The sequence below is a fragment of the Methanolinea sp. genome, assembly GCA_016699325.1.
GTDB lineage: Archaea > Halobacteriota > Methanomicrobia > Methanomicrobiales > Methanospirillaceae > UBA9949.
This window is the reverse complement of the sequence record CP064971.1, coordinates 1,603,059-1,659,732: the sequence shown is the minus strand read 5'-3', so window position 1 is coordinate 1,659,732 and position 56,674 is coordinate 1,603,059. Positions and strand designations below refer to the sequence as shown.

Genomic DNA, 56,674 nt, shown 5'->3' with positions numbered 1-56,674 from the left:
AAAAGATGGTCGCCGATGGGATCTCTCCCGGTCTCGCTGCGCGGACGCTTCTCTCGACGATCAAAGAGCTATCCCGTGCAGGCACCGATATCCAGGAACTCCGGGACGAGGATATCGTTGCCGTGCTCAAGGCAGTCGAGCGTGGTGAGGCGGCCAAAGAAGCTATACCCGCTATTCTCGGAATGATCGCTTCGGGTGCTTCGGTCCCTGATGCGCTCCGGCATTGTGCTCCGGTCATGTCCCGTGATGCGCTCAGGGATATCGTACGGGAGATTGTCAATGAGAGGAAGGACTTCATTGCCAAACGCGGGAGCAGCTCGCTTGGGCCCCTCATGGGAGTTGTTATGGCCGCGGTACGGGGTTCTGTTGATGGCAAGCTGGTGAGTGAAGTTCTCCGCCAGGAGATAACCGCACTTCTTTCCGGGGAAAAATCCGGAGAAGGAGATAAAGTTTAAGCAGTGTCACGGTGTATGATGTAAGGAGTTTCAGATATGGGAAAAACGGGAACCGTTCAATGGGTACAGGTGAAAGGCGTGAAAGGGCAGATCAGGCTGGTACCCAAATCCGAAGGGGAAGTTAAAAGGCCCGGACCGAACCAGCGGTTCAAAGCCGGTGCATCGATCAAAAAGCTCGAACAGGAATCCGGTGAAGGACGAGGTGGCTCCCGGGGTGGCGGGCGAAGGGGAGGAGGCCGGAGCAGCCGGGGCGGCCGCGGGGGCCGGATGGATTCTGGACCTGCGGCCAACCCCATGGTCAGGAAACCGATGCGCCGATCAAAAACATCGATTATGGGCGCAAAACAGAAATCAAGCCGCTGATTGGGCTGGCATCCTATCGCCAATACCACTTTTTTCGCCGGACAGTGCTATTTCTTGGCACCAGGGATGGGTATTTCCGCAACTATCATCATCGGGTGAGCCTAAAAGAGGAAACATGGATCTCAGGACTGCCGTAAAGAGCTATCAGTTTGCCGAACGAGCGAAATCTGAGCTGATCATCTGCTCCCAGCTGGTGACCGCCCTAGCTGGATTTCCCGATGCTGAGAAAAAGGGGGCACGCAGGATGCTGATCATGGTTCTCGATTCGGTCAGGGCTGAACTCCAGTTTGCATTCCGCGGGACGGACCAGAACGAATTCCGACGAGCGATCGACCTGATGAGCGAGGCGATCAGCCTGACCGAGAGCGACCAGTATGGCGCCGCATCGCTCCGGCTTTCGGAGGCAATCAGTATGGTGACCACAGCTGCCCAGGGCGCATGGCAGATGCTCGGTGAACATGGACTCATCTGAATTCTTCGAATTCCTGGCAGGCCGGAGCTCGGTCAGGGAATATGGTGCCGGCGAGATACACGACCGCGAACTTACTTTTCTGCTGGATTGTGCAAGCACTGCCCCCAGTGCTGGTAACCTCGAGGCCTGGGATGTCGTATTAGTGAGGGACCAGGAGCGGCGGGAAGCCCTTTCAGGCGCAGCACTCGGACAGTTCCAAGTCCGGGCCGCCCCTGCACTCTTTGTGCTCTGTGCCAACTATGTCCGCTCGATGTCACGGTACGGAGAACGGGGTATTCTCTATGCTATCCAGGATGCGACTATTGCCGGCACCTATCTCCTTCTTGCTGCCCACGCACTGCAGCTCTGTTCATGCTGGGTGGGCGCGTTCGATGAGGAGGAGACCAGGAGCATCCTCGGCCTTCCACATCATATCCGGCCGATCGCCATCATCTGCATCGGGCGGGGCACGCCTCCCGCAGAACTGACCGGGCGGATGCCGGTATCCGAGCATCTCCATAACGAGGTATGGTAGGGGGGCCGTTAAAAAATGCCCGATTATCTTGTGGTGCTTGAATCAGCATGGGTTATCAAGGATGTGAAATCCCTTGACGATGCCGTTAGGATCGCTATCAGTGAAGCCGGCAAGCGCCTCAATCCCACGGCAAAGTATGTTGAGATCGAAGCCGGAATGCTTGCATGTCCGTTCTGTGACGGAGAACTGAACAGCGCCCTGGTTGTTGCCAATACGGCACTGGTCGGCCTCCAGCTGGAAATGAGGGTGTTTCGTGCCGAATCACCGGATCATGCGGCAAAGATCGCCCGGTCTGTAATCGGGAAGGCACTCCGGGATGTCCCACTCCAGGTAAAGGACATATGCGAACTGTGATCCATGTTACCGGCCACACGGCAATCGATCACATTGCACGGGTCGACTCCCTCCCCCGCCCTAACAACTCGGCGATTATCACGGACCGGAAAATTTTCTATGGCGGGGGCGCTGCAAATATCGCGGCAGGAATCGCCTGCCTGGGTGGTGTGGTTACACTGGTAAGTGCAGTCGGCGACGATTTCCCGGGCAGTGATTATGACTCCTGGCTGGACAGTCTTGGAGTGCGGAAAGAGATATCCGTTGTTCCCAGCACACATACTCCCACCGCGTTTATGTTTACCGATGAAGAAGGGGATCAGATCACCTTTTTCGAATGGGGCGCTTCAGGTGTTTTCCGTGAACTGGAACCGCCGCCGTATCCCTTCGTTCATATGGCAACCGCCGATCCGGTGTACAATGTAAAGGTCGCCTCATGTGCAGAGTTCTCGTCCTTCGACCCCGGACAGGACCTCCACCGGTACACCAAGGGACAGCTTTTGGATATACTCTCACACATCTCTATCCTTTTTGCAAATAACCACGAGGTCGATGGAATGTGTAAGATAACTGGGCTGTCCCGGGAAGCCATCATCGGGCAGGTCCCGATGGTGGTATTCACCTGCGGTTCGCGCGGAAGCATCCTCTATATGAACGGCGAGGACTGGCACATCCCGGCAATCCCGGTACGGATGGTCGATCCTACCGGAGCCGGGGATGCCTACCGGGCTGGTTTTCTGACCGCATTTACCAGGGGAATTCCCCCCTCTTCCTGTGCCAGGGTAGGGACCGTGTGTGCTTCGTTTGTAGTGGAATCTGCGGGCTGCCAGACGAACCTTCCGGACTGGAAGCGGATGGCGGATCGATACAGCCAGGTATTTGGGAAGAGCGATGATTTATTTGGCACCTGATCTTCCTGACCTGCCTGATGCAAGGATGGAGTGACAGTGGATGGTCACCAGGGGTGAGGTCAAGATAGAGGGTCTCTCAAAGTATATCTTCTCGGCGCCGTCATGGCCTACCTCGCTGTCAATTATCGTTGTGCTTGGGTTTCTGATCGATGGAGCGTCGCTGCGGTTCGGGCAGAACATCCGCTTTTTCGGGACCCTGGCGTTCACCATTCCGGCACTTGCCGGGCTTTTCCTGACCGGGCCCCTGGTATCACTCATTGTAAGACGCCTGACCTGGAACCGTTCCGCTCTTCTTGCCCTTTCCTGCACGGTTCTTGGCATCATCATCACCCTGACCGGCATGGTGATCAGTGTCGCCCTGCTGCCCCTTTCCTATGCTATCGCGACTGGATTTATCTTCGGTTCTCGCCTGGTCACGCTTGCCGCAATTGTTGATTATCGAATCGTCCGGATAATCATCCCGGCCTTCATCCAGAGTGGGGCCGGTGTCCTGGTTGGCCTGGTGTTCTTTGACCCACCCTTTCTCATACTGGCGGTGCTCCTCCATGTGGTCTTTGGCACCGGCTTCGTCCTCCTGATATGGGCGATTGATCGACCGCTCTACCGGGCCTTTCATATCCACATACTCAGCTTTCTCAATACCTTCATCGCCCATCTGACTGATGGGTCAAAGACCATGGAAGACTTCTTCCGCGAAATCGGGGAGGAAGTGTACGTGCCCCAGGTCTCTCTCTTTTTTAAACGGGAGAAGGGCCGCGGGGTAATCTTCACGGTTCCCAATGTTCATCCGGGACCGATGGGGGAGATCGGGGGCGGGGCCCTCCCAAAACACCTTCAGAATGCGTTTTCAGAGTTGGTGATGATGTCGCACGGCACAGCTACCCATGACTTCAACCTTGTCTCTGAGGAGGAGTGTGAAAAGATTGTAACGGCAATCCGTGCCGGGAAAGACCGGACCATCTATTTACCTGACGCGAGCAGGGCTCATCGCTGCCAGCATGGTGCTGTCTCTCTCCTTTACCAGGTCTTTGGCAAAACCCTTCTGATGGTCAGTACCCGTTCCCCCCACAAGACTGAGGATATCGATTTCGGTATCGGAATGACCATTATGGCGGAAGGGCACCGCTCATTCCCCCACGTTGCTTTCGTGGATGCACATAACTGTTTCACCGGGGATATCACTAATGTCTCCCCGGGCACGCTCGCCTCGCTCGAATACCTGCAGGCCGCCTTCCATGCCATTGATACAGGGCCAGGGCTCGAACAGTTCCCCCTTGAAATGGGAGCTTCCCAGGTTGTTATGCCGTTTTCCAGGACCCAGGGGTTCGGAGACCAGGGCATCGAGACCCTGGTCATCCGGGCCGGAGGACAGACCACTGCCTATATCCTGATCGATGGGAATAATGTTCTGGCCGGGGTCAGGGAAGTGCTGCGCGACCACGCACTCACCCTTGTCGACGAAGCAGAGATCATGACCACGGATTCCCATGTGGTCAATACGGTTAGCGGAAAGAACCCGGTCGGTTTTGTGGTTCCACCAGGACAGATCATCCCCTATCTTGAGCAGTCGATACATAATGCACTCGATGATCTTTCTCCTGCCAGTGCCGGGGGCGATACTGCCCTCTGCGAGCGGGTGGTGGTTTTTGGCTCCCAGCGGATAGCGCAGCTTGCGAGTACAGTGAACGCCATGGTGCTTTTTATTCCGCCCCTCTCTATCGGTATGCTCCTGCTGGCGTTCCTTCTTTCTGTCGTCATCTATCTCATTATCGTGTAAAGAACATGAGTCTCCTGGAGGACAGAAGCATGCAGTCTGAAAATGCCTGGATGCATTTCCTGTAGAAGGCATACCCCGGGTTCATGGGAGCATTCCGCGGCAAAGGATGCTCGGAGATATACCATAATTACCGTATCATCGGGTTTTATCACGAAAACCGGATTCGGGTACCTCCCCGGCTGCTACCCGCGGACGCATGCACGACTTCACGGCGCGGCAGGCAACTGCAACAAAGATTGCATTGCATGGAGAAACAGACCATCATGGCCAGCACCTGGATACACAATTGATGCATGAGAGTATCAGACATCGATCAATTAGAGTATCAGCAATTCCTGCTTTATCCAGGGCCAGGCCATGCTGGCTTCATTCATCTTTTGTTTGATGTGCCTATAAACCTTTCTATAAAGATTGGTCAGAATGCCTTTATTTTTCTATATCAAGGCCATTGCGGGCATATGAATGCAGAAAAACGCAGGACATGGCGAGGGCAACCGAAGTGCACTTCTCCTGAAAAATAAATATAAAACATTATTTTAAAAATCTAAGCAAGAATCGGCGTCAGACGCCATCTTTACATACTCTCCTGGTCAATAGATAATGCGTGGGTGACATGACATGGGAAAGGTGGCATATGTCTCATATACTCGTGCGGGCACCGCACGCCGCTCAGGCCGGGGGTTTTCCATGGATATTTCAGGAGCACGGTATTTCATCACTCCGGAAGATATACACTCCCTGATGGTCAGCCGGATGGTCGATGTGGTCGACCAGCGCGGCGAACATGAAGGGTCAGCCTGGCTTTCTCCAATCCTTGGTTCCCGCAAGCAGGACCTCACCGCTCTCATACGGCGGCACCTATATGTGGTTGGCTACCGCGACTTTTCACGTGTTCTGGATGGCCATATCAGGACTGCACCGGTAAGAGAGTTCCATCCGGTTTGAACAGGACCAATCCTACACGAACAGGCAGTACCGGGATTTTTCACATGGCGGGTACCGGTCCTGACATGCAGTCTTAACCGATGGATCCAAATTTATTTGCCATTCCCTGAAAGCCCGGGGAATACCCCTTTTTCCTGGTTCTATGTTCCCGTCAGGTCTACCGGACAGGTTGTGATTACCGGGGGACCCCCCCCCTGCTCCAGACCATCCTTTTTGGGATGGTGGGGCGATATTCCTTGTGTGGACTCACTGACCCACGCCTTTGTGGTTGTCCTGGCTGCCGCTGGAACGCTCTCCAGGCCGTTTCTTTTTATCCTGGTGCTGGGATCCGTTTTTCCGGATGTGGATATCCTCTTTAAGCCGCTCTCTGATCGCTACCCTTCACTCTACCTGTTCACCCACGGCGGAATAGCCCATAGCATCCTGGGGGTACTTGCCATGGCCCCTCTGGTGCTTATCGGGGTTTTCCTGGCTGCATCAGCCGGTTTTTTCCCCGATCCCGGACAGGGATTTTCCTGGGTTCAGATGGGGATATTGTTCATTTCAGGGGGGTTGACCCACCTTTTCCTGGATGCACTTGCCTGCCCGGGAATTCCTCTATTCTACCCATTCTCTTCCAAAAAATATACCGCATGTATATTTCCAGGCCCAAGCCTTGTCCTCTTTGCGGCAAGCTTGCTCTTTGCCGCGATGATCTTCACCAGGCATGGCGGGCCTGAGGTCATTCTGGCGTATGCATCAGGCAGCGCCCTCTTCATTCTTTCCAGCGGGATAATCGCCCTTGTCGTTGCCCGGAGGGTTGATGGAAAGGCCATTCCCACGTTCAACCCGCTCCGGTGGCTCGTCTTCAAGGATGACGGAAAACAGTATCTCCTGTCATGGTACAGCCCTCTTTCCGTTTCGGATACGGTGATATCTTTCCCGAAATATGTGAATACAACGCTGACCGATCTCGAACCCCTGGTCCGGCAGCCTGAATACCAGCGGTTGCGTTTTTATTCTTATGCGGTTTGCGCAGAACAGGACGGCGATCATATCATCTTTTTCGACCCCCTTCGATCGGGGCACTTCATTTTTTATCCGCCGTATTATACCCGCATTGTCCTCCCGGCACAGGATAACGATTCTCTTCGTCCATGAACAGGAAAACATCCAGGAACTGCGATGGCAAAAAACTGATCTAACCGGTCGGGATAGCGGGTTTGTTGCCATCAGATCGTTGGGGCTGTATGGATATCCCGGACTCTTCCCATGTAAGAATTACATCTCTCCATGCAATGGAGGGGTCACGAGAGACTATCGCACCTTTCTTCTGGATTTTCCTCATCCCTCTTTGCCGGGATTAATGATCGGGGATGGTATTCCCAAGTGATGCCAGTTTCCGGGCGAGAACCCGCTGCTCGGTTACATCTTCGACAATACCATTGATGTAGGTTATTTCGCCACTGCTGCCGAATGTCGCGAGGGCCGTTACCAGAACATAGGCAACCGACCCGTCTCCCCGCTTGAGGAGTATCTCCCTGTTCCGGACAAATCCTTTCTCCCTCAGATCCCTGAGCAGTTCCTCCCTACCATGGGCCTTGATAAAAAGATCCGAAACTGGCACATTCTGCACAGACTGGATAGAGGGATATCCCAGGATCCTGACCAGCGAGGTATTCCCCCAGAGGAAACGGCCTTCAGGATCCCCGGTACTGCGATAGACTCCCACGTTTATTGAATCAACCATGTCGCGGTACCGGGATTCAAGTTTCTGAAGCCGCTCTTCCGCTTTCCGGGCCGAAATATCCTTGATGATAGTCGAGATCCCAATAATCTGGTCATTCCTATCGTATATCGGAGAGATCGTCACTGAAACATCGATTATCCTTCCGTCTTTCTTCTTTCTCTCTGTCTCAAATCCGGAAATGTATTCTCCCTGCAAGACTTTTTTGAGGAGTATATCTTTCTCGTGGATTCGATGCTGAGGAAAGATAATATCGATATCCCTGCCCACGACTTCTTCTGCTGTATATCCAAAGATCCGTTTCGCCCCTGGATTCCATGTCTTAATCCTGCCTGATGTCGTCATCCCGATTATCGCATCATGGGACGACCTGACAATCTCAGCCAGGAGATTCCTGTCTTTCTGCGCCTCCTCCTGGTTTGAGATATCCTCGTAAAAGACGAGCTGGCAGCCGTCAGGCAGAGTAACCGGATGGAAAATGACCGATTTAAAGGACCCATCCTTGCACCTCACCCGGAACTGCCGGGAACGGATCTCACCGATGATCGACTTCTTGAGGTCGCTGATCCAGAGATCAAGGGCTTTTTGCATGATATCTGCATCCGGAAATGCCTTCAGGAACCACATTGACCCGGTCGGTATATCTTCAAGGGTATATCCGAACATTTCAATGAAACTGTTATTGACGTAGAGGTACTTTCCCTCAGGATTTATGATGGCAATCGGCAGGTATGCCTTTTCAGTGATAATCCTGAACCTGTTGTCGCTCCGAGAATACGATCTCCATGCCACAAGCCGTTGATAGGTGAGCATCCCCATCCGGATGAAGGTCTCAACAAGGGTCCTGTTCTCAAGCGTTTCCATTGTCGGCAGCGAGATGGCCACAGCTCCGACAATTTCGCCTTCCCCGATCCCCAGTGTGACATATGTTTTCCTCTCACCGGTCAGGGCACTGAACCGGTCATGGAGATTGTTACCAAGAATAGAGGCAATCAGCTCTTTGGAGATTTTAGTTAATTTTCCGACAAATGCCTGCCGCAGTTCAGGTTCACTGCGGAGAACGGAGGGAGAGACCGGGAACCTGATGGGAGATCCTGCAAAATCGGTATCAAGAAGGTCAACCCCTTCCTCGTTGATGATCGATTTTGTCACCATTTCCCTGGTTCTCCGGTCATACGTGAATATAAATTGAACGGCGTTCGGAACAAGTTCACGGATTCCAGCAGCGAGATATTGGATGAGATCTTTTTCGCGGGAAAAGGCCATGAAGTCGCATGAGCTGCGGCAGAGAAAGTCGAGGTGAGCGACATGCGACCTGCGTTCCTCTTCAGCGATCTGTTCTGCCGTGATATCCCGTGCAATGCCATGGTATCCAAGCAATCGTCCAGCATCGTTATGGATGGCCTGAACGGCAATCGAGTACGGCCGATATCCTTCTGTTGTCTCCAGCCGGGAAGAGATCCTGACACCCGGTTCCCGGGCTGTCAACCCCATAATGGCATCCCTGAACCGGTCGGCCTCATTACCCGGCAGGAAATTGAAGATAGTATTTCCCCGGATATTTGATTCCGTCATTCCGAACGTCTGTGCACATCTCCAGTTCGTGAACGTGAGCGTCCCATCAGGAAGAAACCGGAAGATGAGTTCGGCCTGGTTCTCGACGATTGCCTTGTAGTGCGCCTCGGAGAGGAGAAATGCATCCCGGTAGCGTGTCTGTTTGGTGATATCCTCGATAAAAATAATCATTCCCGGAGAGGTGTTCTCGTACACCATGGGAACGTACCGTGCTTTGAAGTGATGAATCTCCGTGGAACCGTCCTCATCCGGGAGACAGACATTCAATTCTTCAATTCCACCCTCAGGAAACGCCCCGGGTTTCAAACCTGCAATCAGTGGGCTGGGATGCCCGTAAATCTTTTTTCCGATCACATCGTTCCGGACAAGGTTCACCGTGTGAAGGAGGGGCGCGTTTACTTCTATGATGACGAAGTCCTCATCGAGCACGAGGATCATATCTGAGAAATAATCGAGGATACCGGCAAGAGGGACCTTCGCCGTGGTGGTATACACCTTGCTTGTCCCGATGGTCTGCAGTTCCACCTGGCCCATCTTATGGAGATACCCGAGATCTTTTGAGACCAGGTGCCTTTGGAGACCAAGCGTATCAGCGATCTCTGATATTGAGAGCCCCCGGGGGTGGGATTTGAGGAGATCCCGGATCTTGTTTATACGCTGGTCGCCGTGGCTTTCCATTGTATCAGAGTCTGGAACGAAATCGCCAAAAAGTTTTGCTATTACGTTATTGTGCCAGCAGCGAGCGGCATCCTGTACAATCCCCTCATGCAGGAATGCCATGCAATACTGGTTAAATCACTGCCATTCAAATAACGGTTACAGAACATTCTTGCAAATAATTATTTAAATCCATCCTCCACGATTTCCTGCCGTGGGAGATCCCATGGTATTATTACGGGGGAAATTTCAACGAATAATCCAGCCAATACGGGAAAAAGAACGGTAGTATTAATCCCACACAACACGGACTATTTTCTCCGGATGGCTCGTCAAGCGATGCATGCAGGAGACTTCCTGCATGCCCTTGATTATATTGACCAGGTTCTCTTGGCCGAACCCGCTGTTGCCGCTGCCTGGCATGAGAAAGGAAACTGCCTTGATGAGTTGGGAAGGTGTGAGGAAGCACTTGCCTGCTATGACAAGGCATTAAACATCGATCCATTCGATGCCGAGAGCTGGTATAACCGTGGGCTCGTCCTGAAGCGGCTTGGCCGTGAAACCGAAGGATTCGCAAGTATCAACCGGGGAATCGATCTGGCCCTTGGGAGATAGTGTTCCCGTTACCGATACTGTACCACCGGCTGGGTCTTTTAAAGAAATGTTGTAAAAAAAGAAAATTAGTTTGAATAAGCAGGCTTGCCCAGTTTCGGCTCGAACGCTGCATCTGCTTCGACCCGTATGGCGTGTGAGAACAGGGCAAGAGGGATCTCCATAGGACAGAGTTCCTCGCACTGACCGCAGTTGACGCAGGAATCGGAGATATGGGCAAATCTACGGAGGTGGAACATCGGGTTTGGCGGGATCTGCCCGGGTTCAATGGCATAGGACTTCTTGAGCGTCTCGGCTGTCGGGATACATACTGGACAGTTCTCGATGCACGAATAGCACTTGATGCACCGGGATGTCTCATTGTTGATAGTGGTCCATGGATCTTTACCGAGCCTGGAAAAGTCTCTCTTCCGCCACTTCTCACCGAGTTTGAGCATGGCATTCTCGGTCTTGCCCCGGATCTCGATTCCCTTTGGTTCTGGGGCGCTCACCTCAAGTGCCTTTGCTTTCACTGCTTTGCTCATGAGGTCGGCACCCTTGTCGCTGCAGACCTCGACGAAGGTGGCTTTCCCGGCCTTTTCACCAATCACGCCCCAGTTCCCACAGGCAAGGTCGGCCTGCCGGGGGACCTTGTAGAGGCAACGGCGGCAGTTGCTCCTTCGTCCGAATCCTTCATCTTCAAGTTCGTCGATCTTGATGCCCTTGTGGCCGCCCTCATACTCGATGATGAACTGGCCCTTGTCGATCTCTTCCTTGAAAACCTTGTCCGGATCGACCCCGTACTTCGTGGTGATCATGTACCGGGCCATCATTGGGCTCACCGTACCTCCGCAGTTGACCCCAATCAGGAGGAGATTGTCCAGGTTGACCTCTTTTCGCCTGGCGAGTTCCTGGAGTGCCATGAGATCGCAGCCTTTGACGGTCATCCCGATTTTCATGTTCTTAGCGCCGTTGAAGCGCTTTTTCAGAACATTTGCGAGGAGCCCAGTTCCACAGTGAAGTGAGCCGGCCGTATCTTTGAGTCCTTTGGGATCGGTCACGAGGGTGGGCACAGCGTCATATATGTCCTGGCCTTTCTTCACCACGATCACCCCGTCAACCAGCTTGTTTTCAAGGGCGTACTTGAGCAAGGTTGTGACCGCACCACCGCATTCTGCTTTCTTGGCGATGTCCTGGTCATTGGTCCAGGCATACACCATATCGCCTTTCTTGATGTCCGGTTTGGATGAAAAGAGTCCCATGTTACTTCGCCTCCGCTATCTTTTCGACCTTGATCGCACATGCCTTGAACTCCGGGATCTTGGCAATAGGATCGAGCGCATTGTTGGTGAGCACGTTGGCTGCACACTCCTTGAAGTGGAATGGCATGAACATGACCCCCTTCATGATGTCCGATGTAACCCGTGCCGGTACATCTACCTGCCCACGGCGGGTGATAGCCCGCACTACTTCCTTGTCCTTGATCCCGAGTGCTTTGGCGTCCTCGGTGTTGATCTCGATCCAGCCGGTGGGCTCCTCGTTTTCGAGTGAGTCGGACCTGCGGGACATCGTACCAGTGTGCCAGTGCCAGAGGCAGCGGCCGGTGGTGAGAACGAATGGGTATTGTGCATCAGGAACTTCTGCCGGGGGCTTGTAGGGCACAGCGAAGAACTGGCCCAGGCCGTCAGGGTGGGCGAACTTCTCCCTGTGGAGGATCGGGGTCCCGGGGTGCTCGGGGGCAGGGCATGGCCAGTGGGCAGCTTCAGGCTTGTTGAGCCGTGCATAGCTCATCCCAGCATAGGACGGGGTGACCTTCCGGATCTCCTCGAAGATGTCCTCGGCGCTGTTCCAGGGGAACTGCTTTTCATAGCCCATCTTTGCGGCGATCTCCTTGATGATCACCCAGTCCAGCTTTGCCTGTCCCGGCGGGTCCTGGGCCTTTCTCCACATCTGGACACGGCGCTCGGTCGAGGTCTGGGTGCCATCCTTTTCTGCATAGCAGCAGGCAGGAAGCACTACGTCAGCGAGCTCCGCGGTCTCGTTCATGAAGATGTCCTGGACGACAAGGAACTCGAGGTTCTTCAGCGCTTTCTCAACATGGTGGAGGTCGGGGTCCGAGAGCATCGGGTTTTCGCCCATGATGTACATGCACTTGAGCTCGCCGGGCTTGTCGGCCAGCACGTCCATCATGACCGTCACCTCATAGCCGTTCTTGCCCTCGGCGATGCCATCGGGGAAACCCCACGCGTCCGAGAACTTCTTGTGGGCCGCCTCGTCGATGACCTTCTGGTACGCGGTGAAAACCACCGGCAGCGCACCCATGTCGCAGGCGCCCTGAACGTTGTTCTGGCCGCGGAGCGCATTGACCCCGGTCCCGGGCCGCCCCAGGTTCCCGGTAAGCATCTGGATGTTGGCAACCGACCTGACGTTGTCGACCCCGGTGGTGTGCTGGGTGATGCCCATCGAGTAGAGGATGCAGGCCGATTCGGCCTTCCCGATCCATTCCGCGGCAGTCTTGAGCTGTGCAACCGGGATACCGGAGATCTTCGAGACGTTCTCGAGGCTGTATTCCGGTTTCATGACCTCTTCTTTCAGCTTGTCAAAGTCCTTGGTCCGGTTCTTGATGAACTCCTTGTCCTCCCATCCGTTCTTCAGGATCTCCTGCATCAGGCCGTTCAGGATGGCGACATCGGACCCTGACCGGAACTGCATGTACAGGTCGGCCTGCTTGCCCGTCGGGGTGAGCCTTGGATCGGCGTAGATGATTTTGGCACCATTCTTTTTGGCAAGTACCACCTGGCGCCCGATCAGCGGGTGCTGCTCGAAGGTATTGCTCCCGAGGATAAAGCAGCATTTCGACTGGGAGATATCGCCGATCGAGTTGGTCATCGCACCCGAGCCAAACGTCGAGGCAAGCCCGGCGACCGTCGAGGAGTGGCAGAGCCTTGCGCAGTGGTCTATGTGCCGGGTCTTGAGCACGCCGCGCGCGAACTTCATCATCGCGTAGTTCTCCTCGTTCGAGACACGGGCTGAGGAGAGGCAGGCGCACTCATCGGGCTTATATTGTTTGAATTTCTTTGCAATCAGGTCATATGCTTCATCCCAGCTCGCCTCGACGAACTTCCCATTCTTCTTGATGAGGGGTGACTTCAGACGATCGGGATGGTTCACGAACTCGTGGGCATAGGTGCCTTTTGGACACAACTTCCCCTGGTTCACCGGAGAGCGCTGGTACGGGGCGATGCCCGTAACCTTGTTGTTTTCGACAACAAGATTGAAACTGCAGCCGGTTCCGCAGTACGGACATGTTGTTTGGACGTACTTCATCTGCATGATTCACACCTTTACAGGTTAAGTTGACTTACTTTTCAGTCTTATTATTCTTTGCTATATGAGAGCAGAGCCACCCTAGATATTCATACTTCATTCATTGGCGAAAAATCCAGACTGCCCTCGTATTACACCGGAGTTCCCGATAGAGAACACATGGTATGCAAACCCGATATTCTCTCCGGGATTAGTTATGCATATTCAATATCCCTGGAAGGTTCATTCGTTCCCGGGGTGACCTAGAATGATCGACAAGAGGAAAACAGCACTCGCCTTGCGAATTTCTCGCAGTGCTGACGCGGGTTTGGTATTCCGTAAATCCTGGTGTTATCAAGCTGCCGCACGTTCGAGACATTTGCCTTCACGTTCATACTGCACCCGTCTTTCTCATGTTGAATTCAGCATCTGGCATTTCCAGGATGAGAAAATGTAACTGAAGGTACCCAAACCATTTTTCTAATTCTTGCATTGGTTTGGATTGATATGCGTTTAGTTTAAAGGAATCCAGTTATTTTTTGAAAGTTATGCCCGCACCAATGCATTTCATATATGCCGTGCATTGATGATAACAACACATTGTTAAACAATGCAATGCAATTTATTCATACAGTTTTATAACGCAAATCAATATTTAAGCATACCAATTATTTCTTCCTTGTCGGGGAGACGACCGGAAAACCCTGGCAGGAGAGATGCAGAATATGCAGAAAACCGTTGTGAGCATTTCACACGATGCCCAATATTTCTTCCGCCTGGCCCTGGAAGCAGAAGGCAAGACGGAGCCAGAGAAGGTTCTAGAATATTTCGACCGGGCTATTGCCCTGGAACCGGCATACTCAGGAGCCTGGAACGAGAAGGCCAATTTCCTGGATTATCTTGGGAAATGCGACGAGGCACTCCAGTGCTATGACACCGCACTCAGGATTGATCCCGGATCATCCGAAGCATGGTTCAACAAGGGCCTGACCCTTAAGAGGATGGGACGTGAGGCCGAAGCAATCGCCTGTATCAACCGCGGTATTAAGTACGCATGCGGAAGGTAACACGAGCAATCTACCTGCATTAACCAGCGGCGCGACCAAGCAGAACGGGATCATTCCCGTTTCCTCTTCTTCTATCTCCAAAGATGGTCTCTTGCAGAAAAATCTGATTGCCGCAGCGTTGTGGGTGATAATGCCGCCATCGTGATAACCGAACTTGAGGAGAACAAGTGCATCACCCGAGGTTATTGATGCAGTCATGACCTCAACTTGCTGTTGTGCAAAGAAAGAAGAGATTTCACATTTTAAAAAGAGCATTAGAGCATGTTCGAAAAATTTCACCAAGCCTCAGGCGTGGCAGCTGAATAGCTTATTCGCTTCTTTTATGACAAGTTATTTTAGGCGACCTGATCAGATGCTCACCATTAGCGATAAGTACTCCCACACGTCATCGACACTCCAAAGAAGGCGGAAAGGGGTGGATCCTTTAACCACTCAATAGATTCTGGATGGTCCTTTCCTGAACCCTTTTTGAATGCTACAAGATGCAATTCGGGGTGAGATCCAGTTACACTTCAGATCGGGCGTTCTTTTCTTTAATCCAACATTCATAATGGTATATTTTTTTCTTGTTGGCATACACTCTGTCATGATAGTGGAATATGTCTTTTCCACACCGTGAGCAGAATGTACGTAATGGCCCTAACTTCGAGGTTACCGTCATCATTCATCACCGGACCGTGCTTCATGGATATCTCTTGTCTTGATCCCGGCCTTGTGCAACCGGAACCACACAGCGGAAGGGGGGATATCAAGCTCCTTGCCGATACGGTAGGTGCTCCATCCCTTGTCAAGGTAAAGATGAACGAGTTTTGCCAAGTCTATATCATATCGTTGTTTTACTTCCGACCTGTTCCTGATCCTTTCACCTGCACGAAGAAGGACGTTTCTTACCCCGCCATGCGTGATCGTGCCCTTGAAGTACTGGGCAATCTTGTAAGGGCTCATGCCCCCACGATAGAGAGTGATGATCTCCTTCTTCATCTCTTCGCTGGTGCGCTTTGTCACTGTTTTTGTATCTATTGTAATAGTCAATTAATCTATCTCATCATATACGCCATCAACACACACTGCGGCGTACCACGTCCCCACCGGTCTCCGTCGCCGGGTTATGTTGTGGTCTCCGACGTGGATTGATGACATACCTGGCAGAAACCCTCTTTTTATCATTTCTCGATGTTCTCTCCCCCATGGTATCACAAAGGTTGAACAAGCATTCGGAGTCAAGCCGGCCCGGCACCCCAATCCGCGCCGGGCAGTTGATACAGTCACGCTTTCCCCTGCAGTCCGGACGGGTCCTGGCTGCAAGGGTCCGGATGTCCTGGACCGCGAGATAGATCTTTTCTGTCAAGATATCCGTCATGTAATTCTCCTGCCACATCCCTGCCGGAGGGCTCCACGTCCGGCAATCCTTTTCACACTCAGTGGCATGATGATTTTTCTCTTTTAATCGAAAGTGGACCGTTGTTACCACAGGAATGCCCTGCCGATAACGATGGATACGAATACCATTGCGAAGAGGACCATTAGAGCCCACAGGATCTGGTCAGTGGAATAGTAGCTGTTCATTCCTGTATCACCCTCTGGAATTTCTCCGTTTCAGTTCCTCGATTTCGGGTGCGATTACATGGTCGATGTGATATCTGAGTTCGGCTGCCCGCTCCTCGAAATACTTGATCTGTTTCTGGTGCCCCGCGATCTCGCTCTCTAAATCTTTTATTTTCCGATCGATGAATGTCAAACTCTCACCTCCTGATTGCAGCCGGGGACCGTTCCGAACCAGGCCTCTTCCAGATAAGTGCCGGTCCGGATATCCTCCCTGTCTTGCACCCCTCTTCAACATGAAATATGGACACCCCCCTGGGGAACGATATTCCCCGATGAATACGCAATTCGGAACGATGGATAACCAATACACCCAGCGTGGGGTAGTATCACCGATTATCAGAACACTTCAATAACCCTGGAATAACTGATCGACGCGAGAGCAGTCCCTGCATACCCATCCTTGCCTCGTGAAGCCGGGTTTTTCCCCGGAAGATGATGGATGTCATTTCTGAAGTGCGGCGTTCCCAACTGGCATCCGATACTATCGCCCGGAATCCTCCCAGCAATTTTGGATGTATTGTGATACATACATAGGTCTCTACCATGATAAACCTTGTGCAAGATTTCGCTTCATTTACCGGAATTTTTCCGATCGAAGCCCATAAAACTTTTTTTTGGTTACTGTTCAGGGTCAACCGCAAGATACGATGACGTCATAATAACAACCAGTGACAAGAAATCAACAGAATAACGATATCAACGAAATCACCCCTGCGTCCGATATTCAGTCGCTTCTCCCCAAAACCGAAGGGTTAAGGTATGAATTCAGGAATTGGAGGCGCAATTAAAAAAAACACAATCGGAACAGCAACCGGCCACCCTCGATGGATGTATTCCGACATCCCCAGAATCGGTGGCAGAAAGGGGGAAAAGCCACCTGGCAGGCAGGATGGGCATAAAAGGCATACTCTGGAATGGGTAGAGACCCCCGATCAGGTCCAGGTTCATACCGTTCTTCAGTATGCGAGAACTGAGGGGTCTCCCAGGAAGCCTGCAAAGAGGGTTGCAATGGTGCTTATAGACTACTATTGCAATGGAAGGTGACAGCCCCTGATCCGGGATGGCTGTTCCTGAGGGGTGTTCCGAGCAAATGAAGGTTAGAGAGCCCGATCCTGGTGCCGGCCGCCAGGTCTTCTTTTCATCCGGAAATCGCTGTAGGGGAACCTGAGGAGGCCCCGCAATCCTCCGGCTGTCGAAAAGTTCCTGATATCCCGTCCAAAGGCGACAAGGAATGGAATAAAGATCGGCTCGTCCACCTCCCCCACCTCCTTTACGTAAGAGAGCCGGTGGATTGAGAAGAAACCGATCAGGGCTGCTACGACAAAGAAAAAATCCCAGTGCTGCAAATGGAGCGTCGGCACGATATAATGCAGTCCAGGACTATTCCACTCAAGGTTCCATGCAAGAGAGAATTCCGCGAGGTGGTCGACAAAAAGTCCGCCGATAATAGGTGAGATCCCGGCTGAAAGCGAGGTGAAGATCCCAATAGTCCCCAGATAGGTGGTGGCCGATCCTTTCGGTGCCAGTTTCAGGCCGATATTTCCGGAGGCCAGTGTCACACCTGCGGTTGAAAATCCCATGATGATGTGGATGAGAACCAGGAGCGGCATGGTCATCAGGTGGGGTTCGGGGAAATTGGTGAAAGTGAAGGCCACGATGCATATAATAAAGAGCGGCCCGGCAATCTGGAGCACTGTCTTGTTGCTGTACTGGTCCACAAGTCTCCCCCAGAGTGGAAAGGAAAAAATGCTGCAGACCTGGCTCACCAGGGAAAGGACAATAATCGTGGTGATGTCAAGGGAGAGGCGCTTGATCAGGTACACGGTCAGGAACGGAGCGGCGAGGTTGATGGCAAAACTCCAGAGACTGAGGAAGATCAGGAGGTTGTTAAAATGCCTGTTCTGGAAACATTCTGAAAAAAGGCTATAGAGAGGGATGGTAAACTGCTTTTCCATCATCGGTTCCGGTGTCGCAGAGAGAAATACGAGTCCGACCAGGCCGAGAAAGCTTCCCACCAGGAATATCAGGGAATATCCATAAAGGTCTGGAATTGCTCCTTTCTCCCAAAAATCAAGAAAGAAACAGGCCAGCAATCTCAACACACTGCCCAGGGCAAACGAAAGGGCAAGCCTACGGGAAAAAAATATGCCGAGGATGCCATCGGGAATAAAATCCCGCATCCATGATTTCCAGCTGCAATGCTTAACCGCAGAAAAACAGGAATAAATGAGGATGCTTACCACCAGCAGCACGATTCCTGTCTCCGGTGGGACAAAAAAAGGAATAAACGCGATAATGAACCAGAACCCGCGGGAGATAAGAGAGGTGACCAGCGCGATAACCTTCCTGTTGCGGAACCGTTCAACGAGCGCGATCCCTGGGATCTGCATCAGCTCGGCCAGCGGCGGGATGGCCGCGAGAAGCCCGATGACCAGGTTGGACGCCCCGAGGTCCAGTGCATATGCCACAAGGAAAATGCCGCCGGTGAGGGTGACAAAAGCATGGGTGAAGAGACCGTCAAAGATGACATATGACAGCCCCCGTTCCTGTTCAGCTTTTCCGATCGTTGTATAGGGAGTGAACCGCCACATTCCGCATCATTATGTTCAGTGCCAGTTCCATAATAGAATTATCAAGGATAAATCCCGCTAATATTGATTGAAATTATTTTCTATTCAGATATAGGTTCGCATCCGTCAAACGCAGGGCTGTATCATGGTTTTTTACATGTTTTGTCTGGCTAATGCATATGATCTTTGAAGATCGTGCTCCCCGATATCGATGCCGATGCCCCGGATCGCTGTGCTGTGTGTCGATGATGAGCCGTATCTCCTTGATCTCACCCAGGCAATGCAGAAAACTGGATATAAGGATGGAGAGCCTCAGGCGAGATTTGAACTCGCGACCTACACCTTACCAAGGTGTCGCTCTACCGGCTGAGCCACTGAGGCAGGAGTGCACCACTAATCTTTGCAGTGAGTCCTTTAAAAGATTGCGGAAAAGACCGGATAACTGCCTGAAATTGGGGGCTTTCCATGTATTCCAGGAATAGACTGGAAAACCGCGTCAATTTTCGGTCATCCGGGACAGGATTCCAAGGCTGTCAAGGGCTCCTTCAAAGGTCCCCACTTCGATGATAGGTGTTGCATGATTATCTTTTATGGCTTTTAATACCGGCCCAAAGTCGATTGTTCCCTGTCCCACCGGGGCGTGCAAGTCCTCCTTTCCATTATTGTCATGGAGGTGGACGTGGGAAAACGGCATGGCGAGGAATTCATCCAGACAGCGATTCAGGTATGCATGCCCGACATCAAGAGCCAGATTAAATTCGCCAAGGTTTTCAATCTCTTCCGGGCGCCTCAGAAAAAAATAGTTCCAGTTTTCCATGTTTTCGATGGAGAAACGAATTGAGTAATCCTCTGCACAGGCATTCAGGTCTGCCAGCGATTTCCGGAACTGGCGAAGGGCCTTGTCGCGGTCTTCTCTCCAGGCAAAGTAACCCGGGTGGATAACCACATCAGCTGCAACTTCTCCCGAGAGTGCAAAGCAAGTGCAGATGACTTCCACACTCCCCTTCCTGATCGGTTCATGGACACTGGCGATATTTATACTCCGGGACGGCGCATGAACGGTATACCTGCAAGAGTATGATTCCAGCAGGTCAGGAGACTCGATGTGATGTGCTCCGTCATCCATCACTTCGATCAGGTCGGCGATTTCCGCCAGCAGATCGAGTGCGATATCGAGAGGCTCGTGGTGGAGGCAGAAAGACGATATACCGAACATACAGTGATACTTTTCGGAAACAACGATAAAAGATAAGATCCTGGCATAGTAAAATTTTAAAAGAATCAGGGTTTTTTCAGATGAACATCCATCTGGGGGAAGGGAATTTCTATTCCTTCTTCGGCAAAGTGTCTGGCGATCAGGGTATTGATGGCATCCTTGGTATTCCAGGTCAATCCAAAATCATTGCACCAGACAACGACTTCGAAATGGAGGTGTGATGCGCCGAATTCCAGGAAATAGACCTCGGGTGCGGGATCCATCAGGATAAACGGGTGGGTCGCTGCAGCTTCCCGGGTAATATCGAAAAGGACATCCTTCACTTTTTTCACATCAGATCCGTATGCAATCCTGAGGGGAATTCGCACTTTGAGTCTCGAGTCCGGCATCGCATAGTTGACGATAAAGCTGTCTATGACCTTTACATTCGGGATGGTTACAACCTGATTATCGAGCGTTTTTATTCGGGTGCTCCGCGGTCCAACATGGATGACATCGCCGTAATACTCTTCGATTTTGATGCGGTCATTGATCCTGAACGGCTTGTCGACCGCAATCATTGCCCCGCCAAAGAAGTTTGAGAGGATGTCCTGGGCTGCAAGGGCAACGGCAAGACCGATGATTCCCGCACCGGCCAGGAATGGGGTGATATCGATTTCGAGAATGGAAAGTATGATCAGGAAGGCGATAAACCAGATGATGTACTTGGCAATGATGAGGGCGAGGGCGATCATACTGTCATCGATCTCTTTTTCGGTCTCGCCGGCAGCAGGTGATCCATAAGTGCTGATGAAATTATAAGCAAAACTGGATGCCACCCATGCTCCGAGGATGACATAGATGGCATTGAAGTATTTGCTCTCCATGATCCATTCCAGACCGCTGGGAAGCGTCGCAACCTGAAGAGCGATGAAGATCGAGGCCACCAGCACTGCAATGACCATCGGTGTTCCCAGTGCCGAGATGACAATATCATCAAGCTTAGATTCGGTTGTACCAGCTCTTCTCTGAAGCCAGCCGATAACGAAAAAAAGTAGGATGCTCATCGCAGTACCGGCAATCACGATGAAGACTGCCAGGAGATTTTCGCTGAGGGTGAAGAATTCTGTCGGGATTGTCGGGGTGACAGCCCCCACTGTCTCGACGCTCATATAACTACTATTATGTCCGCCAGGATGTAAATAGCTAGCCAGAAATGGCCCTTGGAACAGAGATCTCACGAAAACTGCATGATATCGTTGACCACGACATGACCTTCATGCATATCTGCGGGACCCATGAAGCAGCAATCGCCCGCCATGGAATCCGGAGTCTTCTCCCGGACCGGCTCAAGATCGTGATGGGTCCGGGATGCCCTGTCTGCATCACCCCGCAGGGTGAGATCGATGCGGCTCTCGACCTGGTCGACCGTGGCTGTATCGTCGCAACGTATGGCGATCTCCTCCGGGTCCCTGGCAGCAGAGGTTCACTTGAGTCCAGCGGCGGCGATGTGCAGGTTGTCCAGGGAGTTCACAAAGCAGTTGGGATCGCGGAAGAAACCGACCGCGAAGTGGTCTTTATTTCGGTTGGTTTCGAGACCACGGCTCCGACCGTGGCCGCAGCGCTTCTTTCCCATCCTCCACCCAATTTCAGCATCCTTTCCTGCCACCGACTTGTCCCGCCGGCCATGAAATGGCTGCTCGAACAGGGAGAAGCACATCTTCACGGCTTCATGCTCCCGGGCCACGTCTGCACAGTCATGGGATATACCGAATACGAACAGTTCCCTGCTCCGCAGGTAGTTGCCGGGTTCGATCCCGAGGATATCCTGCTCGGGCTGCTCATGCTGGCCCGGCAGGTGCGGGAAGGGACGCACCGGATCGATAATGCGTATCCTCGTGCAGTCTGCCGGGAAGGGAATGTGAAGGCAAAAGAGATCATGTACAAGGTCTTTGAGCCCTGCGATGTTGAGTGGCGGGGATTCCCGGTTATCCCCGGGTCAGGGCTTCGGCTCAAGCCCGGGTTTATTCAGTACGACGCACAGGAAAAGTTCGGTATTGAATTAAGACACGTGGAGAAGCACTCAGCATGCATCTGCGACAAAGTGCTAAGGGGAATCGCACAACCCTCGGACTGCAAGCTCTTTGAACGGGTCTGCACACCGAGAACTCCGGTAGGGCCATGCATGGTGAGCCACGAGGGAGCCTGCAAGATATGGTATACCTACCGGGTGAAGCAGCGGTGATTCGCGGCTGAACACTTACACGTATCTGCTTCAGGAGAGACCTGATCACCCCGGCACCGGGTTTTCGGCATAATAATAGATTTTCCCCTTCAATGACCCCTTCTTTTCCCTTTTACGCCGACTATAGGAATATTCGAGGCTGCACGGTTCATCCACGTGTGATACAGGAGCATACTGCAGGAAACAGAAAGGATAGGGGTTGGAGCCGCTCCCACGCAGGGCTTGAAAAAGGGAACCACCCCATTGACATTCGCTCCCGTGGATGTTACGAAATGCCGACCACCGCTTTATGAAGAATATCGACTGTCTGGCGAAGTGCTCTTCCAGCATCCCTGAGATGGTGGTAGACTTCCCGTTTCCTGAGCGCGATCATCGGGTCTCCAGCGTTGAAAAGGACCTGCATCCCGGCAATATAATCGGCTTCAATAGCCCGCATCGATTTCCGGGCTTCCCGGATCATCTGTTCAACCTGGATCCTGTCACTGGACATGATCCGTATCGCTTTACAGACCTTTTCCGTGCCGGCGAGAAGTTCCGCGGCCATCTTTCGAATATACTCGTCCGGTTCGACCCCGAAGGAAAACATCTCGGTGGCCGTTTCCCGGGAAAAGTTCAGGATATAGTCCATCTGGCGGGAGAGGCTGTAGATATCCTGGCGATCAAATGGCGTGGAAAATGCATCGAGTAGATTCTCCTCAAGCCTGTACCGTAGTTCATCAACTTCTCCTTCAATCTGGCGGAGGGTTGCCGGTTCGGAGAGCGGAGTCTTTTCCAGCCAGGCAACAAAAATCCGGACCCCCAAAAAAGTGCGTTCTGCCTGGTGAGCCAGCATACCTTCGAAATCGTATTCGGCGGGAAAGATTGCATTAAATAATCCCTTCCGTTTCCCGCTCTGTTGATCCCTTTGCATCATCGTTTTATCTCACCTTCCGGTCCATGCCCCAATCACCAGATAAATGACTCCGGACACTATCATGGTGGCAGGAATGATGATAAGGAAGGATGCAACAATATCCTTTCCGACAGACCACTGGATTTTCCGCGGGTTTTCAGCACTGCCGACACCGATTAGTGACAAGGATATCACCTGCGTTGGCGAGACCGGTGCACCAAGAAACGTCGAGAGGGCAATCGATACCCCTGAAGATAACTGGGAATTAAATGAATGGATCGGTTCGAGCCTGAATAATTTTCGTCCGAGAGTAGTCATGATTCGCCATCCTCCGGTCAGCGTGCCGAGTCCAAGCATCAGAGCACAAACGAGCCGGGCGGAGAAGGGAATCCCGGGAGCGGCGCTGAACCCGGCAGCGAAGATTACAAGGGCAATGATGCCGAGCTGTTTCTGGGAAGCGTTGGCTCCGCTGGCAAATGCCATAATCCCTGCTGCAATCCAGTTCAGGTTGACGAGACTGTCGTTCACGGATCGTTTCGCATTTCTTAAGAGAAACTTCACCCACCGGTGCAAGGCATATCCTCCGATGAGCCCGATAACAACCGAGAGGATGAGAAATACCAGGACTTTGACCAACCCGGTCAATTCATGCGGAGCGACAAGAAGATCCCGGAGTCCCCATGCGATGCTCTCATGCCCTGCAGCGGCGAGACCGGCACCGATAAGACCCCCGATAAGGGCATGAGTCGATGATGAGGGGAGGGCGAATTTCCAGGTAAGGAGGTTCGAGCCCGTCGCCCCAATCAGAGCGGCGAGTACGACGAGTACGAGCTGATCTGACGGCTCCATGAGCAGCAATCCTGAAATGGTGAAGGCAACGGCGCTTCCTCCCAGGAGGGCCCCCAGAACCATCATCGCTGCTATGAAGAGTATTCCCTGCCTGGGCAAGGCCGACCGTGAAGCGATGAACGATGCCCCCACCGAGCTTGCAATCTGGAACCCGTTGGTATATGTGAATACGAAGGCAAGCAGGATGGCAACGATAACGAAAGCAAGCATCCGATCTCGTCACTACCATATCATCCTGATAATGTTAGTTGTATCGCTGCAAGCCCGGCTCATGAGACCTCCAGTGGGAACAGGGTGATCTGCGGATTCCAAAATTATTATACTGTTCCGAACCCTGTTCATATGGAAGATATCCCCTTAACGACTTCTTCGCGGTGCCCTGGTAGGGTAGTGGATATCCTGGGAGCCTCCGGAGCTTCCGACCCGGGTTCGAATCCCGGCCGGGGCGTATCCTCTTATTGTAAAAATCCCAATCATATTTTTTGTAAATTATGATGCAACAAACCGAACATTCAAGCTGTACCACCCCGCAGATTTGAAACAACCAGCCGTATCCCACGGTTCTGATCTCACTGTTCTCTCTTCATGGCCACATGCTGAAGGACAGCATAGTGAATGTTCACTTTCACACTTCCCACAGCCTCAAATTTTTCCCATCCAATGATATGGTGATCTTGCCTCACCTCATCGCACAACATGAGGTGCAGACACGCCCGCGGAATTGGTAGTGATATGGTCTGTCCCGGTACTGAATGGGACCGACCTATCCAATCGTGAATGAAGGTGGTTAAAGTGATAACAAGCGTCCGGGTGAAATGCCCGAAATGTGGCACCGAGCGAACCTACATGGGATCAAAGGTCGCCATCGTTGAAACATCGAAAAGGCCGATTCGTATTAAATCCTCAAAATGTTCAGCGAGTATCAGGCTGAACCAATGACTGTGTTACAGTCAGATTCTTAGAACCTAACTTCGCCACTTTTCAGTACTTCCATCAAATTTAAACGACTTAACCCAATTCGCCAGAAGCAATTTACCAGTGATTTGGCGCCTCCAGGCTACCATATCTCTTGATAAAATCTCCAAGAATTGGGCGTATTTCTGGGGAGAAGTTGGAAATGATCTTGACAGGATACCCAAAAGAAGGGTATATGATCGTAAGTGTCAAATTCGTGAGATAATTTTTGAGGACTTTCAGATTTTTCACGACGGGATCTTTACAGAAAAGTTGTGTCAAACTCACCAGGACTTTGGTGAGGAAAACGATCAACACGCACCCGATCACCGCGTGTTTGGACCAGTGCCGGATCGGCCGGAGCCGGCTCCTTCTTTGAGGTCCCGGATGAACTTCTCTGCACGGTCACGATTCTTGTAGGCATTCAGGATGTTTTCGGGATCATCATCGATGGTTGATTCAAGCACGAAGAAACCTTCAAGACCGGTTACATAGGGGTTGGGGATATCGCCAATGATCTTCTGGAGATGACCACGGGCGATGATCCAACCCTCAGGAGCGATATACTGGCCGAGATCTTTTCCGCGTTCAACCTTCTTTGTGAGAACCTTCCCCTTCTCCAGGTCTTTCTCAAGTTTCCTTGCTTTCTTCGTCAACTGGTCACAGGCCAGGTCGTCACAGAAAAATATGTACCGGACTTCTTCGCCATCCCGATATTTGACACATGAATAGACCCGGTTGCCAGAAACGAATGAAACCTGGCTTTCTTTCCTGGCATGGTAGATCGTTATCTCGTTCCGGTATGGTCCTTTCTTCTTTGCTTTCAGGGTCAAATAATGGAACTTCAGATCGCGGATCCTTCGTTTGTTATCCTGGGTATTCCCTCCACAGTCAAACACCAGAAGACTGCCTTCAGGAAGAACGCTCGAGCATAACCGGATCAGCATCTGCATATGCTTTTTATCCTGAACATTTCCTTTCTGGATGGTCAGCATCGTCGGTATGTTATTGAGGCCGACACTGATCCCAAATGCGATCTGGAGTTTCCCTGGCTGATTGTCCCGGGAATACCCTAACTCCCCAGCGGACATTTTGTCCCCTCAAAGTAACTCGAACTGAAGTCCACGAACTGGGTTGGATCCACGAGGCTCTGCTGGGAGATCCAGCGTTGAAACTGGTCAAGAACAATCGACTTTCTTTCTCCCAGTCGTTCCAGAGTCCGATACAAACTCCGGTCTGAAATTGTATCTTCAAACCCCAGTGTCTTGAGAAGTTCGTCGGGGGTAAAGTCCAGAATCTTATTGATCGATACCGATTGATTGAGTTTGTTGCTGATGAGAAGCTTTTACGGATGGTATGAATGACTTGCTTCGACCACCAACTCCGCCAAGAACTGATGCGAAAAGTTGGTCTCCGAATCAATTTTATCGATTAATGCTATATTACCTAATGAGAAGGCTGTGTTTTTTGCATGAAATTATATAAACACTACCTTCTCATCCTTCTTCTGGCGAAGTCAGGCTTAGAAAGTCTTATCCTATGTTTAACCAATTTTATTTTTACCGAACATGCCCAATGAGGCTGCAGTATATTGGAAAAATCGTGGCGATGAGTTGGCTAAGCAGGAACTCTATGAAGAAGCCATTCGCTGTTATGAAAATGCAACCCGGATTAGTCCTCAATACATTTCGGCTTGGAATAATTTTGGATATTCGTTATTTAAAATTGGCAGGATTAATGATGCCAACCAAATTAAAATAAAAATAAAAGAACTGAAGAAACTGGAATCTGGTCAAGAAATTGACATAAAAGGATCTGAACAAAAAGAATCCCAAAAAAAATCCAGATCTTTCAATATCAGAGTGCCTGCTGTGCAGAATAAGACTCAAATCAAACAAGATCTATCAGAAAAACAAATCCAAATTCATGAGGGAATTCAAAATCTTTCAAAAACTGCTACAAAAACATCTTTTAAAGTTCTTGGTTCAATAGGAGGGGCAGTTGGATCCATTAAAGAAGCAGTAAAGGCAGAAACCAGAAGAATTTCATATAATAATTTACCCCACCTTTCGCACGTGGCCCCAGGATTTCTGGAAATAAAATACTTAGGGTTATATCCCACCTTTCGCACGTGGCCCCACGATTTCTGGAAATAAAATACTTAGGGTTATATCTTAGCGCAGCAATACATATTCTGTGGAGCCTGTATCTCAATTCACGGCGAAGAATTTCAGTTCTAGCAGATTGCCCATCTCGGTCTGGTGGCCGGCATGATCGATGAACTCGGAATATCAGCAGTAATCGATGACGCCCTGCCCAAGACACGGAACCATATCCTCCCCCATTCAGCGATTGTCAAGGCCATGCTCCTGAACGGTCTAGGCTTCAATGAACGCCGGCTCTATTTCTTCTCGCGATTTTTCACCAACCTCTCGACAGAACAGTTATTCGGCCCTGGTGTTACCCCGGACCACCTGAACGACGATGTTCTCCTCCGGACACTCGACCGTATCTACGAGTATGGAAGCACCGACCTGTTCAATGATATCGTAGTGGCAGTCATGGAAAAACTCTCGTTTGGCACCCACCTCCTCCATGCTGACACAACCAGTTTCAGTGTTCACGGTGACTATGACACCGATGACGATGACGACTTCCGGACCATCAAGATCACCTACGGTCACAATAAAGATCACCGCTGGGACCTCAAGCAGTTCGTCCTTGCGATGGTAACCAACCATCACGGCATCCCGCTGTTCACTCAGCCCGCATCCGGCAATGAGTCAGACAAGAAGATCCTCCTTGAGACCATTCGTAAGGTACAGCAGAACCTGAATCTCGAAGACAAGGCCTACTATATCGCCGACAGTGCGTTCTATACCGCTCCCAACCTGCAGACACTCGGCCAGCATACCTTCTGGATCAGCCATCCCCCTGCTACCATCGATGAAGTCAAGTCGCTGCTGTTTGCCGATATTCCCATGGTCCCGGGGAAGGAGGAAGGATACTCGTTTCATGAGCGTCTCGTTACCTACGCCGGAATTGACCAGAAATGGACCGTGGTACATTCCGAGAAGAAGCGGATGACAAGTGAGAATAACTATGTGAGGAACCTGGCCAAGCGGCTGGATAAAGCGCGTAAATCATGGAAGAAGCTCTGTGCCAAGGAATTTGCCTGTGAGCCCGATGCACGCATGGCTGCACGGTTGTGGTTTGATGTGTACTTTTATTTGTCCGCTGATAGGGTCCAAGTATTCTCAAAGACGAAAAAGAAGAACGGAAGAAAAGGGCGCCCGGGCAAGGATGAGGCTGTTGAGACAGTTTTCTTCGTCGATTCACCGCTTGAGATCGTTCCGGATGTGATCGAGCAGGAGAAAGCACGTCTCGGACGGTTCATCCTGGCAACAAATGATCTTGACCTGGATCCGGACACTATCCTGAAATATTATAAGGGGCAGCAATCGGTTGAGCGGGGGTTCCGGTTTCTGAAGGATAAGAGTTTCCGGGTTGCCGAAGTTTTCCTGAAGAAAGAGACCAGGATTGAAGCGCTTTCCATGGTTATGGTGCTCTGCCTATTCGTCTATGCAGTAGCCGAGTGGCATATCCGGTCCCAACTCAAAAGACAGGGAAAACGGTGAAAAACCGACGAAAAAGCCAATCCAGAACCCGACCATGAAATGGATCTTTACTCTGTTCATGAGACCGGCGGAAGTCACAGTCACCCTAAATTCGCAGATACAGCGGTTTATCGTGAATCTGGACGAGGAAGTGATTCAAATTCTTGATGTCATGGGGCCAGCGTTCGGAAAATATTATTTTGTGAGGTCGACCTGCGAAATGTAGGATTTACTAAAGAAACACCAAATTCACATAAAAAAACTCATCATCGATGAATTTGAATTAAAAGACCTAAAAAAAATGTGTTTATATTTCAACATCGGTTCTCCAAGCGACATAAGAACTAATAGTAGAGGCTATATATATCGTGCAAGATTGACGTATGATGACTGGGCAAGATTTGTATTCCAAAATATTCGATTGACAACTCTTAGAGAATATGCCAAATCGAACTATAAACCCCACCTTTCGCACGTGGCCCCACGATTTCTGGAAATAAAATACTTAGGGTTATATCTTAGCGCAGCAATACATATTCTGTGGAGCCTGTATCTCAATTCACGGCGAAGAATTTCAGTTCTAAGCAGATTGCCCATCTCGGTCTGGTGGCCGGCATGATCGATGAACTCGGAATATCAGCAGTAATCGATGACGCCCTGCCCAAGACACGGAACCATATCCTCCCCCATTCAGCGATTGTCAAGGCCATGCTCCTGAACGGTCTAGGCTTCAATGAACGCCGGCTCTATTTCTTCTCGCGATTTTTCACCAACCTCTCGACAGAACAGTTATTCGGCCCTGGTGTTACCCCGGACCACCTGAACGACGATGTTCTCCTCCGGACACTCGACCGTATCTACGAGTATGGAAGCACCGACCTGTTCAATGATATCGTAGTGGCAGTCATGGAAAAACTCTCGTTTGGCACCCACCTCCTCCATGCTGACACAACCAGTTTCAGTGTTCACGGTGACTATGACACCGATGACGATGACGACTTCCGGACCATCAAGATCACCTACGGTCACAATAAAGATCACCGCTGGGACCTCAAGCAGTTCGTCCTTGCGATGGTAACCAACCATCACGGCATCCCGCTGTTCACTCAGCCGTATCCGGCAATGAGTCAGACAAGAAGATCCTCCTTGAGACCATTCGTAAGGTACAGCAGAACCTGAATCTCGAAGACAAGGCCTACTATATCGCCGACAGTGCGTTCTATACCGCTCCCAACCTGCAGACACTCGGCCAGCATACCTTCTGGATCAGCCATCCCCCTGCTACCATCGATGAAGTCAAGTCGCTGCTGTTTGCCGATATTCCCATGGTCCCGGGGAAGGAGGAAGGATACTCGTTTCATGAGCGTCTCGTTACCTACGCCGGAATTGACCAGAAATGGACCGTGGTATTCCGAGAAGAGGCGGATGGCAGGTGAGAATAACTATGTGAGGAACCTGGCCAAGCGGCTGGATAAAGCGCGTAAATCATGGAAGAAGCTCTGTGCCAAGGAATTTGCCTGTGAGCCCGATGCACGCATGGCTGCACGGTTGTGGTTTGATGCGTACCCTTACCTGTCCGCTGATAGGGTCCAAGTATTCTCAAAGACGAAAAAGAAGAACGGAAGAAAAGGGCGCCCGGGCAAGGATGAGGCTGTTGAGACAGTTTTCTTCGTCGATTCACCGCTTGAGATCGTTCCGGATGTGATCGAGCAGGAGAAAGCACGTCTCGGACGGTTCATCCTGGCAACAAATGATCTTGACCTGGATCCGGACACTATCCTGAAATATTATAAGGGGCAGCAATCGGTTGAGCGGGGGTTCCGGTTTCTGAAGGATAAGAGTTTCCGGGTTGCCGAAGTTTTCCTGAAGAAAGAGACCAGGATTGAAGCGCTTTCCATGGTTATGGTGCTCTGCCTATTCGTCTATGCAGTAGCCGAGTGGCATATCCGGTCCCAACTCAAAAAGACAGGGAAAACGGTGAAAAACCAGCTGAAAAAGCCAATCCAGAACCCGACCATGAAATGGATCTTTACTCTGTTCATGAGACCGGCGGAAGTCACAGTCACCCTAAATTCGCAGATACAGCGGTTTATCGTGAATCTGGACGAGGAAGTGATTCAAATTCTTGATGTCATGGGGCCAGCGTTCGGAAAATATTATTTTGTGAGGTCGACCTGCGAAATGTAGGATAAACTACCATCAAAAATTTTAGAAATTGAAAAAAAATACAAAGCTGATAGAATAGAAAAATACCCAGAATACGAACGAGATGATGGAACACTCTCTTATAGGTCTGATATTAATGATAATCCCTTACTTCAGGAATTAACTGATGTAATCAATCAATATCAGCCAATCAAACCTTTTAAAAATGAAGAATTATACCACACAAATCTTTATACTCACCTCTGTCAGATGATTCCTGGAGAAATTGGATATGAGGTACAGCGAGGATCCTCAAGACCTGATATTGTCGTTGGAGATATAGCCATTGAAATCAAAGGCCCAACAGATAATCAGGGATTAATTACTATTGCTGATAAAATCAATCGTTATTCACAGCATTTTGAACATATTATTGTAGTTCTTTTTGAAGTCCAAATTTTTGAGAGATTTTACAATGAATGGTATGAAGGTATAATGCGACAGTATGGTGATTTAGTCACAATAATAAGAAAATAAAACTAATTTTAATAGTTACTCGTTATTCTTAGAATTTCAACAAATTCTTTATATTCCTTATTAACCCCCTTTTGAGATCCTGATGGATCCAGCACTAAATTAGCATTAATATTCAGAATCAGAGGATAAATGCGCTCCCCGGCAAAAAGTACAGTTAATAATCGACTAAAATACAGAAATGAGCAAGATTAAACCGTAAAATTGATCGTACTCAAGGGAGCATTCATATTTGAACACAAATGAACACTCCCATCATAGTAGATCCCGAAGACCCAAAATGGTTACTCCTCGAACAGATCATGAACATGACAAGGTCCCGTGTGGTCAAGCAGGCCATGGCACGGCATGGCGTTGTGCCAGTCGAGAAAGCAGGAACAATATTCCGTATCCTTTTCATTTCGATGTATTTCTCGGTAGATATCACCTATCTTCTGGAAGAACTCACAAAACGAAGCGCATTACGAAGTTTTGCGCATGTGGCACAGGTTCCCTCTGCCGCTGTTATCTATCAATTTATCAGCAAAATGAAGGACGATCAATTAGTCTTGCTGATCTTGTCATCGGCGGTGTAAAATTCCCTATTTGGAGAACTGAAAGAAGCCAGCCTCGGCGGTGAAGACCTTGTAACCGAGATTCACGGCCCGGGAACGGTATATTTACAGACCAGGAATATCCCGGCATATGGCCGATTGTAAAAGTTCCATCATTGAACCCCGGGTTCGGGAAAAAGCACGGCAGCGCGCAAAAATCTATCCCAAAGAAATACTGTTACAAGCCTGAAACTAGTAAAAAAAAAGGAGAGATTTAAGCGTTCTTCATCTTGGCCTTGCCCACAAAACCGTCCTTGCCAAGATAGTAGAGGTACCCCTTCTCCCGGGGAATCTTCTCAGTTCCTACCTTCTTCTTCTTACCGGTCTTGTTGTTCTTCATCGGTGCGGCCCAAACGTAGCCGTCCTTCCCCAGGTAATAGAGGTAGCCGGGTTCACGCTTGATCTTTTCTTTTCCAATTTTTGTTCCCATTACAATTCACCTTGATTGATTTTTTGGTTTAATAAGAGTGATGGCATCGCGGGTTTTTAAACCTTTCGGCACAAATGCCCCCGACATCCGGCGACCTCCCCGGTTACGTCGGGAAAAATGGCCTTTCCATAAAAAGGGTTATGACAAGTTAATAAGCCTAATGGAAATAGTATGAAGAATAGGCAGGGGTGAGGTCGACCCGGTTGGAATTCATTTCCCCATACCAGAACCCACCGCAATGCATTATGCGATGCTCAGGTGACATTTGATCGAGAACGAGAAAATCGTTTTTCTGTTCCCACCGCCTGTTGGTAGCGGAGTTGTATGGTCATCGGGGAAAATGGAGATTCGGGTCAATCCTCCGGCTCAAACCCCCGGGGAAACCCTCTCCGGTAGAGATCTTCATTCTGCTTCAGCCACTCTGCGGCATTCATGAAGCCGTGATCCTCGGCTTTTTTTACCGCCATCGGGTAATCTGTTGAATAATGAATTTCGCGGTTGATCATAACCAATTCATTATATACGTTCCGGGGAACCCTGATTTTCTCTATCATAACCGGTATGATGAGGTATCCATGATCCATGGCTATAAGGGTATTGATCACCCTGATGCCAGCTGGGCTATACCGAAGGCTAACCACTATAAAAAAGGAAAATGCTGCTATGGGGATTCGAACCCCAGTCTTCGGCGTGAAAGGCCGAAATGATTGGCCGGACTACACTATAGCAGCAAGGTGCTCTCTTAATTTGGTCGTCAACGTAAAAAATAATTGTGGATGAAAACCCTTCAGGGATAGATCGGGGTTCCTTCCGTCTCGGTTACCGTTCGAAATGCCGCCATCAGCTGGCGGGTGACCGGCCCGGGCTTTCCGGTGCCGATTGCCCGCCCGTCAATAAGAGCAATGGGGGCGACCTCTGCTGCCGTCCCTGTAACAAACACTTCATCTGCGGAATACATATCATAGTAGCCAAGGTTCTGCTCGGTCGCGGTAATTCCCATCGATTGGCAGATCTCGAGAACCACAGCACGGGTGATGCCCCGCAGGTTGTTCAGGGTTGGCGGAGTATAGATGCCGCCGTTCTTTACCACGAATATATTATCTCCTGATCCTTCTGAAATGTAGCCATTCGTATCAAAGAAGATGGCTTCATCTCCTCCTTTGTAGTTTGCCTCAATCTTCCCGAGAATATTGTTAAGGTAGTTCAGGCTCTTGACATTCGGGGGAAGCGCATCTGCAGGATTTCGACGGACCGAAACACTGATTGCTTTCAATCCCTTCTCGTAGAGGTCCCCGTACATGGCACCCCATTCAACAGCGATCACGATGACTGACGGTTTTGGGCATTTGCGGGGATCGAGCCCGAGGTCACCAACACCCCTGCTGACAATCGGGCGGATATAGCCATTGCGGAGATTGTTCTTCCTGAGAGTCTCGAGAATAATCTCTCCCATCTCCTCCTTGGAGACCGGCACGGTGAGATCGATGGTCCGGGCAGAGTCATAGAGCCGGTCAAGGTGCTCCCTCAGCCGAAAAACACGCCCGTTATAGGCACGAATTCCTTCAAAAACCCCGTCTCCGTAGAGAAAACCGTGATCAAAGACAGAAAGCTTTGCCTCTTCGCGGGGGACGAACCTACCGTCGATATAAATTATCATAAGAGCTACATTTGGCCGTTCTCGTATATCTTACCTGCTGCTCCGGTTCCCGGCCCAACGACGGCAGGTACTGATAAAACCTGCAAGCAGCTCCCGTGATGCGACAGGGTGGAGGTGCGTATAAGAGCCAAGAGTGTTTCCGGTAACTGCCCCGTCCCGGTTGCCGCAGATGCCTTTCCCGCGTGAAAGGAGGTAAGAATACTTCGTTTCCGTGGAGAGGACAACATCCGAGTAATGGAACTCATGCCCACGGAAATGTCCGGTTCCAAGCGGGTTTTGTCCCAGGCTCTCGCCTTCCACGTAGCTAATTACCCGGAAAGAAGGCATGATCGTTTTTCCGGAAAAGACACCGCACATGGTATATGATTCTTCATGATCTCTTCCCTGCCAGCCCTCCTTTAGCTGGACGGTATCGGTCAGGTACATAAGCCCACCGCATTCTGCATAGAACGGGACTCCTGCCCGCGACCATTCCGCGACAGCTTCACGCATGCGATCGTTTCCTTCAAGTTCGGGCAAAAAGAGCTCCGGGTATCCTCCGCCAAAAATATATCCATCAGCATCAGGAAGCCGGTCCCGGAGAGGGCTGAAAGCAACCCATTCCACACCAAGCGCCGGTAGAATATCAAAGAGGTCCGAATAATAAAAATTGAAGGCCTCATCAAGGGCTATACCTATCCTTACTCCGGAGGATTCGTGCCTCCCGAAAATCGTACCCGTTGATGGTGCAAGTGGATTCCACCGGGCTGCAAGACTGAGCAGGGCTTCACTATCGATATGATCGGATATCTCCCCGGCAAGCGCTGCAATATTTTCTTCAAACAGGGGTTTGGTCCTCCCCTCGCTGAAAGGGACCAGCCCGAGGTGCCGCATTGTAAGTTCCATCTCCGGCATCCGGGGTACGGCTCCGATAACCGGGATCCTGCAGTGATGCTCGATGGCCTCGGTTGCTTTCCGGATATGCTTTTCACCGGAAACATTGTTGAGGATCACCCCGCGGATATCGACTCCTGGATCGAAGATCTGAAAGCCCCTGACCATCGCTGCCGCACTGCGTGTGACACTTCGTGCGCTCACCACGAGAACAACAGGAAGACCCAGATATTTCGCGATCGATGCGCTGCTCCCGGAATCCCCAAGTGCTTCAGATCCCTCGTAGAGACCCCGCACTCCTTCAACAATCGCGAGTTCTGCCCCCCGGGATCCATGCGTGAAGATCTGATGTATTTCATCGGCATTCATCACGAAGCTATCGAGGTTTCGGCACGGACGTCCCGTTACCCCGGAGAGATACGAAGGATCGATGTAATCCATCCCGACCTTGTAGGTCTGGACGGTCATCCGCTTCGAAAGCAGTGCAGCAATGGCCAGGGTGATGCTGGTCTTTCCGCTGCCCGAACGATCACCGGAGACCATCAGGGCTTGCATGGCATGCTCCGGAGAATAGAACCGAACTCGCTCTCCACGATATTCCGGACACCAAGGGTCTGGGGGTGGAGATCGATTTCGACAACGACATGCTGATGCCCGAGTTCGCGGAGGGGTGCAACCTGGCGGGGCCCGTTCGTGATGGAGAAACACTCGATGCCGCGGGTGAACTCAGGCGGTATTGCGTGCGGGACCCCTGCGATGAGGGCAAAATCAGGGGCAATACCAGATATCAACCGGCCGAGGGATTCACCGGTGGCGCCGTACTCATCGAGGGCCCCGACCAGCCGGGGAGAGATTCCCCTGCGCTTCATGCCATCAAGAATGCGGGTGGCGTCCTGCCTGACCTTTGGGAGACCCCGGGATTCAAGGTTTGCAACATAGATGACATCTGCTGCCGGGCACGCATCATTGAGGGCCAGGAGTTCATCGGCGAACATGTAGGCAGTCTCCTTTTTCGCATTCATTACGGCCATCCCTTTTTTCCCGGATCCTGCCAGTTCTACGAGCCGCTCGGCAACGCGATGCTTCAGATCACCCCGTGAAGGTTCAATATACGGGCGGCAGGCGGCACCCCTCAGTCGTTCGATCTCATTTGCTGCAGCCAGCAGGAATTTCTGGCGGGCGAGCTCGTCTCCCGATATCCATCCTGCTCCGGCAGCCGGTTCGAGAGTGGCAATGACCCCTTCGATGTTCTCAGGATACCCGGCATGAATCTCAACGGCAATAGTGGGGGTGCTTATACCAGAAGCTGCGATTGCCGATTGCAGATCCTCGCCAATAATCATGGATACACAGGTGCCGATGACAGCTATCCTCCGTGGAGAGAAATTCTCTTCTGCATACCTTAGCACCCCTTCAAGTGGCTGCTGCCCGCCGAAAATAAACTCGTGATCCGCAAGAGAGGTGGTAAGTACCCTCATACCGTCCTCTTCGAGGAGCCGGGCGTGCTTGAATGAGCACCCGGACGGGCCATGAAGGATGGAGACATCCACTTCCAGATCGCGGGCGGTATAAAGGGCTGCCACAATCGAGCTCGGTCTTGGATGCATGTATTTCATGGAAAAACTTATCTCCAGCATTTTACCGCGAGTACAATACACCTGTGGGATGCACTCATGCGTGCCTTATCCAGTGCCTCCGCAAGGGTTCGGGCCCGGTACAGGGTGGTTTCCTCCGGAACTGCAATCCGGTCGTATGATTCCCCGACAACAATTGCGTGCTGTGGCTTGATCTCATGAATCGCTGTTTCTACGTCTGCTTCAGGGAATCCTTCACAGACCGCCCCCTCTTCCTTGCCGATCACAAGGACGAGGGGTACATCGCCGCAGGTCATACGGGCATATGCCGCTGCTGCACAGGCACCTTCGGCATTGGTACCGGAATTTGAATTATCGACCATAAAAACATCTCCTTCCCATGATGAGGACATGCGGCCCGGAATAGCCTCGAATGACGAAAGTCGTGAAATGTCCCAGGAGAGAAGGCATCCTGCGGCAGCGGCAAGCATAAGCGGAGTCCGGTAAGCATCAAGAGAGAGGAGCCGGTTTCTGAAGCACCCGGAATCCCGCCGGTCCGGGCAGGAAACCGAATCCCCATCGACTGTTACTATATCTGTGCAGGAAAACGCGCCGGGAATGCTGATTCCCGGGGCGGTCAGAAGCGTGGCCATCCCAAGTCCGGAGCGGACCTTTTCCTGGAATGCAGAACGGGTATTCCCTGCAACCAGGTAATCATCCGGAGAGGTGAGAATCCCCAGGTCCCCTGATCCGATGAAACCGAGCGAGACTTCAGCAACCAGCCAGCCTCCGATACGCCGGGCTTCCCGTGCTGCAGAAACGATCGCCGCAGGGGTGATACTTCCCGGCCCAATCTTTTGTTTTTCGGGATACCGGATCATTCCTGCTGACGTATTCAGGATGCCGGGGCCCTCCATCAGTCCGGCAAGTGCGCTTGCCGTGGTGGTCTTGCCCCGTCTACCGGTAAGTTCCACCATTGGTGATGGCACGTTATTCCCGAGGATCCAGCGAACGGCCTGGTGATGGGATATGACGGGTATGGTGAGTTTCCTGAGCAGGGGATGCCGGGGCTGGAGGTGGACGGGAGCGATCACCAGGTCATACTCCCGTTGCAGGGCGGTCTCCGTATCAACGACACTGCCCTTTCTGTACACATCGACAGCATCCACAAAATGGCCCTGTTCGCGGAGGTATCCTGCTAGATCTCTTCCTCCGTGGATTGTGTCAAGGACAAGGAGCCTCATGAAGGGTTAGAGCGTTGAGAGAGCCCGCTCGGCATTCTTCACCATGAGATCGGCAAGGAGCGGATCACTACCGATTGGGTCAGCATAGAGAAGCGGGATTATTCTCTCTTTCAGTCCGAAACTACCCTTATTATCGCCCTCAGGAAGGCCGATAATTGCAGGAATATCCTTGAGGATATGGACCCCCTTGGCCAGGAAGAGGGGAACAACCACCAGAACATCGATGGATTCGGACCTGAATTCTTTCATTGACTCTTCTATGGAGGGACTGTTCATATTCATGAAACCGCATTTTACAATAAAATCCGGATACCTCCTGGAAATGAGGGATGCAGTTTCTTCGACAAGCTCCTTATTGAAAGGGAGTTTGCTCCCATGACCAACGAGTAAGATACCTTTCTTGCTCATATAGTACCATGTAATACGGGAAAAGGTAAAACGGTTACCAAATTATCCACTCCTGCACCTCACTCCCGGATCCGGATAATGCGACGATTTGAAGTATCGCGACATCTCGTCAAGGACGAATGGAAGGGTATTCCAACGATTTATATGCTCTCACAATGTATAATATTAGCAATTCCGTGTAATCCCGGAGAACGGATACGGGTAATTTATGGATAACGCAGAATATTTTGAGCGGTTTGGTATCGTACTGAACAACAGGGTAGTCCGGACTCCTGTTGCAATCGCCTCAATGGCCGGCTGGGTTGATGCCGAATATGTTGCGGCCCGGAAAGCCCATGTCGGGGCTGCATTCATCGGCGGTTACTCGATCGATGAACCCGCTACACGGGCATCACGGGAAATGGTCAGCCAGGGGAGAAAAGAATTTCTTACAGATGACCCTATCGCCGAGATCGCGCGCCAGGTAACGTTGATGGAGGAGACTGACGTGGTCTGCGGCATAAACCTGAGGGGGGGGAAACCGGAGTCATACCAGGCTGTCGCCAGGGAGTTCGGAACCAGGGTCATTTACGAGATCGATGCACATTGCCGCCAGGAGCCGATGGTGCAGGCAGGGTGTGGAGAATATCTCCTGCATAACCCGGAGGCGCTTGTTGAGACCGTGAAAGTGCTCAAGCAGGAGAATGTCACCGTCTCGGTAAAGATCCGGGCTGGTGTGCACCGGGATGACCGGATCCTTGCCGCTGACCTGTGGCATGCCGGTGCAGACATACTCCATGTGGATCTCATGGATTTCGGATACCAGAAAATACGCCAGATTCGGAACAGCTGTCCACTCTTCTTGATCGCAAACAATTCCATAGTTACCTTCGAGCGGATGAAAGAGATGCTCTCTCATGGAGCGGACATGGTCTCTCTCGCGCGGAAATCCGATGACCGGACTCTGGCGGGGCTCGACGCAGCAATTACCCGGTATGCCGATGAACACGGGTGGTATAATTCCCCAAAGCAGCTGTGCAGGGGCGGCGATCTTCGTGCTCTGACATTCTGCTGCATGCCAATCAAGAATTGCCCACTTATCTCCACCCTTGAACGGGCAGGTTTAACTCGCGAGGAGTACGTGGCTATTAAGATGGATGCGGTGAAAGGAACAAAACTCGAAGAAGGAAAACAAACCTGCTTCGGCAGCCTTTCATGGTGCTGCAAGGACAGCTCACCCTGCATGTTCCGTGACCTTACGCTCCGCCAGGCAGGCGTATCGAACCAGGAGTATATGCGCCTGAAACGTGAACTTGCCAGCACGCTGATGGAACGACTATTCCGGTGCGGAAATGACCCATGCTGAACAAGCCCAGCTTGCAATGATGCTGGAAGTCTGTGCATTTCCGAAACCGGGAAACGTTGACCGGTGCCATGATTACCAAGCAACGAGACTCGAACATTTCCTGGCATCAACCATCCTGGTCCGACCGGCTCTTGATCGTGCCGAGCGGGGCGAGGGTGGGATAGGATCCCTCATCCTCGATGCAGTTGAGCGCACCAACGTGCATTCCGGGGGAAATACTCATTTTGGTGCATTCATTCTCCTGATGCCTCTGGTCGCGGGGGGTGACATTCCAGGAGCGGATAGGGTTGTGAAAGAAACTACCGTGGAAGATGCGGTACTTTTCTACAAGGCGTTCGGGAAGACTAAAGTACGGGTTATTCCAGGAGATGACCTTGACGTCACCGATCCACATGCTTGCGATACCATCCGGCAGCGGGGGATGACCCTTTTTGATATCATGCTCTATTCGGCGAAGAATGATATGGTGGCGCGGGAATGGATTAATGGATTTCAGCTGACACGCAGGGGAGCGGACCTCCTGAAAGCACATGGCTGTGGCCGTTCCTCCATCGTGCAGACCTTTCTCGATCTTCTTGCAACCGAACCTGATACATTCATTATCAAGAAACATGGGAAAGATGCCGCATGGAAGGTAATGCAGAAGGCGCAGGATGTCAGGAATGGATTGCGTGACCTGGTCGCCTTTGACCAGGAATGCATCGATGCCGGTATCAACCCCGGATCCATCGCAGATATTATGATTGCCGCTCTCTATATCGCTCTGAGAGAAGGATGGACCTGGGACTGCTGAGAGATGGCATCAACGAGGTGATTGCCACAACATACCAGAATGCAGCACCGATGGGCATCATCTGTCGCCACGGTGAAGTCAGGATGGTAGTGTACCGGGGCAGCCATACAGCCAGGCGAATCGAAAAATACGGCTGGATGGTGGCCAATTTCATTTTTGATCCGGTACTTTATGTCCGGACCGCATTTGAAGATCTTCCACCAGATTTTTTTGTCGATGAAAACGCCGGGGGCATAGCCGTGCAGAGGCTGAAAGGCGCAGAGGCCTGGGCAGCTTATTCAACGTCCGTCAAGCAGAAGACGAGCGATGCCCTGATGGTGAAGCTCTCGCTTCTTCGCCAGGAGGTTATACAGCCGTTAATTCATCCGGTCAACCGCGGATTTAACAGCATCATAGAGGCGACAGTACATGCGACCAGGATCATCAGGTCACCCGATGAAGACCTTCACCGCCTGATCAGGCACCATGCCCGTCTCGTACAACGATGCGGGGGCGAACGCGAACGTGAAGCTCTGGATCTTCTTCTTGGATATCTTGGATTCCCTGAAAAATCGTAATGGATTTTCAACAGACCCTGGGAACCGGGTCTCCCACCGGAGGCTCGATGAATCGTTCACCACCGATTGATGTCTCCATAATCACGTGAGCGCCCGGCACAACCCTCCCGATGATTGCCGCATCACGTCCATAGTGATGGTTCCGGACTGCTTCAAGGATTTCCTCTGCCTCCTCTCCGGGCACCCCCATGATGACCTTTCCTTCGTTTGCCACCTGAAGTGGATCGATGCCGAGCATCGAGGCTGCATTCCGGACACTGCGGCGGATAGGAATCGCATCCTCGTTTATCCTGATCGAGACACCGCTCTTTTTGGCCATCTCGTTGATCGCGCTTGCAAATCCACCCCGTGTCGGGTCTTTCATGGCATGGATGGTACCTGCAGCGCATGCACCTTCAACGAGGCTCCAGAGTGGGGCGACATCGGATACTATCTGCTCGCCAAATTTGAGGTCGGCACGCTCCGCCATGATGGCGATCCCGTGGTCCCCAAGTGTGCCGCTGACAATTATGATGTCCCCTTCCTGCAGGCCCGAATCCCTGACTATGGTATCCGCAACCCCGATTCCCGCGGTATTGATGGCAATACCATCGAGCGCACCACGCTCCAGCACTTTCGTATCGCCGGTGACCAGGTTTGCCCCGCATTCACCAAGGGCCTGGTCCATGGACCGGACAATCCGCTCCAGGTCTTCGATGAGGAATCCCTCCTCGATAATCATCCCACAGGAAAGAGCTATCGGACGGCCCCCCATCATGGCCAGATCGTTTACTGTACCGCAGATGGAGATCCTGCCTATATCCCCCCCAGGAAAAAAAATAGGTCTGACCACGTGGGAATCGGTGGTGAATACAATATTTGTGCCATTTACCGGGATGACAGCCCCATCATCCAGTGCTTCGAGACCTATCCCCCCGGCATTCCTGTGTTCCAGCCGGGTGAGGACTTCCAGGAGCTCCCCCATGACCTCGCCCCCTGCACCATGCATCAGGTTTACTTTCATCTCAGTCGTCCACCTCGATCTCAACATGCCTGACAACGATCTCCCTGCCTTTGACCATTTCAGGGAGGGCTCCACACCGGGGGCAGATGAAGCACTCGTTCCCGGTGTATCCGCAACTGCACCGGGTCTCGGGCACAACAACATTACACTTAAGTTTTGCCCCTTTTACCAGGGGATCATCCTCGATGAGCGTTTCAAAGAGAAACCGGACCTGCTCGGGGTTGATCATAGACATCTCACCGATGTCCACGCAGACGGCACTCACCTGTTTTGCATGGTTATCAAGGGCAGCCCGCCGTGCGGTCGCATAGATGTCGTACGCAATTGCAAATTCGTGCATGTAGTTCCTGTTCCGATCGTTCGTTCATCTTTCAGATACTGCCCTTCGGCATGGTTCCTGCCTGTCCGCGGGTAACGTTTCGGTACAACAGCAATTATCAATAAATTGGGCAGGATCTGCAATAAATCATCGCTTTGGAGCCTGCAGGAGCCTGGGAATTATTGATATATCACGGGCATAGATGGTACGAGCAATGTGGCCAGGAGTATGGGAATTCATCACGCATATCGACCAGAACTTCCCGCTCCTCATCGATACCTATGGATTCTGGACCTATGCGATCCTCCTTGCCATCATCACCTGTGAGACGGGGCTCGTCGTCACCCCGTTCCTGCCCGGGGATTCCCTGCTCTTCATCGCAGGTGCAAGTGCCGCAGCAGGGTTATTGTCTCTTCCGTGGCTCTTCCTCTTTTTTTTCCTTGCGGCTGTTTCAGGCGATTGTCTCAATTACTGGATCGGACATCGCATGGGGATACGGGTATTGAAGGATAAGTTCCCAGAACTCGTTAAGGGAGAATATCTTGAGCGGACAAGCAGGTATTTTCAGCGTTTTGGTGCAAAGACTATTTTCATCGTCCGGTTCATCCCGATCATCAGGACGTTTGGACCTTTCCTTGCGGGGGTTGGGGCCATGGATTGGCGCACATTCATGGTCTTCAATATTCTTTCCGCCGCAGCATGGTCAGTGACCATCACCTCGATCGGGTTCCTTTTTGGAACCCACCCATTCATCCGGGATCACATCATCTGGTTCATCTATGGTATGGGAGTTCTGATCCTGGTTACTGTTCTTGCCATGGCCGGGGTATTGGTCAGGGGCTACGTGAGAACTCGAAAAAAGAGAATGCGGCTGGAATGAATCAGATCCATCCTGAACATCAACATGTGTGGGTGATAGACAATCCGTTATTGTCCACCTTCGTCTCAATGGCGATGGAAAGACCGATATCCCGGACGATCTTCTCTACGAATGCACGGTCTTTTTCGGTGATGATGGAGATGGAAGGACCGACCGAACTCATTCCCACGAATTCGAGGCCTGCCTCCCTGAGTCTGCTCATGTAATGATAAATCTCGAAGGAATGGTGCTCCACCTCCGCCCGCTTCGATCCTCGGAACTCTATCTCCCAGATGACCGAACCCATCTTTTTCAGATTACCCTCCTCGATCGCAGGGATGAGATCCATCAACACGAAATAGGTCTTCAGTTCACGATCTCGGTAATCAAGAACCCGGGCACGATTCATGAGGAGATCGAACTCCTTTGTCCCTGCTGATGAGATATCGCTAGGGGGGATCACGATGAACACATTCTTTCCCTCGGCGAACGGATGGTGGTAGGCGAGAGTTAGCTCATCGCCAAGTATTGCCATCCCACCATAGGTGCTTACTGCAGGGCCGACACCGGTCTCGAACCCGAATGCGACGTTGCCATCGGCGGTCTCTTCGATGTAATTATTCCCGATAATCTTTCTGAGCTGGTCTGCGGAGAGCGGTGAGCCTACAGCATAGTTAAGGGCATGGGCAAGGGAGATCAAGATGGTGCTCGTCGAACCCAATCCCACGTGCTGGTGGTGGTGGTCCTGTGCACGGATGGAGAATCCCCCTTCGTACCCTGTTACGGTCCTGAAAACCTCCACAAAATGTCGTATGAGAGCCGGACGGGAATAGTCTATCTCAATGCCTGAAGGCCGGCATTCAACTTCGACACTGCAGTAGAGCTGGATGGCAAAACCTATCCCGCCACCTCCGGGGCGGGCAGGGGCAAACCGGTTCATATCAAGCACGGTGAGGTGGATCCGGGCAGGCGAACGAACCGTGACGCGACCCTCACGCGGAGCGAGGGGATATGTCTTCTGCAAGCCGAGCGTCTTGATCTGCTCACCTGGTTTGAATGGGGAGAACTCGTACTCAACGAGGTCGAGGTCGCCTCCCCTTATCTTCATGACAGCCATAACAGGGCACTTCCGTTTCTGACCTAGGATCAACGGTCAAAATAAATGTTCTTACCGGTCGCACTGACCGGGATTCCGTAGGCGACAGAGCACTCCGGGACCAGCCCGGACAACCGGGCAGCCACCCCGGCGGAATACATGATCCTGTTGTCGAGGTTGTGCATCGACGCTGTTTTTACCGCAGAACCGATGGCAATCCCCAAATCTGTGATCTTCATGATACAGTTTGGGCCAGCAAACGGAGAACCGGTTACTTCCCTCTCCCTGCAGGCTTCTGACATGGCGCTGCAGGACGGGTACCCGCAGCCCTGGCAGTCTATTCCAAGGGTTTCCTGTCCCCTGACGCCAACGACAAGACAGGCTGCCGATGCTGCAACATTTCCGGCATCCCTTATGAAGAGACTGAGATGATACTCTTCTCCAAACGCCTTCATCCTGGCTGCGAGAGCGGGAAGCTCTTCTTTGAGGATAATTCTGGTCACGATTGAATCCTTCCCTTTTCCTTTCGGGGCTGTCCGGGCCGAGAGGGCCATGAGCGTGAGAGCGGCCATGAGACCATTATCTTCGCCGTTCATGGCGAAACATGAACCGGCAGATCGGAAAATAGTATGCCAGTCCGGAAGGCAGGGCCTGATAGAAACGGTTATCTGCATAGATGAGCACCGTTATTCGGAATGTCCCCGCCCGGATTGGCAGGAGTTTATGACCCTCTTGTGAACCGGTTCCGGGGGATAAAAGAGGTTGAACCACGATGGCTATACGAGAAGTAATCCCTGGTGTCTCCTGGATCGGTGCAATTGACTGGGATCGACGCCTTTTTGATGCACTGATCCCGCTTCCGGAAGGAACCAGTTACAATGCGTTCCTGGTCTCAGGTAGCGAGAAGAAAGCGCTGATCGACACCGTCGATCCACCAAAGGAATATGAGCTTGTCTCCAACCTGGTCAAAGCAGGAGTCGAATCAGTCGACTACATCATCGTCAATCATGCTGAACAGGACCACTCGGGGTCCCTGCCCATGGCTGCTGAGCTCTTCCCCGGGGCACAGATCGTGGTGAGTGAGAAGTGCCGCGATCTCGTGGTGAGTCTGCTGGGAATAGCTCCCGAGCGCTGCATGGTGGTGAAGGACGGCGATACGATTTCCCTTGGTGATAAAACCCTCGAATTCATCATGGCACCCTGGGTGCACTGGCCGGAAACCATGCTCACCTACCTGCGGGAGGACCGCATACTCTTCTCCTGCGATCTCTTCGGGTCTCACCTTGCAACAAGTGACCTGTTCATAAGCGACGTCCGGGATATCTATCCTTTGGCCAAGCGGTACTATGCCGAGATCATGATGCCGTTTCGATCAATCATCAGAGAACACCTGGCGCGACTCTCCTCATACGATATCCGGATTATCGCCCCCAGCCATGGGCCACTCTACCGTTCGCCCGATACTATACTGGATGCGTACCGGGAATGGACATCGGATAACGTCAGGAACGAAGTGGTCATCATCTATGTGAGTATGCATGGAAGCACGGAAAAGATGGTTACTCATCTGACCGACGCACTGCTCGATCGGGCCATAACGGTCAGGGTGTTCAACCTGGTGGCATCAGATCTTGGTGACATCGCCATGTCGCTCGTTGACGCTGCTACCGTGGTGATCGGGACTCCAACCATGCTGTTTGGCCCTCATCCGCTGGTGGCGAATGCGGCCTATATTACAAACCTCCTCCGTCCAAAGACCCGGTTCGCAGCAGTCATTGGATCTTACGGATGGGGAGGAAACACGGTGGATATTCTCAAGGGAATGCTCCTCCGGCTCACTGCAGAGATGCTGGAGCCTGTCTATGTAAAAGGAGCGCCAGACTCCGAATGTCTCCGGGACCTTGAAGCCCTTGCTGACACCATCGCAACAAAACACAAGCAGATTTCAGCATCATAGATACCAGCGATTGGTTCCCCAACCTTCCCGATGACCGGTATGGAAGAGCGCCCCCCATTTCACGAATCATGTGCGGCAAAGGCCGGTATGTACGTTATTGGTGTCGCCGGTGACAGCGGATCGGGTAAGTCAACTTTCACCGCAACACTCCGGAATCTCTTTGGCGATCGCCTGGTCTCCACGATCACCCTCGATGATTACCACTGCCTTGACCGCGAAGAGCGTCGCATACGCAACATCACACCGCTTGCTCCGGAAGCAAACAATCTGGAAGGGCTTGAGCAGGATCTGCGCCTGCTGAAAGCCGGAACGCCCGTCATGAAAAAGGTTTACAACCACAAGACCGGGAAACTGGAAGGCCCGGTTGAATTTTCACCCCCGAAGATTCTTATCCTCGAGGGCCTCCACACGCTGTTTACCCCACGCCTTCGCAGGCTCGTTGACTTTTCCCTCTACGTTGATCCTGCACCGGATGTCAAGAGAGAATGGAAGGTCAAACGAGATGTCGACAAGCGGGGGTATTCCGAGCAGGAGGTCATGGATGAGATCCGGAGAAGGCAGGCCGATTATTCCCGCTATATCGCACCTCAGCGGGAATATGCCGATGCAGTTATCCAAATCGGCTTCTCACGGTTCGGGCGCGATCTCGGCTGGACCAGGAATATATACCGGATAACGCTCCTCCAGGCCCCAGCTGCGGAACCGGGTGACGACCCCTGTCTTTCCATAAATCTCCCCCTGCTCCCCACGGTCGGCACCCGGGCTTTTTCTCTGGAATACAAGGATAAGATCCGGGGCGGGACGGTGACTGCTGCATTCACCATCGATGGTGAATTCGATCAACAGTTCCTCATCCCGTTCTTCCGGTCCCTCGAGAGTGAGACCGGGGTCGATCCGGCCACGGTATACGATGGCCGAAGATTCCTCACTCCATCAGAGGTCACCCAGCTCATCTTTTGCTGGAGAGTAATTCGTGACATCCTTTCTCCCGCTTGATTATCTGTATCCCTGACTGCGGAAAGGTAATCATTAAAAAAGATTACTTTGTTATAATGGGCAGGATCTCATACTTTTCCACCGTGCTTGCCGAGCTGGGAGGGATGCTGGCCTTCATCAGTCCGCTTACGGGGGTTCCCCTGGTCATCGCTCTTGTATTCAGGGAATTCTCACTGATCCTTCCCACAGCCCTGGTACCAATTATACTCTTCATCCTGGGTACGCTCCTTGCCCGAATCCCCCGGAAAAAGGAAGAAATCAGACTCTCGTCAGCCATGTGTTCGGTCGCGCTGGTGTGGCTTGCCTTCGCGCTGGTAAGCACCATCCCGTTTATCCTGGTCCTTAAACTATCGTTTACCGATGCACTTTTTGAGTGCATGGCAGGCTGGACCGGGACAGGGTTTTCCCTGTTTCCCTCGATTTCCGGTATTCCCGAGACCCTACTCTTCTGGAGAACTTACATGCAGTGGGTTGGGGGAATTGGGGTGATCGCCCTCTCAATCACCATGGCTGCAAGAAGCGGCCTGGTACAATCATCGCTTTTCCGGGCGGACAGCAGGAGTGAACGGATCCTGCCATCGGTTATCAATACCGGAAAAGACATCTGGGCCGTGTATATCTTCCTCACGCTTGTTGGAATCGGGATAATCCTGATATCGGGAATTCCTCTCTATGATGCCATAACCCTCTCGCTTTCAACCATATCAACCGGGGGATTCATTCCTATCGAGGGGGGAATACAAACTTACGGAAATCCGCTCCTCGAATACCTGCTGATCCCGGTTATGCTTCTTGGCTCTACTCCATTCACCCTTTACTACATTTCCTACCGCAAGCAGAAGCTCTCTTTTTCCGGTAACGAGCAAGTCAAACTCCTATTTGTCTTCCTCGCCACTGGTGCGGCAATCGTTACCGCGGATCTCACCTTCATGCTCGGTGTTTCCTTTGGCGATGCCGTTCGCCAGGGTCTCTTCATGTCCGCAGCGGCAATAAGCACCACGGGATACCAGAATGCGAACCTGAGCCTCTTCCCTGGTGTTACGATCGTCCTTCTTACCGTAATGGTTTTCATAGGGGGTTCATCGGAAAGCACGGCAGGCGGAGTGAAGCTTTCCCGGATAGCGATAGGATTTCGGGGAATGGCATGGTGGTTCAAGCGTATTTTTGTCAGGGCCAAGGTCCTTGTCCCGTTCACCTACGGTGGAGAGAAAATTTCGGAACGGATTGCCGAACCTGAGATCTCAAAGAGTATGCTGGTGATCATCCTCTCGGTACTAACCGTCTTTATCGCAACGATGGTCATCCTCCAGTTTCACATGCTTTCGCTGGAAGTCTCGAATCTGGTGTTTGATGTGGTCTCCGGGCTTTCCTGCTGTGGTATCTCCGCCGGTTACATCTCACCCGAAATACCGGTTGTATCGAAATGGGTTTTTATCCTGGTGATGTGGATCGGCAGGCTTGAGGTCATCCCGGTAATCGTGCTCTTCATGGGAATATTCAAGGGCTCCTGATGCACCGGGGGTGCCCGGACTTGTGGCAAAACCTGTCCAGGGAAAACTTGTTTGCCAGATTTAGAAGTTGTACCGGTTCTTTTTTTTTCATTGGTTTCCGGCAATACCAACTAAATTTGGGTAAACATCAGAATAGCATATATTATTTCCCGTCAAATATCTGGTAATGAAACAGATAGCCCTGTATGGGAAGGGGGGTATCGGGAAATCCACCACTTCGGCAAATATTTCTGCCGCACTTTCCGACATGGGCCTTGATATCCTCCAGATCGGCTGTGATCCAAAGCGGGATAGCACGAGGATGCTCATGAGGGGGCGCCTGATTCCCACGGTCATGGACCAGGTCAGGGAACGCGGGGATCGCTCCATTTCCCTGGAAGATGTGGTCTTTACCGGTTACGGCAATGTACGGTGTGTTGAGGCAGGAGGGCCTGAACCGGGTGTTGGGTGCGCCGGACGGGGAATCATCGCGACCTTCCAGATCCTTGAGCGGCTTGGCGCTCTCCACGGGGATGTTATTGTCTATGATGTTCTCGGCGATGTCGTATGCGGTGGGTTCGCCATGCCCATGCGGGAGGGTTATGCCCAGGAAATCTACCTGGTGACCTCCGGCGAGCTCATGTCTCTATATGCTGCAAACAATATATGCAAGGCGATCAAGAGGCTTTCCAGCCGCTCACGGGGAATCTGCCGGCTCGGAGGAGTTATCGGGAACGGTAAAAATCTTGAGGCCGAAGAAGATCTCGTCTCCCTTTTTGCCGAACGGATTGGGAGCTCCCTGATCCAGTTTGTTCCTCGAAGCCCGGTCGTACAGCGTGCGGAGCTCAACAAGAAAACGGTCATCGAATACGATCCCGGATCCTCCCAGGCAGCGGTATACCGTCAACTTGCCGCAAATATCATGAAAAATACCCGCCTTGATATTCCCGAACCGATGGAAATGGAGGATCTGGAATCCCTTGCATATGAATTCATTACGAACTGAAGGATGCACACTCACCGGGGCACTCTCGGTCACCATGGCCGTGACGGATGGCATTACTGTCATACACGGGCCGGACGGCTGTGTGCACCACACCACGTCACTTATCCACGCCCTCCAGATCGATCACGACCTCTCGTTTTTCCCGATAATCCTCTCGAGCTCCCTCACCGAGTCCGAGGTTATTTTCGGCGGTGAAGAAGCCCTTGAAGGGATCATCAAGAGCGCCGCCGCCCGCAACCCTGGAATCATCTGTGTCCTCTCTTCCTGCGTCTCGGCCGCCATCGGGGATGATGTCCGGGCCGTTTGTGCCAGCTCGGCAGTCCCTGACATCATTGTCGTTCCCACCGGAGGCTTTCTCGGAGGTGGATTTACAGATGGTGTCGAACAGGCCCTGCTTGCCCTTTCCACACTCAGCAGCGATGACCGGGCTCCGGACGGAACAGTCACCCTGATCGGAGAGAAGAACCTGGAATACGAGGCCGATGCACACCATCGCGAGATTTCCCGCCTCCTCGCGCTTCTCGGTGCACGGGTCAGGCTCCGGTTTGTCCGGGATGTCTCTTCAGAAGATCTCAGGTCCCTGGGATCGGGGTCACTTAATATACTTCGCGATACGTCGCTCGAATCCATCGGAGAGAGATTCCGCCACCGGTTCGGTACCCCCTGCATCCATTCTTTTCCGGTAGGGTTCGATGGGACGCTCCGGTTCCTGGAACAGGTTGGAAAAGAACTTGGCATCGACCCGCGTCCAGCGCTAAAGGAGGAGAAAAAAAACCAGGATCGACTGATCGATTCCTTCCGCATACTGAAAGGAGCCAGTGTCTCATTCCAGCCATTACCGCCTTCTGCTCAACCGCTTGCCGAAGAAGTGGTTGATCGGTTAGATCTCCGCACCGGCTCCCACGGGTTCCCAGTCGTAATTCCGGATCCGCTGCCTGTCGGGACTGCGGGCCTCGCACGGCTGCTCCACAGGTGGAGGAGGATGCGCATTGCATAAGTGCTTCAACTCGCTCTGGCCCTGCGCGATGACCGGCGCGGTCTCCTGCATGGCAGGAATCGAGGGCATGGGGATTATCATTCATGGGTCAAGTGGATGCTATTATTACCCGGCAACTGTTCTTCACCGCGATCTCCACTGCACATTCCTCATCGAACAGGACATCATCTTTGGTGCAGTGGAACGCCTTAAAACCCTGGTCAGGGATCTCCAGGACCGGTACACCCGCCTGGCGGTCGTTAACACCTGCACACCTGCAATAATTGGCGAAGACATCACAGAATTGCCCGGATGCGAAGATGTCCTGGTCATCGACAGCCCTGGTTTTCTTGGAACCTATGAGAACGGTTACCGCCTTGCCTGTGAAGCGCTTCCGGTAACTATCGATCCTGGGTTCAATGGAGTCAACCTGGACGGCATCAGCCTGCTTGATCCCTTCGCGCGAGGAAACGTCATCGAGGCTAAGAGGATCCTTGCCCTTGCCGGAATCCCTGTCGCATCTGTCTTTGCCTCCTGCAGGCTTGAGGAACTTGGACATGCCGCCGCCCGCACCATCTCAACGAACCCCGATCTCATCGGTCCCTGGGGGGATTGTGCCGGCAACCTTCTTGGCATCGACCGCACCCTTGAGACCGTGTCTGCTATCTCCGAGCTTTTCTGCGGGGATTACCCGGAGGCGCTCCAGCGTGAAGCAATTACTGCAGAAAACCGGATAACCCAGGCGGCCAACCGGTTCCTGAGGCGCTTCGATCCGCCTTCCGCCGCAGTTTTCGGTGAATTTTCCTACGCGGAATATGCATGCCGAGTTCTCGAGCGATACCTGGATGCGACCGTTACCGTTCTTGGCTCGCGCAACCGGCCCCGGAGTACCTCATTCAAAACATCCGAGGCGTCATCCCTTGATTCTGTGAAGGATCTCCTCACCCGTGATCCTCCGGATCTCGTAATTGGGTCCTCATTCGAGCAGAGGTTTTGCCCCGGTACTCCTTTCGTACCCTTCACCTATCCCCTGCGGGGTACAATACGGCTCCTGGACCGCCCATTGATCGGCCTTCAGGGAGAGCTTGGGCTGGTGGAGGCTATCCTGAATGCTTGCATGGACCATGCAGTCCGGGACAGGACCCTGCTGGTGCCCCGATAGCCAGGAATCGCCAGGGAGAAGGAAACGGGAGAGGAATTCACTTTCGCCCCGCGCGAATTGAACCCTTTTATACCCTCCACTCTGACATTGGTTCAGGAGAAGAGAGATCCATGAAGTATGCAGGGTATGCCCAGTTAAACCGGCGGCCGGTCCTGGGCGAGGATGGCGCTCCGCTGGATATCCTCGAGCTTCATATCTGCAGAACCAGGCTCTGTATCAGGCTCTTTGACCTTAATTCGGCCGTACACTCAGGCTTCGCTGTAAACGTTGAGAAGTTGAAGTGGAACTGGATGGCATACACCGGCGGTGTTGTCGGGAGTGCGCGGGTTTCAAAATCGGGAAAAGCCCTTAATATCGAACTCTTCAATGGAGAACGTTTCACACTCGCACTGGAAGCCCTCCAGGCCGTTATCAGCTGCCGGGAGCACTCTGCGACAGTTGCCTCACTCCCGCCCAGGGTAAATCCTGCCAGGATAAAAGACCGGTGTATTTCCGATTTCATTGCCCGGGCAGCCGGTGAAGGCGAAAGGAGAATTTCTCCTCGCGATCCCCCTGCTCAGCTCAGCCTTATCGCTTGTGAGACGTAATCTCCCACTTCAGATGTCGACGCGGTACCTCCCATGTCACGTGTTACGATCCCGTCTGAAATCGCCGTTTCGAGTGCACTGATGACCCCGGCGGCAGCTTCGTGTTCCCCAAGGTGGGCGAGGAGAAGGGATCCAGCCCAGATCGTAGCCATCGGATTTGCGATTCCAAGTCCTCTGTACTTTGGGGCGGATCCGTGAATCGGCTCAAACATCGATGTACCTTGCGGATTGATATTTCCTCCCGGGGCAAGACCAAGCCCTCCCTGGATCATGGCTCCCAGGTCTGTGATGATATCACCGAACATGTTTGGGGTCACCACCACATCGAACCACTCAGGATTCTTGACAAACCACATGGTGACAGCATCGACGAAGGTGAATTCTGTGGTAATGTCGGGATATCCTTTTGCCTGCTCAGAGAAAACTTCCCTCCAGAGTCCGTAGATATCCGAGAGAACATTTGCCTTGTCGACCGAAGTGAGTTTCTTCCTGCGCTTCCGGGCCATTTCGAATGCATACCGTATAGCCCTTGAAGCCCCTTCCCGGCTGATGACGCCGATCTGGTAAGCGAGTTCATCGGCATCGGACTCAATATCCAGGTTGAACTCTGCGTGGTAGAGTTCACGCTCGATGGAGAGAGATGCTTTCTGTGCTCCCCTGAACCGTGAACCGATACCAACGTAAAAATCCTCGGTGTTCTCGCGGACGACGACAAAGTCTATATCCTCCGGACCTTTCCCTGCCAGTGGGGTTGTCGTCCCCGCAAGCATCCTGATCGGCCGCAGGTTGATGAACTGGTCGAAGTGGAAACGGATGCGGAGAAGGATACCTTTTTCGAGGATGCCCGGGGCAACTCTTTCATCACCGATAGCTCCGAAATAGATGGCCCTGAACCTCCCCAGCTCGCGGAGCTCCTCATCGGTGACCAGTTCTCCGGTCTTCAGGTACCGATCTGCCCCAATCCCGAAATCATGCCATTCAATATCAAAGGTATAGCGTTCTCCTGCAGCATCAAGGACCTTTTTCCCTTCATCGATAATCTCAGGCCCGATTCCATCGCCACCTATACTTGCGACCCGGTACATGTCTTCACCTCCTTGAGTCCCTGGGCATAGGCCACCAGACCTCCGGCATTGATGATATCCTGCATGAATCCGGGAACCGGCTCGATCGGGTAATGCTTTCCTTCAACCTCGACATATCCTTTTTCGATATAAAAGGTGATATAAGCACCATCAGGGATCTCATCCGCCCTGTCGCATACGAGCGGGAGAATGCCAACATTTACGGCATTCCGGTAAAAAATCCGCGCAAACGTCCTGGAGATAATGACCCGGATCCCGGCCCCGGTGAGCGCGAGCGGTGCATGTTCGCGCGATGATCCGCATCCGAAGTTCCTGCCTGCCACGATGACATCACCGTTGCGAACCTTTTGGGCAAATTCGTCCCTGGTTCCTTCAAATACGTGCCGGGCGAGGACTGAGGGATCGTTGTGGACAAGGTAGCGTCCGGGAATGATGGCGTCCGTATCGATGTTGTCGGCGAATTTCCATACACGCATATTCATACCTCCCTCGGATCAGTGATCTCCCCGTAAATCGCACTGGCTGCCGCTGTTGCCGGGGAACAGAGATATACCCTCGCTTCTGTGCTCCCCTGCCTTCCTCTGAAATTCCGGTTGGACGTGGAGAGCGAGACTTCCCCTGGTCCGAGCAAGCCGAATGCTCCTCCCATACACGGGCCGCAGCAGGGAGCTTCAACAAGGGCACCGGCGATGACAAACTTCTCTATCAGTCCTGCCCGGAGTGCTTTGAGATATTCGTCGCGCGATGCCGGGATGATGATGACCCGAACCGCATCCGAAAACCGGTTGTTGGAGAGAACCTCCGCTGCTTCTGCCAGATCTTCAAACCTCCCATTGGTGCATGACCCGATAAAGACCTGGTCGATGCGGGTACCTGCCACCTCGTTGACCGGTACCGCAAGGTCCACGTTGTGCGGCACTGCAACCTGAGGTCCGAGGTCGGCCACATCGTACGTCCGATGTTCACGGTATATGGCATCCGGATCCGGGGATATGTCAACAGGTTTGATCGGTCTGCGCCCCTCGAAATATTCATAAGTGGTATTATCCGGGGGAACGATCCCTGCCTTTGCCCCCATCTCGATTGCCATATTGCAGCAGGTCATCCTCCCATCCATCTCCATGTTCGTAATGGTCTCCCCCCCGAATTCAAGTGCCTGGTAGGTAGCACCATCCGCTCCGATATCTCGGGCAATGGAGAGGATAAGATCTTTTGGGCCGACCCTCCGGGCAAACCGGCCGGTGACTTCAACCCTGATGCTTTCTGGAACCCTGAAGTAGAGGGCTCCAAACTTGAGCACAAAACCCATATCAGTTGAACCGATTCCGGTTGCAAATGCACCGGCAGCACCATACATGCAGGTGTGCGAATCTGCACCGACAATAATTTCTCCAGGTGCCGCAAGGCCCTTTTCCATGACTACCTGGTGACAGATACCTTCCCGGATATCATAGTTGTGGATGCCCTGTTCAGCCGCAAAAGTCCGCATGAAGGCCTGATTCTCAGCAGCAATAATGGAATCAGCAGGAACCTGGTGGTCAAAGAGCATGATGATCTTCCGCGGATCAAAGACCCTGGTGCCCCCCATCTGGTAAAAAGTCCTGATGGCAAGGGGTCCGGTGATGTCATGGATCATCGCTCCATCGATCGGGGCCATGACGACTTGTCCTGCACTGGTCACCCGGCCGCATCTGGACGAGAATATCTTCTCTACAACGGTTGCTCCCATGCAATGCTCACTTATCATGTGAGACATGAGGATAAGGCAGTTGTGGCAGCTCTCCGGGCTGCACTGGTTTCGGATGATTGGGTCGGTGATGCTCCTGGAAATTCTTGCAACCAGGGTTAATTATTTGGTTCCGGCACAAGATCGGCTGAGATCTCAATCAACAAAAAAGGATCTTGGTTACCCAACTAACAAGTATCTCGGTCATTAGAAAGTGAACCCGTAGATCCGCCGCGGCAACGCCTCGTCATGGGCGGCGGCGCCTGTCGTAACCGGGGTGTGAGGCGAAGTCTCCGCTCTGTACTGCCCTGCTAACTCAAGATGGAACCTGGGGAATACGCGTATCAATCGAGGATTTAATCACAATCGATGAAAGGCCATGGAGCCCCATGCATTCATTACCAAATCACCGATACAACCAGGGACAGGTGTAGCGAACGAGAATAAGTCTTAGTATGACTTCGAACCCCTGGGTTGTCCATCGCATCCATTCATGCTTCACCCTTTGTAACTGTTAAGGGTCAACCGCAAGATCCTTGTACAATTCCGTTTTAACAGGAAATCGACAGAACAACCATATCAACGAAATAACCCCTGCATCCTATATTCAATCGCTTCTCGCCATCATCGAAGAATAAAATCGCCTCATATCAGAGTGGCGAGCAGAAAACGCCCAACCGAAAGCCCGCATCGCAGAGCTCGAAGCACGGCTGAACCAGCACAAACGGAACAGCAACCGGCCATGCAGACGCCTGTCGAGCCGGGACGGGTTACCGGAGCAGCCCAGGCTCCATAGCCTGCCTGATACCTTTTCACAAGCCGGGACCTTTTTCCCGGCAACCAGTCCAATACCTTTTAAGGAACTCTCGCACTAGTATATACTCGATTTCATCAATGGATCGGACTACCGGTTTCAAGGAGAGGAGATATATCGAAGAACTCCGGATCCTGACCAAAGCAACCGCTCTCGATTGTATTATTGATGAGAGATTCGAGAGAATCATCTATATCATCAGGCCGGGAGACATGGGTCTTGCTATCGGCAAGAAGGGAGAAAATATCAGGAGGATGCAGAACGTTCTCGGGAAACGAATAGAGATGGTGGAATATGCGGAAAACCGTGACGATTTCATCGCCAATATATTCCGCCCCATCAGCATTTCGCGGATTGAAAAAGACCCAAAGAGCGGGCTGCTCACCATCACCCTCATGAAGAGAAGCGATCTTGGAACAGCTATCGGAAAAAAAGGAGCAAACATAGAGAAGGCGAGGATCCTCGTGAGGAGGTTCTGGGGTGAAGAACTGGGTGAACTCAAGGTCGAGGAGGGTGACCTATGAATGGTGTATCTGTACTCGATGAGCTTTGGGCCGCGATCACCAACCGGTTTGAGCATCCATCACCGGAATCCTACATTTCCCGGCTTGTTTCAGGCGAGAAGGGAGCTGACCGGACCCTGGAAAAGGTTGGAGAAGAAGCAACCGAGTTTATCATAGCGGTTAAAAACGGCGACCATGTACAGACCGTCTCTGAAGCTGCCGATCTCCAGTTCCATTTCCTTGTGGCCCTCAAAGCTGCAGGAATTGAGTTTTCAGAAATTCTCGGAGAGCTTGCTAAACGCCGGCGATAGATCATCCGGCAA

Annotated in this window: 57 protein-coding genes, 3 tRNA genes and 3 pseudogenes (2 of these 63 only partly in view); 33 read left to right on the top strand and 30 right to left on the bottom strand. The window is 52.1% G+C overall.

The window, feature by feature from the left end; genetic code table 11:
- The 9 genes from gatE to IPI71_08685 form a co-directional block, all read left to right on the top strand.
- Positions 1 to 455: the final stretch of a Glu-tRNA(Gln) amidotransferase subunit GatE gene (gene gatE / locus IPI71_08725; protein QQR72002.1), read on the top strand. 1,426 nt of this gene lie to the left of the window's left edge; only the last 455 of its 1,881 coding nucleotides appear in the window; its start codon lies beyond the left edge, outside the window; its stop codon occupies positions 453 to 455.
- A 36-nt stretch (positions 456 to 491) separates the two neighbouring features.
- Complete coding sequence (locus tag IPI71_08720) at positions 492 to 818, top strand: DUF5350 domain-containing protein (protein ID QQR70723.1); 327 nt, start codon at positions 492 to 494, stop codon at positions 816 to 818.
- Between the two features lie 115 nt (positions 819 to 933).
- On the top strand, positions 934 to 1,290 hold the full coding sequence (locus tag IPI71_08715) for a hypothetical protein (protein QQR70722.1): 357 nt from the start codon (positions 934 to 936) through the stop codon (positions 1,288 to 1,290).
- Positions 1,277 to 1,804 (top strand): nitroreductase family protein, encoded by a 528-nt coding sequence (locus IPI71_08710; protein ID QQR70721.1) that lies wholly within the window; start codon positions 1,277 to 1,279, stop codon positions 1,802 to 1,804. Before IPI71_08715 ends, IPI71_08710 begins: the two co-directional genes overlap by 14 nt.
- 15 nt (positions 1,805 to 1,819) lie before the next feature.
- Positions 1,820 to 2,158 carry a DUF555 domain-containing protein gene (locus tag IPI71_08705; protein QQR70720.1) on the top strand — a complete coding sequence of 113 codons (339 nt, stop codon included), beginning with the start codon at positions 1,820 to 1,822 and terminating at the stop codon, positions 2,156 to 2,158.
- Entirely contained in the window at positions 2,155 to 3,048 is an 894-nt protein-coding gene (locus tag IPI71_08700; protein QQR72001.1) for a carbohydrate kinase family protein, read from the top strand. The genes IPI71_08705 and IPI71_08700 overlap by 4 nt, the downstream gene beginning before the upstream one ends.
- A gap of 40 nt (positions 3,049 to 3,088) precedes the next feature.
- Positions 3,089 to 4,825 carry a DUF2070 family protein gene (locus IPI71_08695; protein ID QQR70719.1) on the top strand — a complete coding sequence of 579 codons (1,737 nt, stop codon included), beginning with the start codon at positions 3,089 to 3,091 and terminating at the stop codon, positions 4,823 to 4,825.
- Positions 4,826 to 5,512: 687 nt separating this feature from the next.
- Positions 5,513 to 5,770 carry a hypothetical protein gene (locus IPI71_08690; protein ID QQR70718.1) on the top strand — a complete coding sequence of 86 codons (258 nt, stop codon included), beginning with the start codon at positions 5,513 to 5,515 and terminating at the stop codon, positions 5,768 to 5,770.
- Positions 5,771 to 6,010: 240 nt separating this feature from the next.
- The gene (locus IPI71_08685; GenBank protein QQR70717.1) at positions 6,011 to 6,910 is read left to right on the top strand and encodes a metal-dependent hydrolase; all 900 of its coding nucleotides are present in this window, start codon (positions 6,011 to 6,013) and stop codon (positions 6,908 to 6,910) included.
- A 202-nt stretch (positions 6,911 to 7,112) separates the two neighbouring features.
- Here IPI71_08685 and IPI71_08680 read toward each other — a convergent pair whose 3' ends face one another.
- The gene (locus IPI71_08680) at positions 7,113 to 9,851 is read right to left on the bottom strand and encodes a PAS domain S-box protein (GenBank protein ID QQR70716.1); all 2,739 of its coding nucleotides are present in this window, start codon (positions 9,849 to 9,851) and stop codon (positions 7,113 to 7,115) included.
- Between the two features lie 201 nt (positions 9,852 to 10,052).
- Between IPI71_08680 and IPI71_08675 the strand changes: the two genes are divergently transcribed.
- Complete coding sequence (locus IPI71_08675; GenBank protein QQR70715.1) at positions 10,053 to 10,343, top strand: tetratricopeptide repeat protein; 291 nt, start codon at positions 10,053 to 10,055, stop codon at positions 10,341 to 10,343.
- Positions 10,344 to 10,408: 65 nt separating this feature from the next.
- On the opposite strand, the gene IPI71_08670 is transcribed toward IPI71_08675, so the two are convergent.
- Together IPI71_08670 and fdhF are read right to left on the bottom strand one after the other, a co-directional pair.
- Positions 10,409 to 11,581, bottom strand: a complete 1,173-nt coding sequence (locus IPI71_08670) for a Coenzyme F420 hydrogenase/dehydrogenase, beta subunit C-terminal domain (GenBank protein QQR70714.1) — start codon at positions 11,579 to 11,581, stop codon at positions 10,409 to 10,411.
- Between the two features lies 1 nt (position 11,582).
- Entirely contained in the window at positions 11,583 to 13,652 is a 2,070-nt protein-coding gene (gene fdhF, locus IPI71_08665) for a formate dehydrogenase subunit alpha (protein ID QQR70713.1), read from the bottom strand.
- Between the two features lie 698 nt (positions 13,653 to 14,350).
- Here fdhF and IPI71_08660 point away from each other — a divergent pair.
- Positions 14,351 to 14,692, top strand: a complete 342-nt coding sequence (locus IPI71_08660; GenBank protein ID QQR70712.1) for a tetratricopeptide repeat protein — start codon at positions 14,351 to 14,353, stop codon at positions 14,690 to 14,692.
- 660 nt (positions 14,693 to 15,352) lie between these two features.
- On the opposite strand, the gene IPI71_08655 is transcribed toward IPI71_08660, so the two are convergent.
- The 3 genes from IPI71_08655 to IPI71_08645 all read right to left on the bottom strand — a co-directional run bounded on the left by IPI71_08655 (position 15,353) and on the right by IPI71_08645 (position 16,430).
- Entirely contained in the window at positions 15,353 to 15,697 is a 345-nt protein-coding gene (locus tag IPI71_08655) for a hypothetical protein (GenBank protein QQR70711.1), read from the bottom strand.
- Between the two features lie 52 nt (positions 15,698 to 15,749).
- Positions 15,750 to 16,052: a hypothetical protein gene (locus IPI71_08650; GenBank protein ID QQR70710.1), complete on the bottom strand. Its 303-nt coding sequence runs from the start codon at positions 16,050 to 16,052 to the stop codon at positions 15,750 to 15,752.
- 213 nt (positions 16,053 to 16,265) lie between these two features.
- Complete coding sequence (locus IPI71_08645) at positions 16,266 to 16,430, bottom strand: hypothetical protein (protein ID QQR70709.1); 165 nt, start codon at positions 16,428 to 16,430, stop codon at positions 16,266 to 16,268.
- Positions 16,431 to 17,056: 626 nt separating this feature from the next.
- Between IPI71_08645 and IPI71_08640 the strand changes: the two genes are divergently transcribed.
- Positions 17,057 to 17,341 (top strand): hypothetical protein, encoded by a 285-nt coding sequence (locus IPI71_08640; GenBank protein QQR70708.1) that lies wholly within the window; start codon positions 17,057 to 17,059, stop codon positions 17,339 to 17,341.
- Between the two features lie 53 nt (positions 17,342 to 17,394).
- Here IPI71_08640 and IPI71_08635 read toward each other — a convergent pair whose 3' ends face one another.
- The 4 genes from IPI71_08635 to IPI71_08620 form a co-directional block, all read right to left on the bottom strand.
- Positions 17,395 to 18,888 carry an MFS transporter gene (locus IPI71_08635; protein QQR70707.1) on the bottom strand — a complete coding sequence of 498 codons (1,494 nt, stop codon included), beginning with the start codon at positions 18,886 to 18,888 and terminating at the stop codon, positions 17,395 to 17,397.
- A 287-nt stretch (positions 18,889 to 19,175) separates the two neighbouring features.
- A tRNA-Thr gene (locus IPI71_08630) sits at positions 19,176 to 19,248 on the bottom strand.
- A 115-nt stretch (positions 19,249 to 19,363) separates the two neighbouring features.
- Positions 19,364 to 20,083, bottom strand: a complete 720-nt coding sequence (locus IPI71_08625; GenBank protein ID QQR70706.1) for a sugar phosphate isomerase/epimerase — start codon at positions 20,081 to 20,083, stop codon at positions 19,364 to 19,366.
- A gap of 65 nt (positions 20,084 to 20,148) precedes the next feature.
- Positions 20,149 to 21,234: a mechanosensitive ion channel family protein gene (locus IPI71_08620; GenBank protein ID QQR70705.1), complete on the bottom strand. Its 1,086-nt coding sequence runs from the start codon at positions 21,232 to 21,234 to the stop codon at positions 20,149 to 20,151.
- A 44-nt stretch (positions 21,235 to 21,278) separates the two neighbouring features.
- Between IPI71_08620 and hypD the strand changes: the two genes are divergently transcribed.
- Positions 21,279 to 22,307, top strand: a complete 1,029-nt coding sequence (hypD, locus tag IPI71_08615) for a hydrogenase formation protein HypD (GenBank protein QQR70704.1) — start codon at positions 21,279 to 21,281, stop codon at positions 22,305 to 22,307.
- Positions 22,308 to 22,572: 265 nt separating this feature from the next.
- Here the strand turns inward: hypD and IPI71_08610 are convergent, their stop codons facing one another.
- Entirely contained in the window at positions 22,573 to 23,220 is a 648-nt protein-coding gene (locus IPI71_08610; protein QQR70703.1) for a DUF47 family protein, read from the bottom strand.
- Between the two features lie 9 nt (positions 23,221 to 23,229).
- Positions 23,230 to 24,258, bottom strand: a complete 1,029-nt coding sequence (locus tag IPI71_08605) for an inorganic phosphate transporter (protein ID QQR70702.1) — start codon at positions 24,256 to 24,258, stop codon at positions 23,230 to 23,232.
- A gap of 166 nt (positions 24,259 to 24,424) precedes the next feature.
- Between IPI71_08605 and IPI71_08600 the strand changes: the two genes are divergently transcribed.
- A tRNA-Arg gene (locus IPI71_08600) sits at positions 24,425 to 24,496 on the top strand.
- Between the two features lie 832 nt (positions 24,497 to 25,328).
- On the opposite strand, the gene IPI71_08595 is transcribed toward IPI71_08600, so the two are convergent.
- Positions 25,329 to 26,093, bottom strand: coding sequence for a hypothetical protein (locus IPI71_08595; GenBank protein ID QQR70701.1), 765 nt, complete (start codon positions 26,091 to 26,093; stop codon positions 25,329 to 25,331).
- Positions 26,075 to 26,230 carry a hypothetical protein gene (locus IPI71_08590; GenBank protein ID QQR70700.1) on the bottom strand — a complete coding sequence of 52 codons (156 nt, stop codon included), beginning with the start codon at positions 26,228 to 26,230 and terminating at the stop codon, positions 26,075 to 26,077. Before IPI71_08590 ends, IPI71_08595 begins: the two co-directional genes overlap by 19 nt.
- 340 nt (positions 26,231 to 26,570) lie before the next feature.
- On the opposite strand from IPI71_08590, the gene IPI71_08585 reads away from it, so the two are divergent.
- From IPI71_08585 to IPI71_08560, 6 genes and pseudogenes are all read left to right on the top strand, one after another.
- Positions 26,571 to 27,158, top strand: coding sequence for a tetratricopeptide repeat protein (locus tag IPI71_08585; GenBank protein QQR70699.1), 588 nt, complete (start codon positions 26,571 to 26,573; stop codon positions 27,156 to 27,158).
- 87 nt (positions 27,159 to 27,245) lie between these two features.
- A pseudogene (locus IPI71_08580) lies at positions 27,246 to 28,845 on the top strand (IS1634 family transposase).
- A 389-nt stretch (positions 28,846 to 29,234) separates the two neighbouring features.
- Positions 29,235 to 30,806: pseudogene (locus tag IPI71_08575) on the top strand (IS1634 family transposase).
- A 228-nt stretch (positions 30,807 to 31,034) separates the two neighbouring features.
- On the top strand, positions 31,035 to 31,301 hold the full coding sequence (locus IPI71_08570; protein QQR70698.1) for a hypothetical protein: 267 nt from the start codon (positions 31,035 to 31,037) through the stop codon (positions 31,299 to 31,301).
- Positions 31,302 to 31,540: 239 nt separating this feature from the next.
- A complete protein-coding gene (locus IPI71_08565) occupies positions 31,541 to 31,873 on the top strand; it encodes a hypothetical protein (GenBank protein ID QQR70697.1) in 333 nt (110 codons plus the stop codon).
- Positions 31,874 to 31,891: 18 nt separating this feature from the next.
- A complete protein-coding gene (locus IPI71_08560; GenBank protein ID QQR72000.1) occupies positions 31,892 to 31,996 on the top strand; it encodes an AIM24 family protein in 105 nt (34 codons plus the stop codon).
- A 109-nt stretch (positions 31,997 to 32,105) separates the two neighbouring features.
- Here the strand turns inward: IPI71_08560 and IPI71_08555 are convergent, their stop codons facing one another.
- The 7 genes from IPI71_08555 to cfbA form a co-directional block, all read right to left on the bottom strand.
- Positions 32,106 to 32,321, bottom strand: a complete 216-nt coding sequence (locus IPI71_08555; protein QQR70696.1) for a hypothetical protein — start codon at positions 32,319 to 32,321, stop codon at positions 32,106 to 32,108.
- A gap of 656 nt (positions 32,322 to 32,977) precedes the next feature.
- Positions 32,978 to 33,052 (bottom strand) — tRNA-Glu (locus tag IPI71_08550).
- A 56-nt stretch (positions 33,053 to 33,108) separates the two neighbouring features.
- Entirely contained in the window at positions 33,109 to 33,978 is an 870-nt protein-coding gene (gene ilvE, locus IPI71_08545; GenBank protein QQR70695.1) for a branched-chain-amino-acid transaminase, read from the bottom strand.
- 30 nt (positions 33,979 to 34,008) lie between these two features.
- Complete coding sequence (gene cfbB / locus IPI71_08540; protein ID QQR70694.1) at positions 34,009 to 35,406, bottom strand: Ni-sirohydrochlorin a,c-diamide synthase; 1,398 nt, start codon at positions 35,404 to 35,406, stop codon at positions 34,009 to 34,011.
- Complete coding sequence (cfbD, locus tag IPI71_08535) at positions 35,394 to 36,467, bottom strand: Ni-sirohydrochlorin a,c-diamide reductive cyclase catalytic subunit (protein QQR70693.1); 1,074 nt, start codon at positions 36,465 to 36,467, stop codon at positions 35,394 to 35,396. Before cfbD ends, cfbB begins: the two co-directional genes overlap by 13 nt.
- Before the next feature lie 8 nt (positions 36,468 to 36,475).
- Positions 36,476 to 37,669, bottom strand: a complete 1,194-nt coding sequence (cfbE, locus tag IPI71_08530; GenBank protein ID QQR70692.1) for a coenzyme F430 synthase — start codon at positions 37,667 to 37,669, stop codon at positions 36,476 to 36,478.
- Between the two features lie 6 nt (positions 37,670 to 37,675).
- Positions 37,676 to 38,077: a sirohydrochlorin nickelochelatase gene (gene cfbA / locus IPI71_08525; GenBank protein QQR70691.1), complete on the bottom strand. Its 402-nt coding sequence runs from the start codon at positions 38,075 to 38,077 to the stop codon at positions 37,676 to 37,678.
- A gap of 208 nt (positions 38,078 to 38,285) precedes the next feature.
- Between cfbA and IPI71_08520 the strand changes: the two genes are divergently transcribed.
- From IPI71_08520 to IPI71_08510, 3 genes are read left to right on the top strand one after another with little or no spacing between them, the layout of a single operon-like run.
- Positions 38,286 to 39,422 (top strand): methanogenesis marker 9 domain-containing protein, encoded by a 1,137-nt coding sequence (locus IPI71_08520; GenBank protein QQR70690.1) that lies wholly within the window; start codon positions 38,286 to 38,288, stop codon positions 39,420 to 39,422.
- A complete protein-coding gene (locus IPI71_08515) occupies positions 39,409 to 40,215 on the top strand; it encodes a triphosphoribosyl-dephospho-CoA synthase (GenBank protein QQR70689.1) in 807 nt (268 codons plus the stop codon). Before IPI71_08520 ends, IPI71_08515 begins: the two co-directional genes overlap by 14 nt.
- Entirely contained in the window at positions 40,203 to 40,772 is a 570-nt protein-coding gene (locus IPI71_08510; GenBank protein ID QQR71999.1) for a DUF447 family protein, read from the top strand. The genes IPI71_08515 and IPI71_08510 overlap by 13 nt, the downstream gene beginning before the upstream one ends.
- Before the next feature lie 7 nt (positions 40,773 to 40,779).
- On the opposite strand, the gene hypE is transcribed toward IPI71_08510, so the two are convergent.
- Together hypE and IPI71_08500 are read right to left on the bottom strand one after the other, a co-directional pair.
- The gene (gene hypE, locus IPI71_08505; protein QQR70688.1) at positions 40,780 to 41,775 is read right to left on the bottom strand and encodes a hydrogenase expression/formation protein HypE; all 996 of its coding nucleotides are present in this window, start codon (positions 41,773 to 41,775) and stop codon (positions 40,780 to 40,782) included.
- A gap of 1 nt (position 41,776) precedes the next feature.
- Entirely contained in the window at positions 41,777 to 42,115 is a 339-nt protein-coding gene (locus tag IPI71_08500) for a hydrogenase maturation nickel metallochaperone HypA (GenBank protein ID QQR70687.1), read from the bottom strand.
- Positions 42,116 to 42,296: 181 nt separating this feature from the next.
- On the opposite strand from IPI71_08500, the gene IPI71_08495 reads away from it, so the two are divergent.
- On the top strand, positions 42,297 to 42,974 hold the full coding sequence (locus IPI71_08495) for a VTT domain-containing protein (GenBank protein ID QQR70686.1): 678 nt from the start codon (positions 42,297 to 42,299) through the stop codon (positions 42,972 to 42,974).
- A gap of 19 nt (positions 42,975 to 42,993) precedes the next feature.
- On the opposite strand, the gene IPI71_08490 is transcribed toward IPI71_08495, so the two are convergent.
- Entirely contained in the window at positions 42,994 to 44,070 is a 1,077-nt protein-coding gene (locus tag IPI71_08490; GenBank protein ID QQR70685.1) for a GHMP kinase, read from the bottom strand.
- 29 nt (positions 44,071 to 44,099) lie between these two features.
- On the bottom strand, positions 44,100 to 44,645 hold the full coding sequence (locus tag IPI71_08485; protein ID QQR70684.1) for a hypothetical protein: 546 nt from the start codon (positions 44,643 to 44,645) through the stop codon (positions 44,100 to 44,102).
- A 176-nt stretch (positions 44,646 to 44,821) separates the two neighbouring features.
- On the opposite strand from IPI71_08485, the gene IPI71_08480 reads away from it, so the two are divergent.
- The 7 genes from IPI71_08480 to IPI71_08450 all read left to right on the top strand — a co-directional run bounded on the left by IPI71_08480 (position 44,822) and on the right by IPI71_08450 (position 52,223).
- A complete protein-coding gene (locus IPI71_08480) occupies positions 44,822 to 46,006 on the top strand; it encodes an FprA family A-type flavoprotein (GenBank protein ID QQR70683.1) in 1,185 nt (394 codons plus the stop codon).
- 39 nt (positions 46,007 to 46,045) lie between these two features.
- Complete coding sequence (locus IPI71_08475) at positions 46,046 to 47,002, top strand: phosphoribulokinase (GenBank protein ID QQR71998.1); 957 nt, start codon at positions 46,046 to 46,048, stop codon at positions 47,000 to 47,002.
- Positions 47,003 to 47,058: 56 nt separating this feature from the next.
- The gene (locus IPI71_08470; protein QQR70682.1) at positions 47,059 to 48,513 is read left to right on the top strand and encodes a TrkH family potassium uptake protein; all 1,455 of its coding nucleotides are present in this window, start codon (positions 47,059 to 47,061) and stop codon (positions 48,511 to 48,513) included.
- A gap of 166 nt (positions 48,514 to 48,679) precedes the next feature.
- A complete protein-coding gene (gene cfbC, locus IPI71_08465) occupies positions 48,680 to 49,498 on the top strand; it encodes a Ni-sirohydrochlorin a,c-diamide reductive cyclase ATP-dependent reductase subunit (GenBank protein ID QQR70681.1) in 819 nt (272 codons plus the stop codon).
- Positions 49,479 to 50,495: an oxidoreductase gene (locus IPI71_08460; protein ID QQR70680.1), complete on the top strand. Its 1,017-nt coding sequence runs from the start codon at positions 49,479 to 49,481 to the stop codon at positions 50,493 to 50,495. The genes cfbC and IPI71_08460 overlap by 20 nt, the downstream gene beginning before the upstream one ends.
- Positions 50,488 to 51,636, top strand: coding sequence for an oxidoreductase (locus tag IPI71_08455; GenBank protein ID QQR70679.1), 1,149 nt, complete (start codon positions 50,488 to 50,490; stop codon positions 51,634 to 51,636). Before IPI71_08460 ends, IPI71_08455 begins: the two co-directional genes overlap by 8 nt.
- Before the next feature lie 110 nt (positions 51,637 to 51,746).
- On the top strand, positions 51,747 to 52,223 hold the full coding sequence (locus IPI71_08450) for a hypothetical protein (protein QQR70678.1): 477 nt from the start codon (positions 51,747 to 51,749) through the stop codon (positions 52,221 to 52,223).
- Here the strand turns inward: IPI71_08450 and IPI71_08445 are convergent.
- The 4 genes and pseudogenes from IPI71_08445 to IPI71_08430 form a co-directional block, all read right to left on the bottom strand.
- The gene (locus IPI71_08445; GenBank protein QQR70677.1) at positions 52,193 to 53,308 is read right to left on the bottom strand and encodes a 3-isopropylmalate dehydrogenase; all 1,116 of its coding nucleotides are present in this window, start codon (positions 53,306 to 53,308) and stop codon (positions 52,193 to 52,195) included. The two genes, IPI71_08450 and IPI71_08445, sit on opposite strands and share 31 nt — an antisense overlap.
- On the bottom strand, positions 53,287 to 53,784 hold the full coding sequence (locus IPI71_08440) for a 3-isopropylmalate dehydratase small subunit (GenBank protein ID QQR70676.1): 498 nt from the start codon (positions 53,782 to 53,784) through the stop codon (positions 53,287 to 53,289). The genes IPI71_08445 and IPI71_08440 overlap by 22 nt, the downstream gene beginning before the upstream one ends.
- Before the next feature lie 2 nt (positions 53,785 to 53,786).
- Positions 53,787 to 55,037, bottom strand: a complete 1,251-nt coding sequence (locus IPI71_08435) for a 3-isopropylmalate dehydratase large subunit (protein QQR70675.1) — start codon at positions 55,035 to 55,037, stop codon at positions 53,787 to 53,789.
- A 313-nt stretch (positions 55,038 to 55,350) separates the two neighbouring features.
- Positions 55,351 to 55,542 (bottom strand): annotated as a pseudogene (locus IPI71_08430) (ISH6 family transposase).
- A 386-nt stretch (positions 55,543 to 55,928) separates the two neighbouring features.
- On the opposite strand from IPI71_08430, the gene IPI71_08425 reads away from it, so the two are divergent.
- Together IPI71_08425 and hisE are read left to right on the top strand one after the other, a co-directional pair.
- A complete protein-coding gene (locus IPI71_08425) occupies positions 55,929 to 56,372 on the top strand; it encodes a NusA-like transcription termination signal-binding factor (GenBank protein QQR70674.1) in 444 nt (147 codons plus the stop codon).
- Positions 56,369 to 56,662: a phosphoribosyl-ATP diphosphatase gene (hisE, locus tag IPI71_08420; protein QQR70673.1), complete on the top strand. Its 294-nt coding sequence runs from the start codon at positions 56,369 to 56,371 to the stop codon at positions 56,660 to 56,662. The genes IPI71_08425 and hisE overlap by 4 nt, the downstream gene beginning before the upstream one ends.
- A 1-nt stretch (position 56,663) precedes the next feature.
- On the opposite strand, the gene IPI71_08415 is transcribed toward hisE, so the two are convergent.
- A protein-coding gene (locus IPI71_08415; GenBank protein QQR70672.1) for a bifunctional nuclease family protein crosses the window boundary here: on the bottom strand, positions 56,664 to 56,674 show its 3' end. It continues 442 nt past the right edge of the window; the window shows 11 of its 453 coding nt (coding positions 443-453); the start codon falls outside the window, past its right edge; the stop codon is at positions 56,664 to 56,666.

What these genes read in the sequence shown, in the direction of transcription:
- cfbD (QQR70693.1), bottom strand. Translation starts at nt 36,467, where the DNA reads ATGAAATACATGCATCCAAGACCGAGCTCGATTGTGGCAGCCCTTTAT.
- IPI71_08675 (QQR70715.1), top strand. Translation starts at nt 10,053, where the DNA reads ATGGCTCGTCAAGCGATGCATGCAGGAGACTTCCTGCATGCCCTTGAT.
- IPI71_08480 (QQR70683.1), top strand. Translation starts at nt 44,822, where the DNA reads ATGGCTATACGAGAAGTAATCCCTGGTGTCTCCTGGATCGGTGCAATT.
- IPI71_08720 (QQR70723.1), top strand. Translation starts at nt 492, where the DNA reads ATGGGAAAAACGGGAACCGTTCAATGGGTACAGGTGAAAGGCGTGAAA.
- IPI71_08605 (QQR70702.1), bottom strand. Translation starts at nt 24,258, where the DNA reads ATGCTTGCTTTCGTTATCGTTGCCATCCTGCTTGCCTTCGTATTCACA.
- IPI71_08635 (QQR70707.1), bottom strand. Translation starts at nt 18,888, where the DNA reads ATGTGGCGGTTCACTCCCTATACAACGATCGGAAAAGCTGAACAGGAA.
- hypD (QQR70704.1), top strand. Translation starts at nt 21,279, where the DNA reads ATGGCCCTTGGAACAGAGATCTCACGAAAACTGCATGATATCGTTGAC.
- IPI71_08440 (QQR70676.1), bottom strand. Translation starts at nt 53,784, where the DNA reads ATGCGTGTATGGAAATTCGCCGACAACATCGATACGGACGCCATCATT.
- IPI71_08585 (QQR70699.1), top strand. Translation starts at nt 26,571, where the DNA reads ATGCCCAATGAGGCTGCAGTATATTGGAAAAATCGTGGCGATGAGTTG.
- IPI71_08595 (QQR70701.1), bottom strand. Translation starts at nt 26,093, where the DNA reads ATGTCCGCTGGGGAGTTAGGGTATTCCCGGGACAATCAGCCAGGGAAA.
- cfbE (QQR70692.1), bottom strand. Translation starts at nt 37,669, where the DNA reads ATGAGGCTCCTTGTCCTTGACACAATCCACGGAGGAAGAGATCTAGCA.
- IPI71_08450 (QQR70678.1), top strand. Translation starts at nt 51,747, where the DNA reads ATGAAGTATGCAGGGTATGCCCAGTTAAACCGGCGGCCGGTCCTGGGC.
- IPI71_08445 (QQR70677.1), bottom strand. Translation starts at nt 53,308, where the DNA reads ATGTACCGGGTCGCAAGTATAGGTGGCGATGGAATCGGGCCTGAGATT.
- IPI71_08495 (QQR70686.1), top strand. Translation starts at nt 42,297, where the DNA reads ATGGTACGAGCAATGTGGCCAGGAGTATGGGAATTCATCACGCATATC.
- IPI71_08670 (QQR70714.1), bottom strand. Translation starts at nt 11,581, where the DNA reads ATGGGACTCTTTTCATCCAAACCGGACATCAAGAAAGGCGATATGGTG.
- IPI71_08425 (QQR70674.1), top strand. Translation starts at nt 55,929, where the DNA reads ATGGATCGGACTACCGGTTTCAAGGAGAGGAGATATATCGAAGAACTC.
- cfbB (QQR70694.1), bottom strand. Translation starts at nt 35,406, where the DNA reads ATGCAAGCCCTGATGGTCTCCGGTGATCGTTCGGGCAGCGGAAAGACC.
- IPI71_08475 (QQR71998.1), top strand. Translation starts at nt 46,046, where the DNA reads ATGGAAGAGCGCCCCCCATTTCACGAATCATGTGCGGCAAAGGCCGGT.
- IPI71_08570 (QQR70698.1), top strand. Translation starts at nt 31,035, where the DNA reads ATGATTCCTGGAGAAATTGGATATGAGGTACAGCGAGGATCCTCAAGA.
- IPI71_08620 (QQR70705.1), bottom strand. Translation starts at nt 21,234, where the DNA reads ATGAGCGTCGAGACAGTGGGGGCTGTCACCCCGACAATCCCGACAGAA.
- cfbC (QQR70681.1), top strand. Translation starts at nt 48,680, where the DNA reads ATGAAACAGATAGCCCTGTATGGGAAGGGGGGTATCGGGAAATCCACC.
- IPI71_08710 (QQR70721.1), top strand. Translation starts at nt 1,277, where the DNA reads ATGGACTCATCTGAATTCTTCGAATTCCTGGCAGGCCGGAGCTCGGTC.
- IPI71_08490 (QQR70685.1), bottom strand. Translation starts at nt 44,070, where the DNA reads ATGGCTGTCATGAAGATAAGGGGAGGCGACCTCGACCTCGTTGAGTAC.
- IPI71_08565 (QQR70697.1), top strand. Translation starts at nt 31,541, where the DNA reads ATGAACACTCCCATCATAGTAGATCCCGAAGACCCAAAATGGTTACTC.
- IPI71_08435 (QQR70675.1), bottom strand. Translation starts at nt 55,037, where the DNA reads ATGGGAGCAACCGTTGTAGAGAAGATATTCTCGTCCAGATGCGGCCGG.
- IPI71_08610 (QQR70703.1), bottom strand. Translation starts at nt 23,220, where the DNA reads ATGATGCAAAGGGATCAACAGAGCGGGAAACGGAAGGGATTATTTAAT.
- IPI71_08680 (QQR70716.1), bottom strand. Translation starts at nt 9,851, where the DNA reads ATGGCATTCCTGCATGAGGGGATTGTACAGGATGCCGCTCGCTGCTGG.
- fdhF (QQR70713.1), bottom strand. Translation starts at nt 13,652, where the DNA reads ATGCAGATGAAGTACGTCCAAACAACATGTCCGTACTGCGGAACCGGC.
- IPI71_08515 (QQR70689.1), top strand. Translation starts at nt 39,409, where the DNA reads ATGACCCATGCTGAACAAGCCCAGCTTGCAATGATGCTGGAAGTCTGT.
- ilvE (QQR70695.1), bottom strand. Translation starts at nt 33,978, where the DNA reads ATGATAATTTATATCGACGGTAGGTTCGTCCCCCGCGAAGAGGCAAAG.
- IPI71_08650 (QQR70710.1), bottom strand. Translation starts at nt 16,052, where the DNA reads ATGACGGATATCTTGACAGAAAAGATCTATCTCGCGGTCCAGGACATC.
- hypE (QQR70688.1), bottom strand. Translation starts at nt 41,775, where the DNA reads ATGAAAGTAAACCTGATGCATGGTGCAGGGGGCGAGGTCATGGGGGAG.
- IPI71_08690 (QQR70718.1), top strand. Translation starts at nt 5,513, where the DNA reads ATGGATATTTCAGGAGCACGGTATTTCATCACTCCGGAAGATATACAC.
- IPI71_08460 (QQR70680.1), top strand. Translation starts at nt 49,479, where the DNA reads ATGAATTCATTACGAACTGAAGGATGCACACTCACCGGGGCACTCTCG.
- IPI71_08640 (QQR70708.1), top strand. Translation starts at nt 17,057, where the DNA reads ATGAATTCAGGAATTGGAGGCGCAATTAAAAAAAACACAATCGGAACA.
- IPI71_08695 (QQR70719.1), top strand. Translation starts at nt 3,089, where the DNA reads ATGGTCACCAGGGGTGAGGTCAAGATAGAGGGTCTCTCAAAGTATATC.
- IPI71_08715 (QQR70722.1), top strand. Translation starts at nt 934, where the DNA reads ATGGATCTCAGGACTGCCGTAAAGAGCTATCAGTTTGCCGAACGAGCG.
- cfbA (QQR70691.1), bottom strand. Translation starts at nt 38,077, where the DNA reads ATGAGCAAGAAAGGTATCTTACTCGTTGGTCATGGGAGCAAACTCCCT.
- IPI71_08485 (QQR70684.1), bottom strand. Translation starts at nt 44,645, where the DNA reads ATGAACGGCGAAGATAATGGTCTCATGGCCGCTCTCACGCTCATGGCC.
- IPI71_08625 (QQR70706.1), bottom strand. Translation starts at nt 20,083, where the DNA reads ATGTTCGGTATATCGTCTTTCTGCCTCCACCACGAGCCTCTCGATATC.
- IPI71_08500 (QQR70687.1), bottom strand. Translation starts at nt 42,115, where the DNA reads ATGCACGAATTTGCAATTGCGTACGACATCTATGCGACCGCACGGCGG.
- IPI71_08470 (QQR70682.1), top strand. Translation starts at nt 47,059, where the DNA reads ATGGGCAGGATCTCATACTTTTCCACCGTGCTTGCCGAGCTGGGAGGG.
- IPI71_08520 (QQR70690.1), top strand. Translation starts at nt 38,286, where the DNA reads ATGGATAACGCAGAATATTTTGAGCGGTTTGGTATCGTACTGAACAAC.
- IPI71_08705 (QQR70720.1), top strand. Translation starts at nt 1,820, where the DNA reads ATGCCCGATTATCTTGTGGTGCTTGAATCAGCATGGGTTATCAAGGAT.
- IPI71_08660 (QQR70712.1), top strand. Translation starts at nt 14,351, where the DNA reads ATGCAGAAAACCGTTGTGAGCATTTCACACGATGCCCAATATTTCTTC.
- IPI71_08555 (QQR70696.1), bottom strand. Translation starts at nt 32,321, where the DNA reads ATGGGAACAAAAATTGGAAAAGAAAAGATCAAGCGTGAACCCGGCTAC.
- hisE (QQR70673.1), top strand. Translation starts at nt 56,369, where the DNA reads ATGAATGGTGTATCTGTACTCGATGAGCTTTGGGCCGCGATCACCAAC.